The sequence below is a fragment of the Affinundibacterium nitidum genome, assembly GCF_014284155.1.
Classification (GTDB): domain Bacteria; phylum Pseudomonadota; class Gammaproteobacteria; order Burkholderiales; family Burkholderiaceae_D; genus Undibacterium; species Undibacterium nitidum.
The window spans coordinates 935,559-993,229 of sequence record NZ_JACOFZ010000001.1; the positions used below are offsets into that span (position 1 = coordinate 935,559).

Annotated in this window: 54 protein-coding genes and 1 tRNA gene (2 of these 55 cut by a window edge); 15 read left to right on the forward strand and 40 right to left on the reverse strand. The window is 47.4% G+C overall.

The features are described from left to right. Positions 1–150: the beginning of a porin gene (locus tag H8K36_RS04060; RefSeq protein WP_186914961.1), read on the reverse strand. The gene continues 1,197 nt to the left of window position 1, outside the view; 150 of the gene's 1,347 nt are visible here — the first part of the coding sequence; its start codon is at positions 148–150; the stop codon falls past the left edge of the window. A gap of 417 nt (positions 151–567) precedes the next feature. On the opposite strand from H8K36_RS04060, the gene H8K36_RS04065 reads away from it, so the two are divergent. Beyond that, positions 568–1,806: an SGNH/GDSL hydrolase family protein gene (locus tag H8K36_RS04065; RefSeq protein ID WP_186914960.1), complete on the forward strand. Its 1,239-nt coding sequence runs from the start codon at positions 568–570 to the stop codon at positions 1,804–1,806. Between the two features lie 122 nt (positions 1,807–1,928). Here the strand turns inward: H8K36_RS04065 and H8K36_RS04070 are convergent, their stop codons facing one another. Genes H8K36_RS04070 through H8K36_RS04085 form a run of 4 tightly spaced genes read right to left on the reverse strand, consistent with a single transcriptional unit; the run spans position 1,929 to position 4,370 of the window. Beyond that, positions 1,929–2,393 carry a DoxX family protein gene (locus tag H8K36_RS04070; RefSeq protein ID WP_186914959.1) on the reverse strand — a complete coding sequence of 155 codons (465 nt, stop codon included), beginning with the start codon at positions 2,391–2,393 and terminating at the stop codon, positions 1,929–1,931. A 46-nt stretch (positions 2,394–2,439) separates the two neighbouring features. After that, positions 2,440–3,216 carry an HvfC/BufC N-terminal domain-containing protein gene (locus H8K36_RS04075; RefSeq protein ID WP_186914958.1) on the reverse strand — a complete coding sequence of 259 codons (777 nt, stop codon included), beginning with the start codon at positions 3,214–3,216 and terminating at the stop codon, positions 2,440–2,442. Beyond that, positions 3,209–4,087, reverse strand: coding sequence for an MNIO family bufferin maturase (bufB, locus tag H8K36_RS04080; RefSeq protein WP_222611107.1), 879 nt, complete (start codon positions 4,085–4,087; stop codon positions 3,209–3,211). The genes H8K36_RS04075 and bufB overlap by 8 nt, the downstream gene beginning before the upstream one ends. Positions 4,088–4,115: 28 nt before the next feature. Then, positions 4,116–4,370: a BufA1 family periplasmic bufferin-type metallophore gene (locus tag H8K36_RS04085; protein ID WP_186914957.1), complete on the reverse strand. Its 255-nt coding sequence runs from the start codon at positions 4,368–4,370 to the stop codon at positions 4,116–4,118. A 215-nt stretch (positions 4,371–4,585) separates the two neighbouring features. On the opposite strand from H8K36_RS04085, the gene H8K36_RS04090 reads away from it, so the two are divergent. Continuing rightward, the gene (locus H8K36_RS04090) at positions 4,586–4,801 is read left to right on the forward strand and encodes an RNA-binding S4 domain-containing protein (RefSeq protein WP_186914956.1); all 216 of its coding nucleotides are present in this window, start codon (positions 4,586–4,588) and stop codon (positions 4,799–4,801) included. A gap of 73 nt (positions 4,802–4,874) precedes the next feature. Here the strand turns inward: H8K36_RS04090 and H8K36_RS04095 are convergent, their stop codons facing one another. The 7 genes from H8K36_RS04095 to edd form a co-directional block, all read right to left on the reverse strand. Further along, positions 4,875–5,288, reverse strand: a complete 414-nt coding sequence (locus tag H8K36_RS04095; RefSeq protein ID WP_186914955.1) for a hemerythrin domain-containing protein — start codon at positions 5,286–5,288, stop codon at positions 4,875–4,877. Positions 5,289–5,532: 244 nt separating this feature from the next. Then, on the reverse strand, positions 5,533–5,736 hold the full coding sequence (locus H8K36_RS04100) for a YjfB family protein (protein WP_186914954.1): 204 nt from the start codon (positions 5,734–5,736) through the stop codon (positions 5,533–5,535). Between the two features lie 51 nt (positions 5,737–5,787). Next, a complete protein-coding gene (mobB, locus tag H8K36_RS04105) occupies positions 5,788–6,333 on the reverse strand; it encodes a molybdopterin-guanine dinucleotide biosynthesis protein B (RefSeq protein ID WP_186915740.1) in 546 nt (181 codons plus the stop codon). 103 nt (positions 6,334–6,436) lie between these two features. Continuing rightward, complete coding sequence (ppc, locus tag H8K36_RS04110) at positions 6,437–9,193, reverse strand: phosphoenolpyruvate carboxylase (RefSeq protein WP_222611108.1); 2,757 nt, start codon at positions 9,191–9,193, stop codon at positions 6,437–6,439. 191 nt (positions 9,194–9,384) lie between these two features. Beyond that, a complete protein-coding gene (pgi, locus tag H8K36_RS04115) occupies positions 9,385–10,998 on the reverse strand; it encodes a glucose-6-phosphate isomerase (RefSeq protein WP_370587131.1) in 1,614 nt (537 codons plus the stop codon). A 102-nt stretch (positions 10,999–11,100) separates the two neighbouring features. Beyond that, on the reverse strand, positions 11,101–11,739 hold the full coding sequence (gene eda / locus H8K36_RS04120) for a bifunctional 4-hydroxy-2-oxoglutarate aldolase/2-dehydro-3-deoxy-phosphogluconate aldolase (RefSeq protein WP_186914952.1): 639 nt from the start codon (positions 11,737–11,739) through the stop codon (positions 11,101–11,103). A gap of 20 nt (positions 11,740–11,759) precedes the next feature. Continuing rightward, the gene (gene edd, locus H8K36_RS04125) at positions 11,760–13,607 is read right to left on the reverse strand and encodes a phosphogluconate dehydratase (RefSeq protein ID WP_230404284.1); all 1,848 of its coding nucleotides are present in this window, start codon (positions 13,605–13,607) and stop codon (positions 11,760–11,762) included. A gap of 324 nt (positions 13,608–13,931) precedes the next feature. On the opposite strand from edd, the gene zwf reads away from it, so the two are divergent. The 4 genes from zwf (at position 13,932) to H8K36_RS04145 (ending at position 18,211) form a co-directional block, all read left to right on the forward strand. Beyond that, positions 13,932–15,389 (forward strand): glucose-6-phosphate dehydrogenase, encoded by a 1,458-nt coding sequence (gene zwf, locus H8K36_RS04130; RefSeq protein ID WP_186914951.1) that lies wholly within the window; start codon positions 13,932–13,934, stop codon positions 15,387–15,389. Positions 15,390–15,441: 52 nt separating this feature from the next. Further along, on the forward strand, positions 15,442–16,137 hold the full coding sequence (gene pgl, locus H8K36_RS04135) for a 6-phosphogluconolactonase (protein WP_186914950.1): 696 nt from the start codon (positions 15,442–15,444) through the stop codon (positions 16,135–16,137). Between the two features lie 137 nt (positions 16,138–16,274). After that, positions 16,275–17,183, forward strand: a complete 909-nt coding sequence (locus H8K36_RS04140) for an SIS domain-containing protein (RefSeq protein ID WP_186914949.1) — start codon at positions 16,275–16,277, stop codon at positions 17,181–17,183. Positions 17,184–17,371: 188 nt separating this feature from the next. Then, positions 17,372–18,211 carry an HDOD domain-containing protein gene (locus tag H8K36_RS04145; protein WP_186914948.1) on the forward strand — a complete coding sequence of 280 codons (840 nt, stop codon included), beginning with the start codon at positions 17,372–17,374 and terminating at the stop codon, positions 18,209–18,211. Between the two features lie 13 nt (positions 18,212–18,224). Here the strand turns inward: H8K36_RS04145 and H8K36_RS04150 are convergent, their stop codons facing one another. From H8K36_RS04150 to H8K36_RS04180, 7 genes are all read right to left on the reverse strand, one after another. Next, positions 18,225–18,689 (reverse strand): flagellar basal body-associated FliL family protein, encoded by a 465-nt coding sequence (locus tag H8K36_RS04150; RefSeq protein WP_186914947.1) that lies wholly within the window; start codon positions 18,687–18,689, stop codon positions 18,225–18,227. 42 nt (positions 18,690–18,731) lie between these two features. Then, the gene (locus H8K36_RS04155; protein WP_186914946.1) at positions 18,732–19,334 is read right to left on the reverse strand and encodes a lysophospholipid acyltransferase family protein; all 603 of its coding nucleotides are present in this window, start codon (positions 19,332–19,334) and stop codon (positions 18,732–18,734) included. A gap of 95 nt (positions 19,335–19,429) precedes the next feature. Next, positions 19,430–20,044 (reverse strand): ParA family protein, encoded by a 615-nt coding sequence (locus tag H8K36_RS04160; RefSeq protein WP_186914945.1) that lies wholly within the window; start codon positions 20,042–20,044, stop codon positions 19,430–19,432. 56 nt (positions 20,045–20,100) lie between these two features. Then, positions 20,101–20,826 carry a pseudouridine synthase gene (locus H8K36_RS04165; RefSeq protein ID WP_186914944.1) on the reverse strand — a complete coding sequence of 242 codons (726 nt, stop codon included), beginning with the start codon at positions 20,824–20,826 and terminating at the stop codon, positions 20,101–20,103. A gap of 128 nt (positions 20,827–20,954) precedes the next feature. Continuing rightward, a complete protein-coding gene (locus tag H8K36_RS04170) occupies positions 20,955–22,157 on the reverse strand; it encodes a M24 family metallopeptidase (RefSeq protein WP_186914943.1) in 1,203 nt (400 codons plus the stop codon). Positions 22,158–22,369: 212 nt separating this feature from the next. Continuing rightward, the gene (locus H8K36_RS04175) at positions 22,370–23,563 is read right to left on the reverse strand and encodes an aminotransferase-like domain-containing protein (protein ID WP_186914942.1); all 1,194 of its coding nucleotides are present in this window, start codon (positions 23,561–23,563) and stop codon (positions 22,370–22,372) included. A 136-nt stretch (positions 23,564–23,699) separates the two neighbouring features. Continuing rightward, complete coding sequence (locus H8K36_RS04180) at positions 23,700–24,158, reverse strand: RidA family protein (protein WP_186914941.1); 459 nt, start codon at positions 24,156–24,158, stop codon at positions 23,700–23,702. Positions 24,159–24,608: 450 nt separating this feature from the next. On the opposite strand from H8K36_RS04180, the gene H8K36_RS04185 reads away from it, so the two are divergent. Continuing rightward, a complete protein-coding gene (locus H8K36_RS04185) occupies positions 24,609–26,045 on the forward strand; it encodes an aminotransferase-like domain-containing protein (RefSeq protein WP_186914940.1) in 1,437 nt (478 codons plus the stop codon). A 17-nt stretch (positions 26,046–26,062) separates the two neighbouring features. Here H8K36_RS04185 and H8K36_RS04190 read toward each other — a convergent pair whose 3' ends face one another. After that, the gene (locus H8K36_RS04190) at positions 26,063–27,196 is read right to left on the reverse strand and encodes a GGDEF domain-containing protein (protein ID WP_186914939.1); all 1,134 of its coding nucleotides are present in this window, start codon (positions 27,194–27,196) and stop codon (positions 26,063–26,065) included. Between the two features lie 291 nt (positions 27,197–27,487). Between H8K36_RS04190 and cysS the strand changes: the two genes are divergently transcribed. Beyond that, positions 27,488–28,864 (forward strand): cysteine--tRNA ligase, encoded by a 1,377-nt coding sequence (cysS, locus tag H8K36_RS04195; RefSeq protein WP_186914938.1) that lies wholly within the window; start codon positions 27,488–27,490, stop codon positions 28,862–28,864. A gap of 189 nt (positions 28,865–29,053) precedes the next feature. Here the strand turns inward: cysS and H8K36_RS04200 are convergent, their stop codons facing one another. The 13 genes from H8K36_RS04200 to H8K36_RS04260 form a co-directional block, all read right to left on the reverse strand. Then, positions 29,054–30,097 carry a leucine-rich repeat domain-containing protein gene (locus H8K36_RS04200; RefSeq protein WP_186914937.1) on the reverse strand — a complete coding sequence of 348 codons (1,044 nt, stop codon included), beginning with the start codon at positions 30,095–30,097 and terminating at the stop codon, positions 29,054–29,056. Between the two features lie 106 nt (positions 30,098–30,203). Further along, positions 30,204–31,064 carry a hypothetical protein gene (locus tag H8K36_RS04205; RefSeq protein WP_186914936.1) on the reverse strand — a complete coding sequence of 287 codons (861 nt, stop codon included), beginning with the start codon at positions 31,062–31,064 and terminating at the stop codon, positions 30,204–30,206. A 38-nt stretch (positions 31,065–31,102) separates the two neighbouring features. Beyond that, the gene (locus tag H8K36_RS04210) at positions 31,103–32,266 is read right to left on the reverse strand and encodes an acyltransferase family protein (protein ID WP_186914935.1); all 1,164 of its coding nucleotides are present in this window, start codon (positions 32,264–32,266) and stop codon (positions 31,103–31,105) included. Positions 32,267–32,330: 64 nt separating this feature from the next. After that, positions 32,331–32,774, reverse strand: a complete 444-nt coding sequence (locus H8K36_RS04215) for a cupin domain-containing protein (protein WP_222611109.1) — start codon at positions 32,772–32,774, stop codon at positions 32,331–32,333. A gap of 31 nt (positions 32,775–32,805) precedes the next feature. Continuing rightward, on the reverse strand, positions 32,806–33,342 hold the full coding sequence (locus H8K36_RS04220) for a DUF924 family protein (protein WP_186914934.1): 537 nt from the start codon (positions 33,340–33,342) through the stop codon (positions 32,806–32,808). A gap of 109 nt (positions 33,343–33,451) precedes the next feature. After that, positions 33,452–34,408, reverse strand: a complete 957-nt coding sequence (truB, locus tag H8K36_RS04225; protein WP_186914933.1) for a tRNA pseudouridine(55) synthase TruB — start codon at positions 34,406–34,408, stop codon at positions 33,452–33,454. A 106-nt stretch (positions 34,409–34,514) separates the two neighbouring features. Then, positions 34,515–34,943 carry a 30S ribosome-binding factor RbfA gene (gene rbfA / locus H8K36_RS04230; protein ID WP_186914932.1) on the reverse strand — a complete coding sequence of 143 codons (429 nt, stop codon included), beginning with the start codon at positions 34,941–34,943 and terminating at the stop codon, positions 34,515–34,517. Between the two features lie 133 nt (positions 34,944–35,076). Continuing rightward, entirely contained in the window at positions 35,077–37,926 is a 2,850-nt protein-coding gene (gene infB, locus H8K36_RS04235) for a translation initiation factor IF-2 (protein ID WP_186914931.1), read from the reverse strand. Between the two features lie 79 nt (positions 37,927–38,005). Continuing rightward, on the reverse strand, positions 38,006–39,565 hold the full coding sequence (gene nusA, locus H8K36_RS04240) for a transcription termination factor NusA (RefSeq protein ID WP_186914930.1): 1,560 nt from the start codon (positions 39,563–39,565) through the stop codon (positions 38,006–38,008). Further along, positions 39,562–40,050 (reverse strand): ribosome maturation factor RimP, encoded by a 489-nt coding sequence (gene rimP, locus H8K36_RS04245; protein WP_186914929.1) that lies wholly within the window; start codon positions 40,048–40,050, stop codon positions 39,562–39,564. Before rimP ends, nusA begins: the two co-directional genes overlap by 4 nt. A gap of 323 nt (positions 40,051–40,373) precedes the next feature. Then, complete coding sequence (locus tag H8K36_RS04250) at positions 40,374–42,104, reverse strand: pseudouridine synthase (RefSeq protein ID WP_186914928.1); 1,731 nt, start codon at positions 42,102–42,104, stop codon at positions 40,374–40,376. Beyond that, positions 42,091–43,155 (reverse strand): SMC-Scp complex subunit ScpB, encoded by a 1,065-nt coding sequence (scpB, locus tag H8K36_RS04255; RefSeq protein WP_186914927.1) that lies wholly within the window; start codon positions 43,153–43,155, stop codon positions 42,091–42,093. Before scpB ends, H8K36_RS04250 begins: the two co-directional genes overlap by 14 nt. Positions 43,156–43,492: 337 nt before the next feature. Further along, positions 43,493–43,569 (reverse strand) — tRNA-Met (locus H8K36_RS04260). 296 nt (positions 43,570–43,865) lie between these two features. On the opposite strand from H8K36_RS04260, the gene H8K36_RS04265 reads away from it, so the two are divergent. From H8K36_RS04265 to H8K36_RS04285, 5 genes are read left to right on the forward strand one after another with little or no spacing between them, the layout of a single operon-like run. Next, positions 43,866–44,438: an NUDIX hydrolase gene (locus tag H8K36_RS04265; RefSeq protein ID WP_186914926.1), complete on the forward strand. Its 573-nt coding sequence runs from the start codon at positions 43,866–43,868 to the stop codon at positions 44,436–44,438. A gap of 36 nt (positions 44,439–44,474) precedes the next feature. Then, entirely contained in the window at positions 44,475–45,197 is a 723-nt protein-coding gene (gene aat, locus H8K36_RS04270) for a leucyl/phenylalanyl-tRNA--protein transferase (protein WP_186914925.1), read from the forward strand. A gap of 7 nt (positions 45,198–45,204) precedes the next feature. Continuing rightward, positions 45,205–46,113 (forward strand): arginyltransferase, encoded by a 909-nt coding sequence (locus H8K36_RS04275; RefSeq protein ID WP_230404285.1) that lies wholly within the window; start codon positions 45,205–45,207, stop codon positions 46,111–46,113. A 29-nt stretch (positions 46,114–46,142) separates the two neighbouring features. Next, positions 46,143–47,186 (forward strand): quinone-dependent dihydroorotate dehydrogenase, encoded by a 1,044-nt coding sequence (locus H8K36_RS04280; RefSeq protein WP_186914924.1) that lies wholly within the window; start codon positions 46,143–46,145, stop codon positions 47,184–47,186. Between the two features lie 36 nt (positions 47,187–47,222). Continuing rightward, a complete protein-coding gene (locus tag H8K36_RS04285; protein WP_186914923.1) occupies positions 47,223–48,266 on the forward strand; it encodes an aldo/keto reductase in 1,044 nt (347 codons plus the stop codon). 60 nt (positions 48,267–48,326) lie between these two features. Here the strand turns inward: H8K36_RS04285 and H8K36_RS04290 are convergent, their stop codons facing one another. From H8K36_RS04290 to H8K36_RS04305, 4 genes are read right to left on the reverse strand one after another with little or no spacing between them, the layout of a single operon-like run. Beyond that, positions 48,327–49,499, reverse strand: coding sequence for an alpha/beta hydrolase-fold protein (locus H8K36_RS04290; RefSeq protein ID WP_186920437.1), 1,173 nt, complete (start codon positions 49,497–49,499; stop codon positions 48,327–48,329). 19 nt (positions 49,500–49,518) lie between these two features. After that, entirely contained in the window at positions 49,519–50,358 is an 840-nt protein-coding gene (locus H8K36_RS04295; protein ID WP_186914921.1) for an alpha/beta hydrolase, read from the reverse strand. Positions 50,359–50,400: 42 nt separating this feature from the next. Then, the gene (locus H8K36_RS04300) at positions 50,401–51,348 is read right to left on the reverse strand and encodes a peptidylprolyl isomerase (RefSeq protein ID WP_186914920.1); all 948 of its coding nucleotides are present in this window, start codon (positions 51,346–51,348) and stop codon (positions 50,401–50,403) included. Between the two features lie 35 nt (positions 51,349–51,383). Next, the gene (locus H8K36_RS04305) at positions 51,384–54,275 is read right to left on the reverse strand and encodes a M16 family metallopeptidase (RefSeq protein ID WP_186914919.1); all 2,892 of its coding nucleotides are present in this window, start codon (positions 54,273–54,275) and stop codon (positions 51,384–51,386) included. Between the two features lie 170 nt (positions 54,276–54,445). Here H8K36_RS04305 and H8K36_RS04310 point away from each other — a divergent pair, with 170 nt between their 5' ends. Both H8K36_RS04310 and H8K36_RS04315 read left to right on the forward strand, forming a co-directional pair. Next, positions 54,446–54,709: a DUF2164 domain-containing protein gene (locus H8K36_RS04310; protein ID WP_186914918.1), complete on the forward strand. Its 264-nt coding sequence runs from the start codon at positions 54,446–54,448 to the stop codon at positions 54,707–54,709. Positions 54,710–54,840: 131 nt separating this feature from the next. Continuing rightward, positions 54,841–56,301: a pyridoxal phosphate-dependent decarboxylase family protein gene (locus H8K36_RS04315; RefSeq protein ID WP_186914917.1), complete on the forward strand. Its 1,461-nt coding sequence runs from the start codon at positions 54,841–54,843 to the stop codon at positions 56,299–56,301. Between the two features lie 41 nt (positions 56,302–56,342). On the opposite strand, the gene H8K36_RS04320 is transcribed toward H8K36_RS04315, so the two are convergent. The 3 genes in view from H8K36_RS04320 to H8K36_RS04330 are tightly spaced (at most 53 nt apart) and all read right to left on the reverse strand, a layout consistent with a single transcriptional unit that may run on beyond the window. Next, positions 56,343–56,738 carry a RidA family protein gene (locus H8K36_RS04320; RefSeq protein ID WP_186914916.1) on the reverse strand — a complete coding sequence of 132 codons (396 nt, stop codon included), beginning with the start codon at positions 56,736–56,738 and terminating at the stop codon, positions 56,343–56,345. Positions 56,739–56,791: 53 nt separating this feature from the next. Continuing rightward, positions 56,792–57,211, reverse strand: a complete 420-nt coding sequence (locus H8K36_RS04325; protein WP_186914915.1) for an acyl-CoA thioesterase — start codon at positions 57,209–57,211, stop codon at positions 56,792–56,794. Then, positions 57,204–57,671 carry the 3' portion of an acyl-CoA dehydrogenase family protein gene (locus H8K36_RS04330; protein WP_186914914.1) on the reverse strand. Its footprint extends 723 nt past the window's final position, so the window shows 468 of its 1,191 coding nt (coding positions 724–1,191); its start codon lies off the right edge, out of view; it ends in the stop codon at positions 57,204–57,206. Before H8K36_RS04330 ends, H8K36_RS04325 begins: the two co-directional genes overlap by 8 nt.

A 57,671-nucleotide genomic window follows, 5' to 3' on the forward strand; every position in this document is an offset into this window, starting at 1 on the left:
ACCACTCACCATTTTGGTCTGATTGGCTTTGCCGTTCGAATTGAACTGAATACCCGCGTCTAAAATACCGTAGACGGTGACATTCGACTGCGCCAAAACAGGAGCCGCGAAGCAAGTGCCTAACACTGCTGCCAACATTTTTAGTTTCATTTTTTACTGTCCCCAATAAGAGTTCTTTTTAAACCTAGCTGAAACGAACGTACGTACTAATTTCATACCTCAAAATATGACATTGATCTTGAATCTTGTATAGGATCAACATAGAGAATTCACCGTTTGTCGCAAAAATGACACGCCTAATTTTTCTGTTCAAACCACGATTTCTAGACTACCCTATTCAACTTCGGATTACCTCTGAAACTCACGAATTTTTAGCAATAAAGACCAATGCCAAACGCTACAGAAATGCTTAACTTATTCATATTTATTTTCGAATATTTCTTCTAATTTTAGCTGTCGTTTAATTGCACGTTGCAACACATCAACGCAGAATATTGGCATATAGTGGGCGCTCTAAATAGCACTATCGTTCGTTTAGCCTTAATTAATAATTGACCAGGAGACAAAATGCGTCATCTAAAATTATCACTCACATTCGTAGCCGCTGCCGCTTTGGTGGCCTGTGGTGGCGGAACCAGCAGCAGCTCTAAAGATCCTGCGCCAAAAATCACCTTCTCTTCCCAAGTTACTTTTGGCGACAGTCTGAGCGATGTCGGTACTTACAAAGTTGGTACAGTTGCAGCATTAGGTGGCGGCAAATACACAGTCAATAGTGCAACAGCTAAAAACTGGACTGAAATCGTTGCTTCCAATCTTGGCTTGCCAGCACCATGTGCTGCACAAACAGGTCTCGAGGGTTTAGCAGCTCAAGGCTTTAGCGTTCCAGTTAAAGTAAATGCAGGTTGCACTGGCTATGCGCAAGGTGGTGCACGAGTCACAAATCCTGTAGGCCCAGGCAATAAATTACTTGGCGGAGCAAATGCTATTCTCGGTCAAACAACTGTTCCAGTTGTGACTCAGATTCAAAACTATTTGGCAGCAAACGGCGGAAAATTCTCTGGCACAGAGATCGTTTTCGTGAGCGGTGGTCCAAATGACGTATTTATTCAAACAGGCGCCTTGTCTTCTGCTGCAACTGCTGCGGCGACTGCAGCGATAACAGCAGCGGTTCCTGGTCAAATTCAAAAAGATATCGCAGCTGGCGTATGTAAGCCGACAGATGCACAAGCAAGCAACTGTATCGCTGGCGCAGTAGCAACATTAACTCCAACTGTTGGTGCAGCAGCAGGTGCAGCTTACGCTTCCGCTAATGCACAGACATATGTCGACGCGATTGGTACAGCTGGCACAGAACTAGCTGGATACGTGAAGAATTTGGTGTTGGCAAAGGGTGCGAAATACGTGGTCGTGGTTAACATGCCTGACATGAGTAAAACACCAGCGGCACTCTCCCAAAGCAAGGATTCACAAACTTTGTTGAATGGTATGAGTGTTACATTTAATGCCCGTTTGGTTGAAGGTTTGGCTGGTATCGACAATGTTTTGTTGGTCGACTTATACACTCGCTTCCGCGACCACTCTGCAAATCCTAGCTCATACGGCATTTCCAACATTACGACACCAGCTTGTGATCTTTCTGCTGCGAAAAATCCGCTTGGTTCATCTTTGGTTTGTACTGCAAACAACTTGATTCCAGGCGATACAAGTCGTTACTACTTTGCGGATACAGTTCATCCGACACCATTCGGTAACCAATTGTTCGCTGAGTACATTACTTCTGAAATTACTAAGCGCGGCTGGAAATAATTCATTACGTTTGTTCTGAATACATAGAAAAAGGGATCGAAAATTCGATCCCTTTTTTACATCTTAAACTTCACATCTCCGCAATCAAATAACTGATACCTTGAAGGGTTTTGAAACAGAATTTACTTTGTCCAGCGTTTCTTTAAAAAATAATCAAAGCTGAAACGACCTGGACCATAGAAAAACAAAGCACTTAACAGAAGTCCCCAATATAGGTGGTCATTTATCGCTGCAGGACACTCAAACGTCCACAACTGAGGGTAGGAAATTACTGCCATCGCGTTTACGCAGAAGAGACCTAACGCAGCTGGACGAGAAAAAATACCCAAGACTATCAAGATAGGAAAAAGCACTTCACCGCCAGCCCCCATCGCCGCTGCAAACTCCGGTGGTAAAAAAGGGACAGTGTATTCTTCTCTAAACAAACTTAAAGTCAATTCCCAATCCTGCAACTTGAGAAGACCTGCTTTAAAGAACTGCCACGACACAAAAATTCGAATCGCTAGGCTAAACAACGAACCGCCCCACTCTTGGATCTGTGCGTCGAAATAAGTCGACAACCGGTGTAACTGAATTATTTTATTCATAAAAACTTTCAAAACGTAGTGACACCTAATAGTCGCACTTGAACCGTTATTCCTTACAAAAATGTCCCACAAAAAGTCCTGCTGAGAACCACGCTTGTAGCTGGGCACCGACGTCAAAATTCGCGTCGACTTGTAACGCCACATCTAATGCGGATTCAAGAGTCTCACCTCTATATAATGCTTCTAAAGCTAGATAGCCAGCTTCACTTAAATTCAAGATTTGCGCCCCCCACCGCTGCCGACTTACGATACAGAAAGTTCGCGTATTCACCGGCGCACTAAGCTCCTCGACTTCATTTGCCTGATGCGCTTGCCAAATCACCTGTGTTGCAAACATGCTGCTATGAAAACCAACATCAGAAGCAAAACGTAAGCGAACTTGTTGAACACGATCACCGGCTTGCGAAATCATCTGTGGCAAACTAATTTTCTCTTCATCCTTCGCGTAGTAGCTACAATGCAAAATCCATTCAAGTTCAGCAACTGCTGAGATATAAGGATAATCATGCAAGCTTTCCTGTAGTGCTAAAAAGCGCGGAAAGTGCTCACCGAAACAATTCAAATCTCCAGACTGGGAGGGATATTGCCTTCCATACGAACGTGCTGCATCCTCGAAAAAATCTTCACCAACTAAACGCAATACGACGGGATAGGCGTTTGCCAAAGCCTTATTCCAAATCGCAAGCAAGTTGCCGCGATAAATAGAGAAACGCGCAGACCCCGTCAACATGTTTGTTTTCAATGCAGGTAAACCAGAATCAGATTTTGGATCCAAGAGTGAGGCCGCGAATTTTTCTTGAATCTCGCGCAAAGATTCAGACATCGCTCACCTGCTTATATTTATCTTGTATGGCGCGCGCTTTAGATGCCTCTCCCAGCAAAATTTCGATTGCTGGAACATCAGTATCCCATTCGATCAAAGTAGGTATGCTCGGTGAAATTTGCTGGCAGACTTGTTCGTATAATTGCCAGACGTGATTTTTTACTTGACTGCCATGATCATCGATCAAACAGTCTTCAATTTGCGAATGTCCGGCTAAATGAATCTCTCGTATTGCAGACACTTGCTCAGCGTATTGTGCAAGCTCTGCCTGAGCATCTTCACCGTGGTTGAACTGATTGACGAAAACATTATTGACATCAAGCAGAATACCGCAGCCCGTGCGCTGACTAAGTTGACATAAAAACTCTGCTTCCAACATCTGATCCGCCTGAAAACGAACGTAACTAGAAACATTCTCAATCAACACAGAACGTTGCAAACAGTTTTGAAGATAGTCGACACGTTCACACATGAGTTGTAAGGCCTCCTGGGTCAAAGGCAACGGCAAAAGATCATTGAGATGACGTCCGTTGATACTTCCCCAACTGAGGTGCTCTGAAACTAAAGCAGGCTGAATACGTTCGACTAAACGTTTCAACTTACCGACATGGGCATCATTAATGCCTGCCGCAGAACCCAGCGCTAGGCCCACTCCATGTAAGCTAATCGGATAATCTTGCGCTAATTTCTCAAGAACAAATAGATCGAATCCACCCTCTGCAAAATAGTTTTCCGAATGGACTTCTAGCCAATCGATATCGATTTTATGATCGAGAAAATGGCGATAGTGAGGCGTACGCAAGCCGATACCAACCCCATGTAGAGTTGGTATCGGCTCATGCTCAGGGACGGAAAATATGGGGGAATTCAAAAGATAGTTTCCGTTCAGTGACAAAAACTTAAGCCTTAGGAGCCTCTAATTTTCCGCCCATTTTTTCACAAGAACCTGCTGGTACTTTTTTCCATTCATTTGGATCATTGTCTTTTTTAGATTGACCAGCGCAAGAGTGACTACCATTTTTGGTAGCGCAATCATTTTGACCTGCTTTTGCCACGCCCCAGCACTTTTCAGTCTTAGGAGTGTCTGCAGCCATTACAGCTGATGAACTTACCAAACTTGCCAACGCAACTGCGATCAATGCTTTGTTACTCATGTTTATTCTCCAAATATAAAATTAAACGTATCTAAAGTAAGTAATTCAGACACAACAAAGGAACTACAAGGAGTAGTCGAACCATCTGAACAAACCTTACAGATCTTTATACGAAATTTATCTGCATTTGGATTCTGCCGAGATTTAATAAACTAGTAAAGCAATTAAAATGGTGTATCCTCGCGTTTTCAGATAGATGATTTAACAGGAAGATCATGCAAGACATCACATTTACGGTCGAAGGCGAATTCGTCGAACTCAATCAACTCTTAAAACTTATCGGTGTTTGCGATAGTGGCGGCGCTGGCAAAGTCATCGTTGCGGGTGGTCAGGTAAAAGTCGATGGTCAACAAGAGTTGCGCAAGACCGCGAAGATTCGCCCCGGACAGGTGGTAGAACTGGGTGACATTCGTGTCAAAGTCACGGGTTAATTCGATATTCAGGATAACAACACCACAAAAAAAGCACCGCGCGCGGTGCTTTTTTCACTTAAGCTCACATAGCTTATGCTGCTTCAACAGCGATCTCATTGCTAATTAGATATTGAGCAAGCATATTATCCATGGTGTCGACATGATGTTCGAACCACAATGGCAATTCTTCTGCCAAACGTTCCCCTAAGTCACGCTCCCCTTCCGCAAACCGACGACGCACCTCTTGCATTACCTGAAGCACCGCATCGTGCTCACCTTGATGGCAAGCTGCAGGTGGAAAGCCAGCATCACGCATCCAACGATTCTCTTGCTCAAAATGTTCGATGGAGTGCTCAATCAGAGCATCAAGACGATCGATAAAAGGAGACTGCTCTTCACTTTGGGCTAGTGCTGCACACAAGGTTACAAATTCTTGATGCGTCGCATCCATTAATTGATGCTTCAAACTCAGGCGTTCAGACCAGCCCCATGTTGGCGTTGTCATAAAGATTCCTTGGAAGATTGAATAAAATTTCTGCTCACCCATTGTCAAAAGTGCTGCAGGGCAATATTTCTTATATCGCCTAGATTATCTCGCATCGCAACATTTTTTGCAGGCGATTTCACAATAATTCATTGATTTGACTCAAAATATTTGCAATGTGTCTCGCACAAAACCAAAACTTCTAGTTTGGACATAAAAAAACAGCACTCAATTGAGTGCTGTTTTTATTCGATTCAATTCAGAATCAAGCCGTCGTATTAATATTTCGGCCAAGATTCGGTGGGAGATTGGGCACGTTGGCATTGGAATTAGGAATCGCTTCAATCAACGCTGTCGCGCTTTCCTCACTAATGTCCTGTGCTTTTTTCAACACCGCAATGCTGACCTGTTGGCTCACGCCCACATCGGCTAATGTGGTTGCCGTTCTGGCAATTCCGGTAACGTCCATGACAATTCTCCTTATCTACACTCGTGATAACGGATCCTGATGCCCGAAACTTTAGGCTTGCGGTGAAGTTTTTTCGTATTGTGTATGTAAAGTTTGAATTAATTGCATGACATATTGCCAGACTGCATGAGTTTGATTGAGATCCAGCCAAATTAAACCCTCGCGCGCATCACTTGGTTTCGTCTGGTCGGACGCCACAGCCTTAATCCATAGATCTGTTGGATACAGCGCAGGTTTTCCTAAACCAGGGCGCCAGACTTCAATTTTTGGAATTTCTGCCCATTTATATCCCTCAATGAGATTGACATCAGCTGGTGCCAATTCTTTCAACAGATCATCTAAACTGGGTTCAGTTTGATCTCGCAATTCACGTACTAAGGCAATTCGATAAGGTGAAGCCAATAAAACTTCCTGCGCACCTGCCTGACGAAAACGCGCCGTATCTTTGTGCTTTGGTTCTAAGATCACATCGTGATGGCTGTGCTTAATCACATTGACCTTAAGACCGGCCAGTCCTAATTCGTTGATTAACTTCTCCAGCAGAGTAGTTTTTCCGCTACCAGACCAACCGACAATGCCAATACAAGGTGTCTTCATCACGAGAATTCAAAAAAAAGGGAAAGTATAGCGAAATACTCTCCCCTTCTGTGCCTTAGGCTTAATGCGGCCAATTCAACTACACATGTTATAACGAGATTCCTTAGCCACTATTGCGTAGACCCGCAGCGATACCGTTGATCGACAAATGGATACCTCGGCGTACGCGCTCATCTTCATCACCTTGACGATAACGTTTCAAGAGCTCAACCTGTACGTGGTTGAGTGGTGACAAATATGGGAAACGATTGACGATAGACCGTTTCAACAACGGATTATCCGACAACAAGTCTTCGCGCTCAGAGATCTGTTTCAGGACGTCAATCGTCAACGCATGTTCCGCTTCTAAACGCGGGAAGATACGATTGCGCAAAGACTCGTCTTTCACCAGCTGTGCATAGCGACTAGCGATGCCAATATCACTCTTCGCCAACACCATTTCCATATTCGACAACACAGTCGAGAAGAATGACCAATCTTTAAACATGGCGCGTAGGGTCGACAAGCCATCATCTGGATGCGCTTGCAGATACTGTTGAACCGCGCTGCCAAAGCCGAACCAACCTGGCAACATCAAACGGCACTGGGACCAGCTAAACACCCATGGAATGGCACGCAAATCTTCAATTGCAGTCGACTTTTTACGCGATGCTGGTCGGCTACCGATATTCAAGCCAGCGATTTCAGAAATTACAGTCGATTCCCAGAAATACTGCTCGAAGCCTTCGGTTTCATAAACCATGTTTCGATAAGCGCGGAAAGCGTTGTTAGATAACTCTTCCATCGCCTTCAGGAACTCTGGGCGTGGCGCTAACTCTGTATGTGCGAGCAAACTCGCCTCCATGGTTGCCGCTGCCAACACCTCTAAATTGCGACGTCCAACTTCCGGGTTCGCATACTTCGCTGTGATGACTTCACCTTGCTCAGTCAAGCGAATTTGACCTTGTACAGCGCCCGCAGGTTGCGCCAAGATCGCCTGATAACTTGGTCCACCACCGCGACCAACAGAACCACCACGACCATGGAATAAACGCAAACGGACTTGATGTTTAGCGAAGATTTCAACCAAATCAATCTCGGCCTTGTAGAGTTCCCAACCTGATGTTAGGAAACCACCATCTTTATTACTGTCAGAGTAACCAAGCATGACCTCTTGCGCATTACTACGACTCTCCAAAAGTCGCGCATAAGCAGGAATCCCCAACAATCTATCCATCGCTGGCGCACTATTTTGTAAGTCGCCAATCGTTTCAAATAGAGGAATAATATTGACGTCGAGGCGACCTTCGGCTGGGTGCAACAGGCCAGATTCTTTTAGTAGCAAAGCCAATTCCAACATATCGGAAACACCATCGGTTTTCGAGATGATGCAATTCGGCACAGCACCTCTGCCGTAGCGTTTTTGTGCGGTACAGGCTGCACGATAAATCGCCAACTCTGACTGTGTCTCTTCCGAGTAAACCAAGTACGGAGACGCCAAAGGACGCGCTGAGCTAATCTCTCCAATCAAGACTTCGATGCGTTGGTCTTCATTTAAGCTCAAATAATCAAGCTCAGGATTTGCTGCACGCAGCAACTCTGCTACCACGCGTTCATGCACATCTGAATTTTGACGCAAATCGATAGGCGCCAAATAGAATCCAAACACGCGCACAGCGCGACGTAAATGACGTAAGCGACCACGCGTAATGCCGAGTGATCCATTATCTGAAAGAGACTGGTGGATCAGGTCTAAATCCGCAACAAGCTCTTCTGCAGAGTCGTAAGCTTGAGCCACGCCGCAAGGTGGAATCACTGGATCCAAACCAAGCAAGTTCTTAAATGCCGTCGCCAAGCGTGCGTACACACCGCTCACCGCTAAACGATAAGGTTCATCGGCACGATGTGGAGAATGATCCGGCGAACGTTCTGCTAAGGCTACTAATTCTGGTGACACTTTCACTAACAAAGTAGCCATCGACAATTGCGATCCTAAGGTATGCAATTCGTCCAAGTAGAATTTGAACGCACGGGTCGATTGCATGATCAAGGTTTTCTCTAAGACGGTCGCCGTAACAAAAGGATTACCATCACGGTCGCCACCAATCCAGCTACCGAGGCGCATAAAGCTCGGCAATTCGACTTTTTCGAAACGTTGATCTTTGCTCGCCAACAAATCTTCCAAACCTGCATACAAGTGCGGCAACTCACGCAAGAACGTGTAGTCATAAAAACTCAGGCCATTTTCCACTTCATCGAGTACCGACAATTTCGACATACGTAGCATACGTGTTTGCCACAGCGTCAAAACGGCACGTTGCAAAGCATCTTCGTTGGCACGAGATTCTTCTGGCGTCAATTGCATACGATCACGTTCATCTAGCAAACGCGTGATCACCATTTGGCAATTCAAAATACTCTTACGCTGCACTTCTGTTGGATGTGCCGTCAGCACTGGTGTGACTTGTGCTGTTTCAAAAAACGTTTTCAAGTTTTGTGCCGCATTATCGCCAGCAAATAAGGTTTCTATCGTATGTGCCAAGCTACCGCGACGTGGCGAAGAACCGGCAATCAAGTGGGCACGAGTACGACGAATATGATGTTGATCTTCCGCCAAATTCACCAAATGTGAAAAATAACTAAACGCACGAATCAAATGTGTGGTTTGATCATTGGTCAAAGTATCGAGCGTGTTTTCCAAAGCCTCACGCGCCGCATGATCGGCATCGCGACGAAAACGAATCGAATTTTGACGTACCGTTTCAATCAAAGAGAAGACTTCATCTCCATGTTGATTGCGTACCGTGTCACCCAAAATGCGCCCAAGGCGGCGGATGTCTTCACGGAGGCTCTGGTCTTTATCGTCGGCGATATCGTTCATGATCGTCTTTAAGGATGGTATAAGGAAAACAAAATAAGAATTTGTACAGCTAAAACATCTTAACAAAAGCGACTTAAAAATAGTCGCAATTGAAAGTTCATTCAATATAAATCAATAGCACTACAATTTTTCTGTATGGCTGTGCATACTATGTCTGCAAAAACGCACAGCCAACAAACTTCAGACCTTGTTTAACGATGACGTTTGCTCAAGGCCTTTAACAAGCCCTTAGTTGAACTATCGTAGTCTTCTTTGACTGCGGCAGGATCAAGGCTGATCAGTTGTTGCGCTAAAGACTTACCAAGCTCAACACCCCATTGGTCAAAGGCATTGATATCCCAAATCACCGATTGCACAAACACTTTATGTTCATACAAAGCAATCAGAGCGCCCAAAGAGCGAGGCGTTAAAGAATCAAGTAAGACGGTTGAAGTTGGACGGTTACCTTCGAAAACACGCGGTGCCAACATTTTTTCAGGTAAATCACCGAGCTCGGCGCGCACCTCATCAATACTCTTACCCCACGCCATAGCCTTGGATTGTGCAAAGCAGTTGGCCAGCAAAGCCTGATTATGGCCAGGTAAGCCTGCGTCATCTTCCGCTACGACAATAAAGTCGGTTGGAATAATCGTCGCACCTTGATGCAATAATTGGAAGTATGCGTGTTGACCATTAGTACCAGCCTCACCAAACAAAATCGGCGAAGTCGTGTAATCGACGCGATTACCTTCACGCGTAACCGATTTACCATTACTTTCCATTTCCAGCTGCTGCAGGTAGGCTGGCAAACGTGTCATACGTTGATGGTAGGGTGCAATCGACAAAGCTTGCAAACCAAGGAAGTTGATATTCCACACACCGATCAAGGCCATCAATACCGGTAAATTTTGTTCTAATGGTGCTTGCGCGAAATGCAAATCCATTTCATGCGCACCCGCTAGCATCTCTTCAAAACGATCGGCCCCCACGTAGAGCGCAATCGACAAGCCAATCGCACTCCACATCGAGTAACGACCACCGGCCCAGTTCCAGAAGGGGAATACGTTTTCTTCAGCGATACCAAAGGCTGTCGCCGCTTTGACGTTAGTACTTAAGGCTACAAAGTGCTGACGAATTTGGTCTTCAGGACAGCCATGATTGAGCATCCATTCACGTGCAGTACGTGCATTGGTCAGCGTTTCCATGGTCGTAAAGGTTTTCGAAGCAACCACGATCAAGGTCGTTTCAGGATCAGCATTTTCCAAAGAGTCAGCCACATGGCGGCCATCAACATTCGAGACAAAATGTAGAGAGAGATTTTTCTGTGACCATGGTGCCAAGGCGATGCACGCCATCTGCGGCCCCAAGTCGGAACCACCAATACCGATATTGATAATCGTACGAATCGGCTTGCCTGTGTAGCCCAACCAACGGCCTTCACGTACGGCATCACTAAAACTACGCATTTGTGCCAATACGCTATGCACGTCGGCGGCAATGTTCTCACCATTGAGCATGAACTTCTCGCCTTTCGGCAAGCGCAATACCGTGTGCAAAACTGCGCGATTTTCCGTGTTATTGATCGCCTCTCCACGCAACATCGAATCACGACGCCCTTCGACATCTTGCTGACGAGCTAGCGCTAACAAATTCAGCTTCGCCGTGGTGTCCATTCGCTGTTTGGAATAATCCAACAGGATGCCGCAGGCCGCCGCTGAGAAGTGTGTAAAGCGCTGAGGGTCAGCGCGAAACAACTCTTTCAGACTTGGCATGTTATTGGCACGCTGCTGCAATAAACACCACAAAGGAGTACGAGAAACTGAGATAGCCATGATCAAGAAAACCTGAGAAAAAACATTAAGAAGACATCAAGAAAACACTATTTAAAATAAAAAGTAGATCACTCCAAGATGAATGAGCTCACTCCATTATTTACCCGCTGCGGCCGCTTGCGCTGCCAATTGTGCGATCGCTGCCCAATCATTCGCACTGATCAAATTCGCTGGACACATCCAAGATCCACCAACACAAAGCACGTTCGATTGTTGTAGCAGAGTCGGCGTTGATTCAACAGTTACACCACCAGTTAAACAGAATTTCACATCAGGGAATGGGCCACCCAAAGCCTTCGCCATTTTGACGCTACCAACGATATCAGATGGGAAAAGCTTCACTACATCAAAGCCATGTTCGAGTGCCAACATCAAATCACTGGCACCTCCAACACCTGGAAAATACGGCAAGCCTGACTCCGCCGCTGCCTTTGCCAACACTGGCGTAATCCCTGGGCTAATACCGAACGTCGCACCACTATTGCGAACAGCATCTAACTGCGCTGGCGTCAAAATCGTACCGGCGCCCACTGTCACGTCAGGGCACGCTCTCACCACTTCACGTAAAACCGTCATCGCATTTGGCGTGCGCAAAGTGATCTCCACTGCAGGCAGGCCATTTTCAGCCAAAGTTTGTACGCAGCGTATCGCTTGATCAACGTCGTCGGTGACCAAAATCGGCAATACCCGAACTTGTGCGAGCTGAGAAACGATGGCGGATTTACTGATCGTCATGATGGAATCTTCCAATAAAATTAGATAAACAAAGTTGAAGCGCCATGTTCCGGCGAAGTCACCACACGTCTTTGTGCGGCAAACAAATCGCGGCCATAACCATAGCTACTATCGATAGAAATCACAGGATTGGTACGTGTTGCCCAAGTCGCTTCATCAACCAAAGCACGCAACTCACCGGTATGCACATTGAGCTCAATCAAATCACCATCGCGTACTTTACCCAATGGACCGCCTTGCGAAACCTCTGGACTCACATGCAATGCCGCAGGCACTTTGCCCGATGCACCGGACATACGGCCATCGGTGACTAAAGCGACTTTGTAACCAGCAGACATCAAACTACCGAGCACCGGTGTGAAGTGATGCAGCTCTGGCATACCATTGGCTTGCGGACCTTGGAAAATCACGACCGCCACAAAATCTTGATTAAGCTGCCCTGCTTTGTACGCACTCACCAAAGCATCTTGAGATTCAAATACTTTTGCTGGCGCACGAACGATCCAAGCTTCTTCTGGCACCGCAGATGCTTTCACAATCGCACGTCCCAAATTACCTTGCAACAGGCGCAAACCACCAGTTGCGGCGAATGGCTCAGTCACATTGCGTACCACTTCCGGATTGCTTGATTTTTCTGGATGCGCGACGAAAGCAACTTTGCCGTCTTTCAATTCTGGACGTATAGTATGGGAAGCCAAACCATCTTGACCAAATACTGTCATGACATCGGCATGCATCAAACCTTGCGACAACAATTCGCGCATGACAAAAGTCGGGCCACCCGCGTCTTCGAAGGCATTCACGTCTGCTGTACCGTTCGGATACACACGTGTCAACAATGGGATTACGGAAGACAGTTCATCGAAATCTTGCCAATCGATGATGATGCCAGCTGCGCGTGCAACAGCAATCCAGTGAATCGTGTGATTGGTTGAACCGCCTGTCGCTAACAATGCAATGACTGCATTGACGATAGTTTTCTCATTGACGAGCTTGCCAATAGGACGATAGTCGCCCGCTGTTTCTGTCAACTTCAACACTTGTTCGACCGCTGCATCTGTCAAAGCATGACGCAGTGGATCATTCGGATGAACGAAAGCCGCGCCTGGCAAATGTAAGCCCATTGCTTCTAACAACATTTGGTTACTATTGGCTGTACCGTAGAAAGTACAAGTACCGGCGCTATGATAAGCCGCGCTCTCAGCCGCGAGTAATTCTTCTTTTGTTGCTTTACCCTGCGCATAACGTTCACGCACGGCCGCTTTTTCTTTGTTTGACAAACCCGAGCCCATCGGACCAGCTGGAATGAAAATCGTCGGCAAATGCCCGAAGGCTAAAGCGCCAATTAACAACCCTGGAACGATTTTGTCGCAAATACCAAGGCACAAAGTCGCATCAAAAGTATCATGCGATAAAGCGACCGCGGTCGCCTGCGCGATCACATCGCGAGAGAACAGCGACAACTCCATACCTGGACGACCTTGGGTTACACCATCACACATCGCAGGCACACCGCCAGCGACTTGAGCAGTTGCGTCAAAACGCAGTGCTGCTTCTTTAATTTGATCAGGGTAAGTCGCGTAAGGCTGATGCGCTGACAACATATCGTTGTAGGCAGTGACAATGCCGATATTCGATTTTTGAGCTTGATTGAGCCAAATCTTCGTTTTGCCATCCGCTGCTGCATTGGCATGTGCTTGATTGGCACAAGACAGACTAGCGCGACGCGGCCCACGATGGCGCATCTGCTCTAGGCGCGCTAAATATTCCGAACGTAATGTCTTACTACGCTCTTCGATTCGTCGAGTCACTGCGGCAACCACAGGGTTCATCGCAACTTGATTTGTATTTTGTCCAGATGTCGTCATAGTTTTGTGGGGGTCTCTGATTCAGATACCTCAAAGATAGCACAAAAACAGAAAAAAGCTGTAACAAACTTTCAGAAATACGAAATTTTTCCATTTAAAACATAAAAACCATCAAAAATATCGTAATGAAACTACATTTTTGAAGAAATATGGTTTAAGCTATGGCATAATTTATTGCATCAAAAAGCGAAGATGCGCGCAAACTAAGAGACAACACCGGAGCAAACCAAGAGAATGCTCAAATCCATCTCCTCACTTGCTAAGTCATCCTCTGCTTGTACCTTATTGGCATTACTTTTCTAACTAGAATTATTCGGAGTCCACATGACTACTTTTGTATTGTTTGGCGGAACTGGCGATCTGGCAAAACGCAAGATCATTCCTGCACTGTACAGCGCCTTTGTAAATGGCCGCTTGGACCCCGAGTTCACGTTTATCGGTGCTGCACGCGAAGCATTAAGTGATGAAGACTTCCGCAAACGTGTCGCCACTAGTATCGAAACCTATGCTGCCAAAGCAAACGGCACGAAAGAACAATTAGCCGCCTTCCTCAATTTAGTCGGTTACACCAAAATCGACGCCAAGAATCCTGAAGACTTCGAAGTTTTAAAGTCTCGCGTCAATGCAGACACCAGCAAAGCTAAATTATTTTATTTGGCAATTGGCCCAGATATCTTCATTCCAGTCGTGGAGCAATTATCCAAACATGGTTTGGTCGAGGGTAATGCTCGCGTCGTCGTTGAGAAACCATTGGGACGCGATGCCAAATCTGCCAAAGAGATTAACTCCGCGCTGCGTACGTATTTGAACGAAAATCAAATCTATCGTATCGACCACTACCTCGGTAAAGAGATGGTACAAAACTTATTTGCACTACGTTTTGCCAACTCTTTCTTAGAGCCATTGTGGAATCGTAAGTGGATCCAAGACGTACAGATTTCGATCTCAGAACAAGTCGGCGTGGAAACACGTGGCGACTTCTACGACAAGACCGGTGCTCTGCGCGACATGGTACAAAACCATCTCTTGCAATTGGTGTCCATAGTGGCGATGGAACCTCCAGTGAACGCAAACCCGGACGCTATTCGTGATGAGAAAGTCAAAGTATTACGCGCTTTGCGTAAATTTACAGCCGATGATGTCAGCAAAAAGACGGTCCGTGGCCAGTATCGCGCTGGCGCTGTCGATGGCAAGCCTGTTATCGGTTATCAAAATGAACCAGGTGTCCCTGCCTCAAGCCGCGCCGAAACTTTTGTGGCGATTCGCGCTGAAATCGACAATTGGCGCTGGGCAGGCGTGCCTTTCTACCTGCGCACAGGTAAGCGTATGGCGAGCCGCTGCGCTGAAATTACGATTAATTTCAAACCGATTCCGTATTCCATCTTCGGCAAAGGCCAAGGCCCTCTGCGCTCAAATCGACTGGTGATTACCTTGCAACCAGAGGAAAGCGTGCAATTGTTTATGAAAGCCAAAGAGCCAGGCGAAGGCATTCGTTTGTCTGACGTGGCATTGAATTTGGATTTCGCTGAAGCCTCTAACTTGCGCCGTGTTGAATCTTATGAACGACTGTTGCTTGATGCATTGCATGGCGACCTCACTCTCTTCGTCCGTGATGATGAATTGGGCGCAGCCTGGGAATGGATTGATCCGATTATGAATGCATGGGAAAACGATGCCGAAGGATTGAAATCTTATATCGCAGGTAGCTGGGGTCCGGCAGCGGCAAGTTATTTGTTAGCCCAGCATGGTGCCGCTTGGGGCGAAGAGTATGTTGAAGGCTAATTGAGCACAAGACAGCACAGAAAAAAGCACACGATAAAGCGAGAAAGTAAACATGGAAGCTCAGTTGCAGTCCTCAGTTCAATTCAATAGCTTTGCTAACTTCAGCGAACTTAGTAAATCACTGGTCAATGAGTGGGTAGGCATTATTGATGATGCCGCCAAATCCGATCGGCCAGCCGCATTTGCTCTGGCGGGAGGCACCACGCCTGCGCCAGTGTACCGCGAATTAGATCAAGCACTGGCGAATCGTAGTCCATCTGATGTGCGCTTAGCTGCAACCGACGAACGTTGGGTGCAAGATAGCGATCCGCAAAGTAATGAAGGCTTGTTCAAGCAATGCCTGCCACTGTCCTATCGCAAAAATTGGAACTTGGTATCACTGAAGAATGCTGCAAGTACACCTGAAGTTGCTATCGAAGCTATTAATGAGCGTTTGAACCAGCAATTGCCGCAACGCTTTAGTGCGGTACTTTTAGGCATGGGTGCTGATGGTCATATCGCCTCGCTGTTTCCTGGTGCTCCGGTTCAGGCAGACAATTTAAATTGTTTAGCTGCCGTACACCCGCAGACACATCAAACGCGAATTTCTTTGTCCTTGCCACGCTTATTGGAAACCGAAAAAATCTGGTTGGTGATCACAGGCAATGAAAAACGTCAGGTTTTAGAAAATGCTCTCACAACGAGTTTGCCAATTACTAATCTTTTGAAGCAAGCTAAGTGTAAAATCGAAGTTTTTTGGTGTCCTTAATTCGATCCAAAAATCAAAGTAAGGAATGGCTACAGCCTAGTTTGCACGAGATTGAGAAATCTTTTCACTACCCGCCCACAAGGTGGGAGTGAATACCTAGCACAGCACGACATTTATTCACGCAGAAAGTACTTCACATGGTCAACGTTCTTTCCAAAAAAAATAATTCGACCAACAATCCACCTGAAAAAGGATTGCTGGCGCGCATACGCGTCGCTAGCACAGCGCTCAGCCGGGCTGAGCGTCAGGTGGCGGAATTTCTTCTGCAGAAGCCGCATGATGCGCTCGAGATGTCGATTCGTGTTTTGGCTCAAGTGTGCAATGTGTCTGAACCTACCGTGGCCCGTTTTGCGCAGTCATTAGGTTTTGACGGTTTCAAATCGTTTAAGTTGGCGTTTGCCAAGAGCTTGGCGACTGGTATCCCCTATCTTCATCTCGATGTCAATCAAGCAGATCACGTTAAAGATGTATTGCCCAAAGTTTTCGATCGCACCATTGCAGCACTGATGGAAGCACGCAACACCGCCAATAGCGCCAACTTCGAGGCAGCCGTCAATTTACTCGCCCGTGCCCGTCGTATCGAATGTTATGGCCTCGGCTATTCAGGTGCCTTGGCGATCGATGCGCAATTAAAGTTTTTCCGTTTCGGCATCCCTACCACGGTATTCTGCGACGCTCACTTGCAAGCGCAGTCGGCAAGCTTGCTCAATAGCGATTGCCTCGTGGTCGCATTTTCTCGTACAGGTCGCACACGCGACTTAATTCGCAGCGTGCAGCTGGCTAAAGATACCGGTGCAAAAGTCTTGGTCTTATGTGCCAGTGGCGGGCCATTGGCGGAACTCGCTGACGTGCATATCAGTGTTGACGTCGAAGAAGATCCAGACATCTACACCCCGATGACTTCGCGTCTCGCTCACCTCACTTACATCGATGCCCTCGCGGTCGCTGTTACATTATTACGTGGTCCTGCTGCGATTGATATGCTCGAGCGGGCCAAAGCGAGCATCTCTGAAAAACGTTTAGTCTCACGCTTAGACGAAGCCTGATACGGTTCGAGTATCAGAGACTTTTCTGGACGACCCGAAACCGTGCAATCAAAATTCATCAAGGATTACAACAATCCTTGATGAATTATTGAAAAAACATGCACTAAAGCAGCATTTTCTGGCAAGCTATTCCGTATTGCATTTATGAATACACACAGCGCGTGTATTCCTGCTTCGGGAAAAAATCTATGGCGCATCTTAGTCTGGAAGAAGTCACCGAGAATCTCAAAGATCTGCCGACTTTGCCGGCAATCGTCATGGAAATTCTCAATACCCTCGATAACGAAGACATCGATACCGCAGAGTTAGCGCATAAGGTCACGCAAGATTTAGCATTGACTGCGAAGACCCTGCGCTATGCCAATTCCCCATTTTACTCAACACTAATTAAAGTCACGACCATTCAACAAGCCATTTCTTTGATGGGCTTTGACACGGTAAGACAGCTCGTTCTGTCAGCAGCTCTTTCTGGTTGCTTCCCCGAAAATAATTGCAAAGGTTTCGACCATAAAGCGTTTTGGCGCCATTCAAACGCAGTAGCATTTACAGCCAAGTTGATCGCGAGACGAATGAGCTTTAACGAGGATGTAGCCTTCACCGCAGGCTTACTACATGACATCGGCCTACTTGCTCTTGTTAGCCTATATCCAAGACAGTTTGAGGAAGTCATTGCCTATCGCAAAGAACACCTTGCGACTCAATATGAAGCAGAAATTAAGGTGCTCGGCGTTGACCATGCGAGCGTGGGCGAAGCTCTAGCAGAGCAATGGCATTTTTCTGACGTGATGCGAAATACCATCGCCGCACATCATCATCCAGACCAACCTGGACGAGGTTTTCTCGCCTCTATTGTGCATGTTGCAGACGGCATTGCACACATGTTGAGTGCCAACGCTGATAGCGGCGCGCAAACCATTTCAGTGAATGTTGTTTCTTGGGATAGTCTCAAACTGGATCAAGCCTCGCTTGATACTCTGCTCGAGGAAGCAACCATACGTTTCAAAAAACTCGATCAGGTTGATTTGTAGTAGTACTTGAAAACTACTTACGTTGGTCCTGCAGAAGCAGATCGGTGACCATCACTTCTTGTACCTTATCGGTCTTAAATTCTAGATTGAAGCGTCGTTTCAACTCAGCCTGAATTTCGTTGAAACCGTCTTTGGAACGCAGACTATCAACATCCATAGTTGCAATTTCTTTCTTGAACATGTCATTCATGGCACGCTCATGCTCTTTCAGCCAATCTTCATCTCCGATATTGACTTGCACGGTCACCGCCATACGCGCTACGACACCCTGATCATTGACGATCGTTTGTTTAAGTTCGACATAAGTGAGATTGGCCGCATTTCGACTAGAGAAGCGATTCTGATAAATAATGAAAGCAGCAATACAGAACACGACTAATACAAAGCCAGCCACATAAGTGGTGAATTTATCATCGCCATTACTCGATTTTAGCAAGGCTGCTTTAGGCGATGATTTGCTTGAAGCTTTTTTCAACATGCGATTCCTCCGCCGGTATCAGCAAAGACTTCCGCTTTGCTTTTACTTTTTTATTTGTATATGTTCTGAATCAAACTGTTGGGGATTTTTGCCCGTAACTCCTGCATAGAATGCGCGAATCTCCACCATATCTTCTTCAATATTGCCACTAGGATAGAACATTTTCCCGACACCGCCAATTTTTTCCTTGAAGTCAACGTAACCTAAGCCCAACGGTACGCCTGCTCCATGAGCAATATAGTAGAAGCCGGTTTTCCAACGTGTCACTTTACCTCGAGTTCCCTCTGGCGGAACGATGACCAATAGTCTTTCACTACGATTGAAAGCGTCAATTGTTCCTTGTACCAAATTACCTGCTTGGGAACGATCTACCGGGATCCCTCCCAACCAACGCATAATGCCGCCAAACACAGGTGGGAACAGAGAATTCTTCCCCATCCAATACACATCAATTCTCAAGACAAAACAAATCATCAAAGCAAGTGGAAAATCCCAATTGCTCGTATGCGGCGCACCGATTAGTACACATTTCGCTGGCACTTGTGCGCTACTATCGACCCGCCACCCAAACAAGCGCAAAATAAAGATCGACATCCAACGCACCAGTGTGCTGATGATAGGGGTTTTGAAAATGGTGAAATGCATAGGTGGTCTCACTCTTTTTTATGATTATGCTTCGCTACGCTTACCGTAACGAAGTGTCTCCTACAAACTCGCGAGCGCTGCTCGTTCTCAAACAACTACTTTTGATTCAACCACGCAATTAGCTGATCCCATTGCGCTAAATCTTTTTCGACCTTTGACGGTGCGACATCCCACAACGTCGCCCCATGCGCAGCGAGCTGGATATAGTTCTGCGTATCACGCAAATAGCCCAAAACCGGCAAGCCAAGCTGCCCTACGTAATGCGCCAATTGATCTGCCGCCTTAGTACGCGCATTCACCCGCATACCGAGCACAGCAACACTCTGTTTGGTCTCACGTGCCGACAAGGTTTTAAGAAAATCCTCCGTCGCCAAGATATCAAACATCGACGCTTGCAATGGCACAATAACTTTATCTGCCAATTTTAAAATCGCATCGAGCTTAGATCCCTTCAAACCCGCGGGGGTATCAATCACGACGTGGGTGGTGCCTTTTGGAGGTTTGACGATATTCCCGTCGCTCAACTCCCAAGTCGCGATGACTGGTAAACCTGACGATCGCAAACTCAACCACGCCCGCGAAGATTGCTGACGATCGGCATCGCCGAGCATCACTTTATGACCTTGCGCTGCAAAATAGCCAGCCAAATTGGTCGACAAAGTACTTTTACCGACACCCCCTTTGGGGTTGATTACAGCGATAACAGGCATACGTTTCCCCTTACAACAGTGAACACCAATTCTGTTACAACAAGAGCGGCGAGAAACTAGGTTTCGCTATCCGGAACTAGCAAGGCCAAATGTTCAGGATCGAGATAACACCACTCCCCTTCTTCCAATCCAAGTGAGGCTAGTTGCAATTGCCCGATGGCTGTACGTGTCAAGGCAGCACAATGATTTCCAGCAGCCGCCAACATGCGCTTCACTTGGTGATACTTTCCTTGTTCCAAAACGATTTGCAGCTGAAACTCACTTAAGCGTACACAGCTCTGTGCAGCTAAAGGCGCAGGTTCGTCATGTAACTGCACCCCGCCTAATAACTCTTTAACCAAATCATCGGTCACGGGCTCGGCAGTAGTGGCCACATAAATTTTAGGAATATGTCGCTTGGGCGATGATTGCATATGAATGAAAGGGCCATCGTCCGACATCAACAACATACCCGTCGTGTCGTGATCAAGACGCCCCACTGGTTGCACATCACGCCAGCTTAGTTGATCTGGAAGCAGAGTCAAAACCCCAGGATGGTGCGATGGTTTGCGCGAGCACTCGAAGTTAGCGGGCTTATTGAGGCAAATATACACATGCTGACGATAAGTCCATTCTTCTTCAAAAATGGTAAATACCAAGCCTTCAGTTTCGATTAGCTCTTTGTAGTTGTCATGCACTTCACCATTGATCGACACTTCACCGTCTTCGATCAATTCACGACAATATTTACGGGTACCAAAACCCTGCGATTGCAAGATCCGGTCAAATGACAATTTGCTCATAGGGAAAAGCGAGTTCAATATAAGCCAGCATTTTACCTGTTAATGTGATGCAACAACAAAAAAAGCCTAGGTCGACAGGCGTCCGTAGGCTTTTGGGAAAGACAAACAACATCAGAAATCGTGCAATTTTAACCACCAAAAGGTGCATCGACGGCGTGGCTTTGCTCGGTAAACCAACGAGGGCCGGTCTCAGCCATGTAGAAATGGTCTTCAAGACGAATACCAAATTCACCGTCGAGACAAATCATCGGTTCATTGCTAAAGCACATGCCTTTTGCCAATGGCGTCTTATTGCCTTTGACGAGGTAAGTCCATTCATGAATATCAAGACCAATGCCATGTCCGGTGCGATGTGGTAAACCCGGGGTCTTGTAGCCTGGTCCTAGTCCAGCGGCTTCCAGCACGCGACGTGCGGCGAGATCGACCTCCTCGCACGGCACACCAATTTGCGCAGCATCGAAAGCGGCGGCTTGCGCTTCTTTTTCCAAATTCCACATGCTGCGTTGGCGAGCAGTTGGTTCACCAAACACGTAACTACGCGTGATGTCGGAATGATAGCGTTCAATCATGCAACCAGTATCGATCAAGACCATATCGCCCTCTTTCAAATACTGCACACCATCTGGGCCATGCGGAATTGACGTTGGTAGGCCAAAACTGACGATACAAAACGTAGAACTACTGCCACCGTAGGCGCGGTGTGCTTGATTAATGAAGTCGGCAACTTCGAAGGAAGAAATTCCTTCTCGCAAAATGCGTGCTGCGCGTTTATGCACTTCCAGCGTAATATTCTTTGCCGCCTGCATCAACGAGATTTCATTGTCCGATTTGTGCATCCGACATGCGGCAGTCACGGCCATCGCATTCACGATCTGGTAGGAACTCAATGCCTGACGCAGACCATCTGCGATGAAGAACGGTGCTGCTTCATCGAGCGCTATCGTGCCACTGAGTTTTTCATCAGCCAAAATAGCTGCTACTAAGGCATACGGGCTTTCATCTTCTTCCCATAAGCGAATCAAAGCTTGATCGCCCAAGGTTTCACGCAATTTAGATTCTTCAAACGCTGGGCTAACAAAAATCAATTTGCCATCGGCGGTCAAGACTGCACCGACCAAGCGTTCGCTTTGATACCAAGAAAGGCCGGTGAAATAATACAGACTCGCACTCGCGCTCAAGACCAAAGCGGCGATGCCGTTTTGCTGCATTAACTGGGCCGCTTGTTGTCGACGTTGCTGGCGTTCGCCTTCCGTAATCGGGCGCACATGAGACAAATCTTTTGAGATGGCTGCCAACTCGGTCGCAGCGTTCGATCCACCAATACCAATCATTCGATTTCCTTCTTTTATATCAACACAGTGTTAGGACATACACTGGAATGTATCAAACTTTGCGCTAGCGGTCTTGTCGTTTGCAGTGAAGCCCATGACGAATTCGGCATAGCAAAAATAATATCGTTCTCACGATAAATACAAAAAAGGCCAGCCTTCACAGACTAGCCTTTTTTTGATTTGAACCCTGTTGGTTTGAACCTAAATCGTTTTTACATACGTGCTTTGATCAATTTACCAATTTTTTCGATACCTTCATTGATTTTCTCTGGCGATACCGTCACAAAACTCAAACGGAATGTATTCGTTTCCGCTTCGTTCGCATAGAAAGGACCGCCAGGCACGAAGGCCACATTGTTCGCAATCGCTTCATCCAACAATTCTTTGCTGTGGATATGCTTAGGCAAAGTCACCCAAATGAACATACCGCCGAGTGGACGTGTCCAGGTCACGCCTTCTGGGAAGTTCTTCGTCATCGCTTCCAACATCACATCGCATTGCGCGGAGTAGAAACGACGAATGCTTGGAATATGTTCTTGCAAGAAGCCATCTTTGATCACTTCATACACAGCCATTTGTGTCAAGGTCGACGTATGCAAGTCAGTCGCCTGTTTAGCTTGTTCCAATTTGCGAATCAATGGAATCGGCGCAACCATGTAACCCAAGCGAATACCAGGCGTCAAAATCTTAGAGAAAGAACCGAGGTAAATAACGCCATCTGGATTCATATTCAACAACTTCGGCAAAGGTTCGCCGCTGTAGCACAAATCACCGTATGGATTATCTTCGATCAAAGGAATGCCCATGCGCGCGCATGTTTCGACCAATTCTTGACGACGTTCAATCGACAACGTACGGCCAGTCGGATTTTGGAAGTTAGGCAAAGCGTAGAACAATTTCGCGCCCTCGCCTTTCGCTGCAACAGAGGCTGGAACCACACCATCATTGTCCATCTCTACAGAAACGAACTCTGGGCGATACACTGAAAAAGCTTGCAAAGCACCGAGGTAGCTCGGTGTTTCCACCAAAATTTTACTACCTTCATCGACCAAGACTTTTGCCAACAAATCCAAACCTTGTTGCGAACCAGACGTCATCATGATTTGTTCTGGAACGATTTTGCAATCTGCAGTAGACAAAGAGTCCGCGATAAATTGACGCAGAGGTGTATAGCCATCTGTTGGGCCATATTGCAAAGCAGCTTTTCCATTTTCAGCCAAGACCTTATCGAACGCGGCACGCATACGATCTACTGGGAAAGTTTCTGGCGAAGGCAAACCACCGGCAAACGAAATCACTTCAGGACGCATGGTCACTTTCAAGATTTCGCGAATCGCGGAGCTTTGCAGCTGCTCCGCACGCTCAGAAAATTTCCAGTTAATTGGGGTCAAATTTAGCTTACTCATATTCTTGGTTCACTTCAAAAATTAATCGTTCTTATTAATCAAACTTTTTCACACCATCGGTCTCGGCGATGATGCTGTGCCACTTTGTCGCGGCACATTTGTCTTCTCTTGTGGACTTGGCGTAAGAAAGTACGACTTACGCGATTTCCGCAATCATTTCAATTTCAACGCAAGCACCCAATGGGATCTGCGCTACGCCAAAAGCGGAACGTGCATGCTTACCTTGTTCGCCAAACACTTCACCGATCAACTCAGATGCGCCATTGGTGACCAAATGCTGTTCCGTATAATCTGGAGTGGAATTTACCAGACTCATTAATTTCACGATGCGTTTAACGCGGGTCAAATCACCACCACATGCGTCTTGCAAGGTCGCCATCAAATCAATCGCAATCAAACGTGCCGCTTCTTTACCTTCTGCTGTTTCCATCGTTTGGCCCAACTTACCGACCCAAACCTTACCGTCTTTCTTGGCGATGTGACCAGAAATAAACACGGTATTTCCTGTCTGCGCATGCATTACATACGCAGCGGCAGGAGCAGCAACCGCTGGCAATTCAATGTTGAGGGCTTTCAGTTTTTCGTAGACGGACATAACAGTTTCCTATGCGTAGCCGCGCAGTTTCCTTGCAGGAAGTGGGCGAAATCAATAAAAGTAAAGCTCATGCCGAATCAAATTCAGCTTAATCCATCATTGTACGAGTCTAGCGCGCTTTAAACCACCCTCAAGCTACGCTTAAATTACAAAAACCCGTCAAATTCACGCGACTTTATGTCCAAATTTGAAGGATTTCGGGGTTTTTCTGTGAAAACAAAAACCAAAAACAGCCACCGTCATACCACCAAAAAGCCACTTCTTAGCGAGAAACTGCGCAAAATACACGGCTTGTAAAAGGTTGTAACGACCACTTTATCAAGCTTGATATGCTTGTTCTTTATGCTATGCTACCCGCAAATACCGATACAGTACCAATACAATTACAAAAATAGATTTCACACTGTCATGGCAAAATCACCGATACAAAAATTCCTGTGAGAATTTCTTATGACAAAACCCGCTAACCTCGGCAGCAGCCCGATGGTCTCGCGCGATTCAGGCGGCTCTTTGGTCGAACAGATCGTACGCTCAGTTGCCTGTCGCATCGATGACAAATTATTGCGAACCGGATCGCGCATGCCGTCGATACGACAATTCGCCGACGAGCAGAAAGTATCGCGCTTTACCGTGGTGGAAGCCTACGATCGTTTAGTTGCCAATGGCTATCTTGAGTCTCGTCGCGGCTCGGGCTTCTTTGTGCGCGAACGCGCTTCTTTGCTCAATAATCTCAGTCCTGTTACTCAACCACTACCGACCTCGCAACAGCCTGACGTGGTGTGGCTGATTCGAAATATGTTCCGCCAATTGCCACCACAGAAGATGCCAGGCTCAGGTCTGTTGCCGCATGAATGGCTCGATGGTGAATTGGTTGCCAATGGCTTGCGTTCGATTAGTCGCTTAAATCAAAACCTGCTGCTGCATTACGGCACGCAACAAGGCTTTTTGCCATTACGTCAGCAACTGCAATTGAAGTTAGCCGAACTTGAGATTGCCGCCTCACCCGAACAAATTGTGACGACCAATGGCGTTACTCAAGCACTCGATTTAGTTGCCAGCGAATTTACGCAACCTGGCGATACGATTTTTGTCGACGATCCAGCTTGGTTTTTGATGTTTGGTACTTTCGCTACCCTAGGCGCCAAAGTCATTGGCATCCCTCGTCTACATGATGGCCCAGATGTCGCGAAGTTGGCGGAGCTCGCTGCCTTGCACAAGCCTAAGCTCTATATCATTCATTCCGTATTACATAACCCGACTTCCACGTCCCTATCAGCGGCGAAGGCCTTTCAGGTACTGAAGACCGCAGAGCAACATGACTTCATGATTGTGGAAGACGATGTCTATTGCGATATGCATCCTGGGTCGGCAGTGCAGCCGGCGACACGACTTGCCGCCCTAGATCAACTCAATCGCGTCATTTACCTTGGCGGATTTTCTAAGACATTGGCAGCGAATCTACGCGTGGGATTCATTGCAACCTCGCATCAAAACGCGATTCGTTTCTCGGACCGGAAAATGTTATCGACCTTAACCACCAATGAAATTTGTGAACGCGTTGTGCACAAAATTTTGTCGGAAGGCCACTATCGCAAGCACGTTGATCGTATCCGCAGCAAACTCGATACGGCGCGTCATGAGGTCACCTCGCGGGTGGAAAAAATGGGAATGCAAGTCGAATACCGCACGCCAGCGGGTATGTTTCTGTGGGTAGAAACCGGTACCGACACCATTGCACTTACCGAAAAAGCGCTTGAGAAAGGCATCTTAATCGCGCCAGGTAGTTTGTTCTCGCCACATCAATTGCCGTCGACACACATGCGCATAAACGTAGCGGCCATGGGCGACGAAGGTGTGTGGAAGTTCCTCGAAAATGAATTGCGCTGAACGCAATTACTATTGAACTAGGCGAAGGCTTGCGGCGGGTGCGTAGCGTCAAGCGCATCTGCCTCATCAGGGTGTTCGCCTTCCTTCGCCTGCATTAAAGCCTCTTCCGCGCGGCGCAGCATGGATTCCACCGTATCCCCCTCTCGCGAAGTGGCAAAGCCGACGCTGGCATTAATTTTCAATTCACGTCCACCAACCGCGACAGGCATGGCTTGCACCGTCGAACGCGTACGAGCCGCAATCTTTTCACCGACTTCATCACCTGCCTCTGGCAGTAATACACAAAATTCTTCAGTACCGTAACGGGCCAAACAATCATAACCGCGCGTGGCTCGCTTCATACGTTTGCTGACCTCCACCAAAACCATATCGCCAACATTGGCGCCATAGTGCAAATTAATTTCTTGCAAATGATCGAGATCTAAGACGACGAGCGACAAAGGCTTCCCAAGTCTGAGATGACGTTGCAATTCATTTTCTGACACACGCATAAACTCACGTCGATTCGCGATGCCGGTGAGTGGATCTGTCGTTTCTTTACGTTGCAATTCAGATTCGGCACTCAACAATTTCAAGCGATAGTGACGCAAAAAGCGATGTATCGATTGGCCGCTATAGGTGCTCAAAATGAGCATCACAATCACTGTGAACTGATAAAACACTGATGGGAATTGTTTGGCAAAAACCAAGGCCAAGCTTGCAAAGAAGTAGGCGAACACGAGCTGGCGTAATAAGGCAGGACGTAGAGGCAAAACGATAGTCGCGATCAAGCATAGCCAAGCATCGATAATAAAATGCCCCAAATACGTCGAGGGCGACAAGACATCACTAATCAATTGAGTCACCAACACAAGAATGGCCCAACGATAAAGATGCGATTCAAAAGTAGGTCGATCGCTACGCCTTCCTGTCACTCGCAAGATCCACCACGCATAAGCGCACACCGCAAGGCGCAATACGATGAGTCCAAGCACTCGGGGTTCGATTAAACCCGTGACCTGATGTATGCCTTGCAAAGCAAAATCAAGATAGAGCAAGGGAAAACTCACCCACATCAAAAATCGCAATACCTTACGCCCCAATGCATGATCTTGCACGTGATAGTGGTCTTGGTATTCTTTATCGCTGACTTCGGGATAATGCACAGACATGATGGTCTCTCGATCTTATTGTTTTGACGCTGCAAGGAGGCGGCTGGCAAGATCGTCAGCGCGACGTATTTCTCGGCGAATAAGTTTCCTCAGTGCACGAATTCAGTGTAGCGCTAAGACCTGCCCTTGCCAATTAATTTACGACATTCTCGACTCTACCCGTGTTTCTTTTGCATCATCACGAACACAGTGTGAAGAAAGCCGTATTTAAGCGATAATAGAGGGCTAGGCGGCACACACTCCACGCCGAAAAACAGATCCACTTTTTTATTGAATAGATAAGTAATTCACATGGCTATGCAACTCTACGACAACTGGGAACGTTCCCTGCGCCCTTTCACTCCGATTCACCAGGACTGGGTTGGCTTGTACTGTTGCGGCCCTACCGTATATGACTACGCGCATATCGGTAACTTACGCACCTATTTATTCGAAGACGTTTTACGCCGCGCCTTAGAGCTCAATGGTTACAACGTACGTCACGTGGTCAATATTACCGACGTCGGCCATTTGGTATCGGACGGTGATGACGGCGAAGACAAAATGGAAAAAGGTTCACGCCGTACGGGCCAAACGGCTTGGGAAATCGCCGAGAAATACACGGTCGCCTTCAAAGAAGATGTGCAACGCTTAAACATCTTAGAACCAAAAATCTGGTGCAAAGCGACCGACCATATTGTCGAACAAATTGATTTCATCAGCGTCATCGAAGAAAAAGGCTATACCTATCGCACCTCCGACGGCATCTATTTCGACACCTCGAAACAAGACGACTATGGCTATCTCGCGCGCCTCAACCGCGAAGGCTTAGAAGCCGGCAAACGCGTAGAAATCGGCGAAAAGAAAAATCCAACCGACTTCGCCTTGTGGAAGTTCAGCCCAGAAGGCAGCACACGTCAAATGGAATGGGATAGTCCATGGGGCCGTGGTTTCCCTGGCTGGCATATCGAATGCTCTGCCATGTCAGCCAAATATTTGGAACCTTGGTTTGATATTCACTGCGGTGGCGAAGACCATATCGCGATTCACCATAGCAATGAGATCGCACAAAACCAAGCCTGCCACGGCACCCGTTTAGCGAACTTCTGGATGCATGGCTATTTCTTGCAAATCGACGCAGGCAAGATGTCCAAATCCAGCGGCGACTTTTTGCGTTTGCAAACACTGATCGACGACAATATCGACCCACTCGCTTATCGCTGGTTATGTTTGTCTGCGCACTATCGCAGTCAACTCAACTTCAGCTGGGAATCCTTAAAAGCCTCGCAAACAGGTTTGAATCGCCTACGCGAAACTTACTTCAACTTGCCATCAGGCGGCAGCATCAACCAAGACTACGCCGACCGTTTCAAGGCCGAAATTGATCAAGATTTGAATTTGCCGAAGGCGATTGCTGTGATGTGGGAGATGTTGAAATCCAACGTAAATGACGCCGACAAAAAAACCACGCTCGACTATTTCGATTTGATGTTAGGTTTGAACCTGAAAGTGTGGGAACCAAAGAAAACGGAAATCCCTGCACACATTCTCGAACTCGTCGAACAACGCAAGATTGCGCGTCAAAACAAAGTCTGGGCGGAGTCAGATCGTTTGCGTGATGCGATTAAGGCGGCGGGATTTGAAGTTGAGGATACGCCTGCTGGGATGGTGGTGAAGGCTGTTTCTTAGTCGATTATTTCAACCGCAAAAGCGCAAGGAGCGAAACGGTTCTTTGCGCTTTTTTGTTGCCCGAGATTCGTAGGTGGGTGCTGAGCGGAGCGAAGCCCTATATCAGGTTTTCGACACATTGATGATCATCCGGACACAAAAAACAAAATTGCTCAGTGGGACACAACCGAGATACATCGCTTAACCTAACTAGCGAAACTGGAAAACCTCGTGCTTATATTGTTCGACTCCGTGCTCCTTCATCAAAGCTTCAACTCGCTTATTTTTCTTTTCATTACTTACCCCAAAGAACCCTCGTCGAAGGGACGGCATACCAATTAAAGATTCATAATGTTCAGGATCAAAATTGAGAGCGCAAAGATGAATGAACTCTTCAAGCACTGGTGCTTTTGCAAGTCCATCGAGATTTTGTAGCCCCTTCATAGATTCAAGGTAAACACGTCTGAGGGCTTTGAGACTACGCATATCTGGTAGCTCGGTCACATTGATCAAGGATTGCAGAAAAAGAAACTGAAGGCCAGTTAGACTGCCAAGGACAGAAAGGTTAGAAAGCCCCCGAACCTGCCACAACTCAAGATACTTGAGGTTTGCTAAACCCGCTAAAGGACTCAAGTCGCTAATTCCTCCCAGCTTAATTTCGAGCGACCACAACCTTGGCAAACTACGAATGAATCTTATATCGCAAGATGTCACTGACCTTAAGACAAGTTTTTCCAATTTACATAGTTCACCAATTGCGTGAATATCTTTTGCCTGTCCCTCGATGTGAAGTTCCCGAATATTTTTTAATTTTGCCAACCCCTTAAGCGAAGGCTTTTTTGACTTCGTCTTTCCCAACGACACCTTCTCAATGTCTTGCGGTAGTGATTCGAGAAACTCAAAGGTTTCGAGGTTAAAGATATCTACAGAAATAGATTTAAGTTTCTGAAGTCGGAGCACAAAATTGAAATTACTCACGCTTTGAAGATAATCAAGCTCTAGGTTTTCGACATCAGGAAGATATTCAAGTATGCTCAAATCGAACTGGCTCAGTCCCTGGTCGTAGATTCGAATCTGAATCTCTGGCCTACGCTTTATCAAGCGATCATTCAGTAGAGCCCAACTCTGACACGAAAGTGGCCGACGGGTTTGAACGACTGTCAAATTTGGGGCATGAATCAGCCTTTCAACATCTATTTCTGAAAGATCAGCGCGGATGTCAAAACGATCAAGTAGTAACGGCACAAAACTCATATTTATCTTTCAATCACTTACAGTGTTTGTTTCGGAGAGCTAAATTCATCCTACAAAATCAATCTCATCTGAACTTCTCCCATGAGTCTGTGAAAAGATTCCTAACTCAAGTATTCCGCCGCACAGCCAACAAAACAAAATACCCCAACACCGGCCCCGCACCAAATCCCAATAAAGGCATAGGCGTCAAACCTCGGTAGGCACAGATCATAATGACGATGTAGTACAAAGCGATCGGTATCAATTCAGGCATGCTGCGTTTGATGCCAACGAAGAATAGTCCTACAGGCAATAGAGCGACGCTAATGATGGCCGCGATCATTGCTATGCTGCCTGCACTCGCTGCAATTTGAATCACACCTTCAACGTAAGGCACTGGTTGGAGTGGATCAGCTTGTTGCCAACACCAATAACACAGCACGGCCCAAACTGCACTGCCGCCCGCTTTCAAAAGAATGCTATCAGCACGATGCCAAACGATGAAAATCGCAGCAAGCGTAAAAGCAAGCACTTGTGATAGATCGGGCTGCGCGGCGAGAAGCAAGGCAAAAACACTCAAGAGCGCTACGCTGCCGATTCCAGAAAACCCCAAACGCCAATGCAGCCTAGCAAACACGTATAAAGCCAAAGGCAAAACGGCAGCTGAGAAGTACAAGCGAATGCCGCCAAGCTTGATCCAGCGACTTGGATTCCCGGCTTCAGAGAACGCGAAACAAGCAGCCAAGCCGATCAACATCGGGACCAGAATCAAAATCGAATTGCGGACTTGCCGTGGTATCGTCAAAGCTTTGCCCGCGTCTTGATTTCGGCGCGCGTTGTCTATCCATAGCACGCAGGTCAGACCAAGCAAAGCCAATGCTATCTGCTGTATTAGTAATGATTGCCCTACCCCAGCCAAACGCATCAAGAGCACGCTGCCGATCAGACTCGGCAAAGCCAACAAAATCAATAACCAACTGGTGCGCATTAATTCTCTCCTCAAATTCAAGCCTACTGACTTGCGTGCTATTTCAATGGTCTCGAACGCAAATAATGCATAGCAGGCTTGCTAACCCAGCGTTCAAGGAAAACACCAAACAACAAGCAGCCCACAACCACAGGCACATATACGACAAATGTCCATCGCATATTCTCACCAAAGTAAGCACGATATGCCGTGCATACACTTAAGACGATGAACATATGGCTCAAATAGATTTCATAGCTCAAATAGCCCATCTTCGCCAACCATTGCCATCCCCACCTTGGGCGAGGTGCGAGATGCTGCGCGGCAAACACCAAAAGACAAGCGGACAGGCACAAGAGCAACATGCTGTAGCCATGGATGACTTTCCATACTTCACTACCGAAGAAATAAATCGCGATCAGGCCTATGCCGCCCAATACAGCAATAGCACGCGCAAACTGTTCACTGGTTTTCCAGACCTGTGCCAATAACGCCGTCAATACACCGAAAGCAATGGCCGACATGCCGGGCAAATAGGCTTTTTCTTTCCAAATCTCATTCCCGACAATCGCCTCACGTGTCCATGGCAATGAGAATGCCAAGATCAACAAAGCTGCGACTAACCAGCGCCTCGGCAAGAAAATGCACATTAATGGAAACGCGAGATAGAAAACTTCCTCAATCGACAAAGACCATAAGACATCCCAAGCGGCTGGCAACCATGTGGTTTGTCCTTCATACCAATTCAAATGTAAACCTAAAGCAGACAACAGAGCCCGCCATAAGGTTTGGCCTTTTTCTTGAACCACATAGCCGTCCACGCCAAGTAAATGCATGAGGCTCAATACGACCAATAAAAGTGCGAGCAGTGGAAAAATCCGGCTAAAGCGTTGGCGATAAAACTGGCGCCATTTAATCGAACTCAGTTCACCATAGTTCTGTAAACAGCGTTGTGTGATCAGAAAACCAGACAAGACAAAAAATAGGAAGACCGATTCATAGCCATTAAAGCTAATACCGTTGATGATGCGCTTACTCAAGAACTCGCCAGCCAAGCTCGGTTGCAAAGGCAGGCGAAAACTCATGGCGAGGTGATGAACAACGACGAATAAAATGGAAAACCCGCGCAGCAAGTCGATGCCGAAGTTCCGTTCGCTTGAATTAGCCTGTGCTGGAATGAATGCATGGCTTGCTGGGTCGCTTGATACTTTGCTGGAAGACATGAAGTGAAATTCGAATAGGAGAAACCGCATCCTACACAAATCGTATTAATAAACCAAGCTTCACTTACTTCGTTCCGGCGAGCCCCGCAGACTTATCGTAAAGAGGCTTACTTTTGTCCACAATATGCACCGTGAATAACTTCAAGGGCGTATCCCCAATGACTTTGAACCCACCGTGCTGCACCATACGTAAATTCATGAGGCTGGCACCAGTCGGCAGCGTCTGCGGTTCTTTTCCTGCCACTTGAATTTGCGCACCTTGCACCACATACAGGGCTTCTATGCCGTGGTGCAGATGTAGATCGATGCCCTCACCTGGCTTGTATTCCGCCACCGAAGCAATCACTTCCATGCCGGTGGGAATGCCGTTAGGGCCTTGTAGTTCAGCTCTCTGTTTTTCTTGGCGCTGCGGTGAATCACTGAGGGCTTGTGCGAGTAAAGTGCCTGCGCTACCAATGGCAATCAAAGCGATTGCCACACCGATTTGTCGAAGTTTGAAATGCATCATCAATCTCTCCTAGCGTGCTAAGCAGCAAAACCTAAAAACTCGAACCATCTTGTTTTAGAAATTCAATTTCTTCCGCAGTCGATTCGCGTCCCAAGATGGCATTGCGATGCGGGTAGCGACCAAAGCGATCGATAATCGCTTTATGCTTCAATTCAAATTCGTAATTTCCTTTGGGCGCGTGTTCATGGAATAGTTTCTCGGCATAAGCGTGAATAGCACGAGACTCACTATGCATGAAGGGCATGTAGAGAAAGTTTCTTTCGATCGGCGTTAAGCCTTGATCTGCCTGTGCTCGAATCGCTTCTTGCGCAAGCACTAAGGCCATCGCATCTTGGGCAAATGCTTGTGGCGTATGGCGATATACATTGCGTGAGAACTGATCTAGGACGATGATTTCTGCTAAACGACCATGATCATCGGTACGCCAATGGTAGAGTTCGCCAGCGGCTGCCTGCAACATCACGCTATGAAAACGCTGCTGTATCAGTTGATCGAATTCAGGATCGACACTCCACCATTTCTTGCTGTCGATTTCTTCAAACCAGAATTGAATAATGTCTTGGAACATGGCGAGCTTTCGTCAAAGTGAACTTCCATATTCTACGCCACTACGCGCAATGCACGAAGCTCATCTGCAGCTTTGATTTAGCTGAAATAAAGTTCAGTTTGAACTTAGTTTAGGCCTGATTTTGATCAACCGTCGAAATCAAACGCTCGGGTGCTAGCACGCCATACTCTTGCAGCTGCGCTGATCCTAGGAGATATTTCGCATCACTATCGGGCATCGATTTGTAGACACGTACGCGACCGAGTTGCTGCGGATGAGCAACTGCTTCTTTATCCAGAGAAATGCGCTGTCCTTGTAGGAAACGCTTGGCGAGATCTGCATTCAAACTAACTTCAGGAAAACTCGATAAAAGTGCATCAACGGGTGCTAGAAGCTCGAGCCGCTGCGCCTCTTCCATTGCGATCAATTGATCAAGCGTGACGGTGTTTTCTAGAATCAAATGGCCCACTTGTGTACGACGAAGCGCGTTTAGATGAGCGCCACAACCAAGTGCTGCACCGATATCTTCACCGAGCACGCGAATATAAGTGCCCTTACTGCAGCGCACGTTCAAAGTTAAGAATGGCGCTTCGTAACTGACAAACTCGAGTAGATGTATGGTCACCGGGCGCGCTTCACGCTCCAAAGTAATGCCTTCACGTGCATATTCATACAAGGCTTTACCGTCACGCTTCAAGGCTGAATACATAGGCGGCACTTGCATGATGTCACCACGAAATTGGGCCAACACTTGTTGGATCTGTTCTAGGCTGACATTCACGTCTTTATGCTCTATGACTTCGCCTTCGGTGTCACCTGTATTGGTGCGCTGACCGAGATGCACAACGGTTTGATACGTCTTATCCGCATCCAATAAGTCGGCAGAAAATTTCGTCGCTTCACCAAAACACAAAGGTAGCAAACCGGTAGCGAATGGATCGAGCGTGCCGGTATGCCCGGCTTTGATCGCATTCAACAAACGTTTCGCTTTGATCAAGGCATCATTGCTCGACCAACCCACAGGTTTATCCAATAACAGTACGCCGTTGATCGGAAGACGTGTTTTTTTCTTGATGACTTGGTTCATTGGTTCTTGTTCAAACTCATAACAAATATTGGTGCGCAAAAGCAAAAGACGCAGAGTATTTGGCTATCTTCTCTGCGCCTTTCAATATCTCAACCCAAGGAAGAAATTAATCTTCGCTCTTTTCTTTATCGTCGCGGTGATCATCTTCGTCGATGTCGCTATCTTTAGCACGCGTCGCATTCGCTTCATCGATCAATTTCGACATCGCCATGCCGCGCATCGTCGAAGTATCGTGGACAAAGTGCAGTTGCGGCAAAGTGTGGATACGCAATTTCAAACCGAGTTGATTACGCAGGAAACCTGCGGCCTTGTTCAAACCTTCTTGCGTCAGTTTGATCGCTGCTGGCTCATCTGCCAATGTCGTGAAATACACTTTTGCATGAGCATAATCAGGCGTCAGTTGCACTTCAGTCAGTGTGATCATGCCAACGCGTGGATCTTTGAGTTCAGCCCAGATGATTTCAGACAGATCGCGTTGAATTTGATCCGCAACGCGCAAGCCGCGGGCCGGGATGGATTTACTATTTTTAGCCATAAGAACTAACAAAACCTTCTACTTACATCATCACCCCGTTCGATCGAGGCTTTAAGTTCGGCAACAGAAAACGAAAGGTTTTCGCTACCGTCAAAATGAAAGAGGAAGCTCGCGCTTCCTCTTTTTTACTTCATTACAGAGTACGAGCAATTTCTTGGATCTCGAAGACTTCGAGGAAGTCTCCGACTTGAATATCGTTGTAGGCTTTGAGTGAGAGACCGCACTCCATACCTGCACGAACTTCTTTTGCATCGTCTTTGTAACGCTTGAGCGAATCGAGTTCGCCAGACCATGTCACTACGTTGTTGCGCAACAAACGGACTGAAGACGTACGTTTGACCATACCTTCGGTGACCAAGCAACCCGCAATAGAACCGACTTTGGAGACCGTAAATACTTGACGAATCTCGACCATACCGATCACTGTTTCGCGTTTTTCTGGTGCCAACATGCCAGACAACGCAGCCTTCACTTCATCTACCGCATCGTAAATGATGTTGTAGTAGCGAATGTCCACGCCATTGGTTTCCGCCAACTTACGTGCGGAGGCATCTGCACGTGTGTTAAAGCCGATGATGACCGCTTTCGAAGCCACCGCCAAGTTGACGTCGGATTCGGAAATACCACCGACCGCTGCATGCACAACCTGTACGCGAACTTCGTTGTTGGACAATTTGACCAAAGATTGAACCAAAGCTTCTTGCGAACCTTGAACGTCGGTTTTGACGATGATAGGCAAGTTTTTGAGTTCGCCTTCGCCCATGTTTTCGAACATGTTCTCGAGCTTCGCTGCTTGCTGCTTCGCCAATTTAACGTCACGGAATTTACCTTGACGGAACAGAGCGATTTCACGTGCTTTGCGCTCATCTACCATGACCATCACTTCTTCACCCGCGGCTGGAACTTCTGTCAGACCTTGGATTTCAACTGGGATAGATGGACCCGCTTCGTTAATATTTTTACCGTTTTCATCCAACATCGCACGAACGCGACCATAAGATGAACCCGCCAATACCACGTCACCACGTTTCAATGTACCGGATTGAACCAAGATCGTCGCCACTGTACCGCGGCCTTTATCCAAGCGAGACTCAACAACCAAGCCCTTTGCAGGTGCATCGATTGGTGCTTTCAATTCCAACACTTCAGCTTGCAATAAGACATTCTCGAGCAAGGAATCAATACCTTGACCTGTCTTCGCAGAGACTGGCACGAATGGTGAATCACCACCGTATTCTTCTGGTACAACGCCTTCAGCGATCAATTCTTGTGTCACGCGGTCTGCATTCGCAGATGGTTTATCGATCTTATTGATTGCAACCACCAAAGGAACACCAGCTGCTTTCGCATGCGCAATCGCTTCCTTGGTTTGCGGCATCACGCCGTCATCCGCTGCCACGACAAGAATAACAATATCAGTTGCCTTCGCACCACGAGCACGCATCGCCGTAAAGGCTTCGTGACCTGGGGTATCTAAGAAAGTGATCATGCCACGTGGTGTTTCAACGTGGTATGCACCGATGTGCTGGGTAATACCACCCGCCTCACCGGAAGCCACTTTGGCGCGACGAATATAGTCGAGCAAAGATGTTTTACCGTGATCGACGTGACCCATCACCGTCACAACTGGTGCGCGTGGTGAAGATTCGTAATCGGCGTGTTCTGCAACGTCTGTCAGCATCGCTTCTGGATCATCGATCTTCGCAGCAAACGCTTTGTGGCCCATTTCTTCAACCAGAATCATCGCTGTTTCTTGATCGAGAACTTGGTTAATCGTGCACATTTGACCTAATTTCATCAAATGCTTAATCACTTCAGATGCTTTCACAGACATCTTATGCGCCAACTCAGCGACGGTCAGTGTTTCTGGCACGTAGACATCTTTTACCACTGCCTCAACTGGCACTTGGAAATTGGTTTCGCGTTCATCATGATGTTGATTACGGCGGCCTTTAGGACCACTCTTCCAACCTTCACGACCAACTGGTGCCGCTCCGCGCGTTTTCAAACCACCGCTGCGTTTTTTCGCAGCATCTTCTTGCCATGTTGAAGACACGTTTGCGGACTTGATCGATTTCTTATCTGCACTTGGAGCTGCAACTGCAGGCTTAGCATCTTTCTTATCGCCAGCAGGTTTTTTATCGCCCACTTTCTTATCGGCTGGTTTGTGCAAAGTACCTTCAGCCACTTTGGATGGTGCTGGTGCTTCCACTGGTTTTGGTTTGCGTGCCGCGCTCATCATTTCTTTGATTTGCGCAACTTCGTCAGCCACTTTCTTACGTGCGTTTTCAGCGCTTGCTGCACGAGCAGCTGCTTCTTTCGCCTCTTCAGTTGCTTTTTTCTTCGCTGCTTCAGCTGCTACACGTTTCGCTTCTTCCTCAGCAGCATTGTCAACCGCAGCCGCTGGCGTTTTTGCCTTGGCACGTTTTTCTTCCGCTTGCTTTGCTTTTTCTGCTTCAGCTTTTGCTTGCGCTGCTGCTGCCAATTCGGCTTCGCGCGCTGCTTTTGCTTCTGCTTCTTTCTCAGCTTCGAGTTTCGCTAATTGTTCTTGCTTCTCTTTGAGCTCGGCTTCGCGGCGCGCTGCTAATTCAGCTTCGGCCTGCGCTTCTGCTTCGCGACGTGCCATTTCAACTGGATCAATCGCTGGTGCCGCTTTGACGTTTTCCTCTGGTGCTGCATCATCGCGCTTGACGAACGTGCGTTTTTTACGCACTTCGACCTGCACAGTACGTGTTTTACCAGTGGCATCCGCCTGCTTGATCTCGGTCGTTTCCTTACGAGTCAAAGTGATTTTTTTCTTCTCGACATCAGGAGCCACGCCGTGGGAACGACGTAAGTGCTCCAATAATTTGTCTTTATCTTCTTTCGACAAACTGTCGGACGCCGATGCTTTATTGACGCCGGCGGCCTGCAATTGCGCTAGCAATGCTTCCGCTTGCATTTTCAGCTCGGTGGCAAATTGAGCTACGTTATTACTCGCCATTCAGTCCTCTTTTTCTGTTTGCGCTTGATGTTGACTTCGTTGGATTCAACCAGCGCTTAAATAAGTTGTTTACTCGTGATTATTTTGCTTCAACGAGTTTCCATGCTTTTTCCAATAAGGCTTTAGCATGTTCATCATATTTAGCGTCGATGAGTTTCATCTCATCATCAGTCACATCGTCAAATGCACTATCAATTAGTTGGCGTGCACGGTCGGTAGACAGTGCCAAAATCGCGCCAAATTCATCGTAGGCCAAGCCACCGAAAGCAGCGAGGGTCTTAATACCAGCCAAGCCCAATTTACCTGCTGTTGCACGGCTCATACCATCCAAATTAATCAGTGCGTCTTCCACGCCTTCAACGCCTTCTTCAGAAGCAATCGCTTCAGTCAAAAGTGCATCACGGGCACGATTACGCAACTCATTAACGGTATCTTCATCCAACGCTTCGATTTCCAACATTTCACTAATTGGAACGTAAGCGATTTCTTCAAGGCTAGAGAAGCCTTCATCCACCAAGATATCTGCAACTTCTTGATCAACGTCGAGTTTTTCCATGAACAAGCTGCGGATACCTGCAGTTTCTTGCTCTGCTTTATTGGCGGACTCTTCGGCAGTCATGATGTTGATTTGCCAGCCAGTCAATTCTGCTGCCAAGCGCACGTTCTGACCGCTACGGCCAATCGCAATCGCCAAGTTTTCATCATCAACGACGACGTCCATTGCATGTTTTTCTTCATCAACCATGATGGAAGAGACATTCGCTGGAGCTAAAGCACCAATCACGAATTGTGCTGGATCTTCAGACCACAATACGATATCAACACGTTCACCACCGAGTTCACCAGTCACTGCTTGTACGCGTGAACCACGCATACCAACGCAAGTACCGATAGGATCAATACGTTTGTCATCTGTGTGCACAGCGATCTTGGCGCGAACACCAGGGTCACGTGCAGCTGACTTGATTACCAAAGAACCTTGTTCGATTTCTGGCACTTCGAGTTCGAACAATTTCATGATGAACTCTGGAGCAGTGCGCGACAAAATAACTTGTGGTCCACGTGCATTGCGATCGATACGCAAGATGTATGCACGAACACGATCGCCTACGCGCAAGTTTTCTTTTGGGATCATTTGGTCGCGCGGCAAACGTGCCTCGATGCGACCAGATTCAACTACAGCTTCACCGCGTTCCATACGTTTGATGGTACCCATCACGAGGGAATCACCGCGCTCCAAGAACTCAGCCAAAATTTGCTCACGTTCTGCATCACGAATACGTTGCAAAACAATTTGTTTCGTATCTTGTGCGAAACGACGACCGAGTTCTACAGATTCAATCGGCTCTTCGATGTATTCATCCACTTCGATATCGGCGTATTGCTCAACCGCTTCGAAATGCAAAATTTCTTGATCTGGCAATTGCAAACCAGCTTCATCAGCCACAACGTGCCAACGACGGAAAGTGCGATACTCACCAGTATCACGATCGATTTCTACGCGAATATCGACTTCACCTTCATAACGTTTTTTGGTAGCCGTTGCCAAAGCATGTTCCAACGCTCCAAAAACGATATCTTCATCGACGTTTTTTTCGCGCGCCAGCACATCAACCAATAATAAAACTTCGCGACTCATGCTTTGCGACTCCTAAAATCCACTTGCGGCACTAAGCGTGCCTTATCTAAATCAGCGAGCGTAAACTCAAGCATCGCCGCGCCATCTTTCGTTTCAAACTCGAGCTTCAGAGTTTCCCCTTCTGGCTCATGCAATACACCTTCAAACGTCTTGCGGTTTGCCATACCTGGCATCGGCAAGCGTAACTTCACGGACGCTTTTTCACCCGCAAAGCGCGTGAAATCAGCCAATTTCTTCAATGGGCGATCGAGCCCGGGTGAAGAAATTTCTAAGCGTTCGTAGCTCACTTCTTCCACCGTCAACACGTGCGACAGTTGATGACTGACTTTCGCACAATCTTCAACCGTAACATGACCTTTTTCCTCAACATCCTCAGGCAAAAGATCGATGTAAACGCGTAACAAGCCACGTTCTGCTCGCTCAAAGTCGACCAGATCATAGCCAGTTCCATTGACAGTCTTTTCAATTAAATCCAACAACTGCAAGACGCTTCTCCAAAAACACAGATTCCCAGTTTGGGTTCATCACAAATACTGCCAGCCTTTTTAAGCAAGCACATTGCGATTTAGCAAAAAAAAATGGGCACTAGCCCATCTTCTTAGCGCCCAGAGCTCATCAAAAATGAACACCAGGAAAAATCTGCTAACTCTAAGATTATAAACGATTAATTACTCAATCGCAATGACAGGCAAACAAAATAAGACTGAAAAACTTCGCTACGCAACAGCCTTCAGCCGTATTAAACCGATAACAAAGCAGGGCAACATCGACATTAGGTAACGATGTCACCCCAATTTAAGCAAAACAACTAGGCTCCACGCGAGCGGCGTCGAGCAGCAATCGCTTGCCCCAATGCCTGCCCACTACCGCGAGCTGTCGGGCCACGACCATTATTGCCACGACGTTCTTGTGTTGGGAAACCCAAGGCTGTTTGCAAAGGATCTGGCTGACGGCTACGGCTCTTGTTATTTTTATTAGATTTCCCAGCGTCGCGACCAGGTTTGCCGTTTTGAGGATTAGCAAAACCACCACGCACGGTAGGCTCAAAACTTCTTTGCACTGGTGCATCAAACGGGTTAACGTTTCGTGGCGCTTTACCTTGAACACGATTGCCATTTGGTTTGGAGAAGGACTTTTCAGTTTTTTCGCCAGCCGCTTTTTCCAAACCACTGATTTTCATTAAACTACGAACTGCATCTTCACCCAACTCATCCCAACGCCCACGCTTGAGACCAGATGGCAAAGTCATGACGCCATAACGCGTACGGATCAAACGCGATACCGTTAAACCAACTGCCTCAAACATACGACGCACTTCGCGATTACGGCCTTCACCAATAATCACGCGATACCACTTATTGACACCTTCACCGCCGCCATCGGAGATTTTGGAGAATTGCGCCAAACCATCTTCGAGCTCTACTCCCGCCAACAACTTCTGACGCATACCCTCTTCCAATTCACCCAGAGTACGCACGGCGTATTCACGTTCAATACCATAACGTGGGTGCATCAATCGGTTCGCCAAATCACCTGAAGTTGTGAACAACAACAAACCTTCAGTATTGTAATCAAGACGCCCCACCGCCAACCATTTACCCACCTTCATTTGCGGCAAACTATCAAACACGGAAGCACGGCCTTCTGGATCGCTTGTACTAACAATTTCGCCTGCTGGCTTATGGTAGATCAGAACACGAGGTGGCTTCTTGGATACTTTACGTTGAATCAATTTACCGTTAATACGGACTTGATCTTGCGGCAAAATGCGTTGACCGATATGAGCGGGCTCACCATTCACAGAAACACGTCCAGCGATGATCAATTCTTCCATATCACGACGCGAACCCAGACCAGCCTCTGCCAATACTTTATGCAATTTTGGCGCATCATCATCCGCTGTCAAATCGCGGCGCGGCTTCTTATTTTTGTCATGACGCCCAGCATTTGAACGATCATCATCCATGCTATCGAAGGCATCGGAGGTGACAAATGAAAATACATCATCCGCATCATTCACCGGACCAGATCTATGCTGAGGTTTACGTGGCTGATTGCCATGTTTTTTCTGACCAGATCTATCATGACGATCGCCGCGAGTTTGTTCGCCGCGACCTTCACCACGAGGAGCTTGTGCGCGCTGTTCACGACCTTCGCGTGGCTCACGCTGTTGATCATTACGCGCTTGATTTTTATTATTATTTTTTGGCTTACGTTGGCGATCTTGCGGAGCACGTTCACGACTTGGGCTCGTTGTTACTGAAACTTCCTGCGCTAATGAGGCTGGCGCATTACTGGTTTGCTCCACAGCGGATGACTCCACCACTTTCGGTGCGCGTGGTTTGCGTACCGGTTTTGCACGTGCTGCACGCGCCTCATCGGAGGAAGCAGCAACGACGGTTTCGGACGACGCCTCCGTTACTTTAGGTTCACGTGGCTTACGTGGCGCACGTTTTGCTCGTACTTTATCACCAGTAACACCTGAGTTGCTGCCAGCGACGTCGTTCGATGGATGATCTTCGGAATTATGTTCGTTCATTGTTTTGTTCTGCTGTGAATTGATCAGATGCTTGATTCGCCTTAGCGTCGCTGACATCTTCTTCTGTTTTCGCTTCAGCCATCACTTGCGCATCTTCCGGGATCACCTCGATCTCATTGACCACACTACTGGCTTCAACTTCTGTACTTGTCTCGTTTTTTGCTTCGATACCTGCTTCGTTTGGTTTTTCTACCTCACTTAACTGTTGATCTTCAACAGCAAGTGTTTGCGCATTTGCTTGTGGTTCCACCGGCGCATCCTCCGCCACCATCGATGGTGATTCCTGCTCTTGCGCGTCAGCACTCAATGGCGCTGCTTCTTGTAATACTTCAGATTCGTTTTTCTCGTGCGAAGCTACGCTCAAATCTACTGCATCGCTACTCTGACTTTCAGATGTGACTTGCTCATCACTAGCAATTTGCGCCTCGATTTGATCTGACTGCTCCAATTGATCAAACATCGCCAACTCCGCTGTCTCTGTATCGACCACGGGCACCGCTTCATCCTCGGCCTCCTCTTGCCCCACTTGCTGCAAAGGTGGCAATTGGTCCAAGGACGACAAACCTAGGTCACTCAGGAACTGTTTTGTCGTCGCAAACAAAGCTGGACGACCCGGAACTTCACGATGACCGACGGTTTCAATCCAGCCACGATCTTCCAAGGTTTTGATCATCTGCGAGGCTACTGCCACGCCGCGAATTTCTTCAATATCGCCGCGCGTTACTGGCTGACGGTAGGCAATAATCGCCAAAGTTTCCAAGGTGGCACGCGAGTATTTCGGTGGCTTTTCGGGGTTAAGTCTATCAATGAAGACGCGCATTTCAGGGCGACTTTGAAAACGCCACCCTGTCGACAGAGACACCAACATAATGCCCTTGTCAGCCCAATCTTGACGAACTTCTTCGAGCATCAACTTAATCGTATCCGCCCCTACCACTTCATTCTGCTCATTTCCATCCATGAACAGTTTTTTCATTGTATTAATGGTCAGCGGTTCATGTGCGCATAGTAATGCGGTTTCAAGTACGCGCTTGGCATCTGCAGTATTCATGCAAACTCTTTAGCTAACAGGTTGTGTTGATCTTAAGAAGGTTTTCGTGAAGCTTTTGGTGGCGAATCTTATCGCCTACCAGACCAGACCTAGTTTAATGCACGTTGCAAGACTTATTCCTTGCGTGCGTCTGGTGGATCAGTCTGCAGCCAACTTGTGCTTTTGCGCTTACTCCGCACGGTCAAACCAAGTCAGTCAAAACAGTCGATCAATTTAGTAGATGCCCGATTGTAGTCCAGAATTTCAGCAGAAACCATGCCGAAACAGACCTCAATCAAAAAAAATCGCCAAACTAACGAAAAAGCCACGATGAAACGTGGCTTTATTCTTGTAATTCTGGTTGCGGGGGCAGGATTTGAACCTACGACCTTCGGGTTATGAGCCCGACGAGCTGCCAGACTGCTCCACCCCGCGTCTGAGAAACAGAACTATACCTTAGTTTGCTGCTTTGCGCAATTTGTTTCCGAATTAATTATTGATAGGGGATGAAAAATCACTCGACCAGAACCTTGTTCATCACTCGATAATCACGCCCACACTCACTTTGAACTGATTTTATCTCCGGCGTATTTAGAGGATTGAGGTACAAGTGTTACACTTTCAATATAGAGCAGCCCCGTCGCACGTTTGTAGACCCAAATTTGTCGCGATGCAGAAATACGCTCACTTTATGAGCATCAAACAATTTGACCAGTCCAGAAAGATTGAGCATGAAATTTTGTTCGGAATGTGCCGCACCGGTTACATTAAAGATCCCCGCTGACGATACACGCGAACGATTTGTGTGTGTCGCCTGCGGCACTATTCATTATCAAAATCCGAAAATGGTCGTGGGCACGGTACCAGTCTGGGACATCGATGGCGACCTTAAAATCTTGCTCTGCAAACGTGCGATTGAACCACGCTTAGGTTTCTGGACTTTACCTGCAGGTTTTATGGAAAACAATGAAACCAGCAGTCAAGCAGCGCAGCGCGAAACCATTGAAGAAGCAGGCGCCAATATCGAATTACATGAATTGTTTTCGATATTGAATGTGCCACACGTACACCAAGTTCATCTGTTCTACCGCGCTACCCTGCTCGACACGGATTTTGCTGCGGGCACCGAGAGTCTGGACGTTCGGCTTTTTAGTGAACATGAAATTCCTTGGGATGATATTGCCTTCCCAACCATTACGAGTACGCTGCGCTTTTTCTTTGCTGATCATAAAGCTCGACAGCAAGGCCGAGGTTTTCAACTGCATGCGCATGACTTCATTAAATCCGAGCATGTACCCAGCTAAATCAGCCGAGTTCTTGATACCTTCTATGCGTTGCCCATGATTCCTTGGTTAGAAGTTGATAGTCCCTTTCCCGATGTCAGCCAAGCACTGAGTGAAACGCAAGGTGCGGCAGGCTTGTTGGCTGCGGGCGCAGATTTGTCGCCAAAACGCTTACTTGAGGCCTACCGCCACGGCATTTTCCCATGGTATTCAGAGGGACAGCCTATTCTATGGTGGTCCACTGATCCGCGGATGGTATTAATGACGTCGGACCTCAAAATCTCGGATAGTCTCAAAAAGAGTTATCGAAAAGCACAACAAGATTCACGCTGGTCCTTTCGCTTTGATAGCGCCTTTGAACAGGTAATGCGAGCCTGCGCTGAGCCACGACGCAATCAAGCAGGGACTTGGATTTCTGAAGACATCATTGCCGGATATGTGGGTCTACATCAACTTGGTTACGCTCACTCATCGGAAGCATGGCTCGATGGTGAGTTGGTCGGTGGCGCTTATGGTGTTTGCATTGGCAAAATGTTTTATGGTGAATCGATGTTCGCCAAAGTAACCGATGCTTCCAAAATGGCATTTCTGCATTTAGTACAACACTTGCGCCAACAAGGTGTAGAAATGATAGACTGCCAACAAGAAACCGCACATCTTGCACGCTTCGGCGCCAACCCGATTACTCGTAGTGAGTTCATCGTACGAATGCAGAAAGCGCAGCAAGCGGGCGAGGTTGTGTTTGAGCAAAGTGCAGCACCACTAGATCGCGCGAGCTAAAGACTTTATGCAATCACGTTCACAAATATCGAATTCCGCTTATTCGAATGAGTCTGAGGAAAAAGACCGAGAGAATGGCGATACCGCGCTGCCAGCGGGTGAACACACTCAGCATTTTCATGATCAAGACCACGCCGCTTTTGAAGATTTAGCGGATGCCATGCGAGCCGAGGCTGCTCAAGTCGATATCGCCAAAACCAACAAGGCCAACCGCCGCACCATACAAATTCAGTTCTACGCAACCGCACCTTATGTTTGCAGTTACCTGCCTGGCCAACAAGCACGTTCCCAGGTCGCGACGCCGGCCCATCTGATTGGCGGCGAAGTCTACTCTGCCTTAGTCAATCAAGGTTTTCGTCGTAGCGGAGTTTTCGTCTATCGCCCGTATTGCGATGCATGTCAGGCCTGTGTCCCCGTGCGCACGAAAGTCAATGAGTTCATCGCGAATCGCAGCCAGCGCCGCGCATGGAAACGCCATCAAGATTTGGAAACCGAGATCTTACCGTTGCAGTTTGACGAAGAACATTTTGAACTGTATCAACGCTACCAACGTCAACGCCATGCAGGCGGTGGCATGGATCAAGATGATAAAGAACAGTACACGCAGTTCTTGCTACAAAGTCGTGTCGATACACGTTTGGTGGAATTCCGCGAGCCGAACGGCGTGTTACGCATGGTCAGCATTATCGACATTCTGGAAGACGGGCTATCATCCGTGTATACCTTTTACGACCCAGATGTCACTGGAAGTGCTTATGGCACCTACAACGTCTTATGGCAGTTAGTGCAAGCGGCTGAGCTCAACATGCCGTACCTCTATCTCGGTTACTGGATAGAAGAGAGTCGCAAGATGTCCTACAAAACCAATTTCCAACCCTTGCAAGGCCTACGCGATGGCCACTGGCAAGATCTTTGAAACCATTTTCTCATTTATCTCAATACATTATGTCTGACCAATTGCTCTACTCTCTGGCTCGCCCTTTCCTCTTTTTCATGGATGCAGAAAGTGCTCACGATTTCACACTTCCAGGCCTAAAGCGTGCACACAATATGGGCTTAACTCGCCTCTTGAGCAAACCACAAGCCGATCCACGGACGGTCATGGGCATCACCTTCCCGAACCCAGTTGGCTTAGCGGCAGGCCTCGATAAAGATGGGCGCTATATCGATGGCTTAGCAGCAATCGGTTTTGGTTCGATTGAAATTGGTACAGTCACACCGCGCGCGCAACCAGGCAATCCGAAACCACGTATGTTCCGTTTGCCGCAAGCGAACGCCATCATCAATCGTATGGGCTTCAACAATGGCGGTGTGGACGCCTTTGTAGCTAACGTGCAAGCATCGCAGTTCTATCAAGACAAGCAAGGTGTACTCGGACTTAACATCGGTAAGAACGCCGACACGCCTATCGAAAAAGCAGCCGACGACTATCTCCATTGCCTGCAGAAGGTCTACCCTTACGCCAGTTACGTGACGGTAAATATCTCCTCACCGAACACCAAAAATCTGCGCCAACTGCAAGGTGCGAGCGAGCTCGACGATTTGCTATCTCAACTCAAAGATGCACAGCAACGCCTAGCCGATCAACATAAACGCTATGTACCGCTGACGCTCAAGATCGCACCCGATATCGATAGCGAGCAAATCAAAACCATTGCCGAATCTTTAACGCGTCATAAAATCGATGGCGTCATCGCCACCAATACCACCATCACACGCGACGCAGTCAAAGGTTTGCAGCATGGTGAAGAAGCTGGCGGATTATCCGGCGAGCCGGTGTTCGAACTATCGAACAAAGTGGTTCGCGCTTTAAAATCTGAACTCGGCGATGCGCTTCCGATTATCGGCGTCGGCGGTATTTTCTCAGGTGAAGATGCCGTTGCTAAAATGCAGGCCGGTGCATTGCTAGTACAAGTGTATTCTGGCCTCATCTATCGCGGTCCCGCTCTGGTGCGCGATTGTGCTGAGGCCATTCGCAAACACAAATAGTCAACGCAGATCACCGATTCAAGATAAGAGCAAACCATGAAATACAAAAAACTAGGCAGCAGCGATTTATCCGTCTCCGAAGTCTGTCTCGGCACCATGACTTTCGGTGAGCAAAATAGCGAAGCAGAAGCGCATCAGCAACTCGACTATGCTTTGGCTCATGGCGTGAATTTTATTGACACAGCTGAGATGTATCCGGTGATGCCACGCGCTGAAACAGTCAATCGCACCGAACAATATATCGGCACTTGGATCAAGGATTCAGGCAAGCGTGAGAAAGTAATTATCGCGACCAAGGTGTCAGGTCCATCACGTGGTATGCCTTGGATACGCAATGGTGAGAATGATCTCGACGAGAAAAATATTCGAGCCGCTGTGGAAGGCAGTTTGCGACGCTTGCAAACGGATTACATCGACCTCTACCAATTACACTGGCCTAGCCGCAACGCACCAATTTTTGGTCAGAAAGAATTTGCCCCAGAGCTAGAACGCGAATCAGTCGCCATTGAAAAGACACTCGATGTGTTGGACACTCTAATCAAAGAAGGCAAGATTCGACACATAGGCGTCTCGAATGAAACGCCGTGGGGTGTCAGTGAATTTATCAAACATGCTGAACGCAAACAGCAAGCGCGTATTGTGTCTATCCAAAATCCTTACCACTTGATGAATCGCAGCTACGAGCAAGGTTTAACTGAAACTTGTTTCCGCGAGCACGTTGGCTTGCTTGCCTATAGCCCTCTTGCCTTCGGTCGATTAACTGGTAAATATGTCGACAACGCGCAAGCGCAAGGTCGCCTAACGCAATTTCCGCCGACGTGGAGTCCACGCTACATGCGCCAAGATGTCATCGCCACTAGCGCCCGCTACACCAAACTCGCGCGAGATTTCGGTTACACACCCACCCAATTGGCGCTTGCATGGTGCTATTCACGTTGGTTCGTCACGAGTACTATCATTGGCGCAACGACCTTACAGCAGCTCGAAGAAAACATTCGTGCGACCGATGTTAAATTGACCGAAGAAGTCATCGCCGCGATCAATGCGATTCATGCGGTGGCAAGCAATCCCGCACAATAAACCTTTTTGTCGCTGGGCTTCGCGGCCCGGCCTACCTCAAAACACCTGAGCACTTTAGACTTAGCGACTATCCACCAGTGTTTTCAGCGCCATATTCCAAATCGGTGTCCAAGTATTCATTGTATGTCCTGACTTTGGGTAGATCGTCTTTACCTCTGCGCCAAGGTCTGCACTTGTTTTCTCAATTTCGCGAGCCATCTTGAAGAAACTACGCTCCAACTCGCCCGCACCAACAAATACTTTCTTACCTTTGAGTTGCACGCGAGATTGAAGCTCCCATGTCGCTGGAGACATCACGATCGCTCCGTCGAACAAGTCTTGATGCAGCAGCAAGGCATCAAATGCCCACGCGCCGCCATTGGAATAGCCGGCCACATATCGCCCCTTTGGCGCCTCACCCTTTTCGACAGTTTGACGAAGTACATTCACAACAAATCGCAGAAACGCATCAAAGCTCTCTTGATGCCGTCCCTTCAGCAACTCACCGATACGATTCTCGTTGGAACTTGGAATGCCAACAAGAACAAATCCATCAAGCGATATATGAGCTGCATGTGAGTTTGAAATAAATGATTCGAGAGACCCACCGTCACTATCATAAATGACATGACAAAGAGCAATTGACTTCAAACATTTGGCGCCACGAAATACCTTAACTAGCTTCGATTCTAAAAATTTCCCGCCAGTAAAATTCATCGTCTCGTATTGTGCGCCGCCGCTTTGCAAGCTCTTCAGAACTGCGGGCCAACTCTCGACTACCGTCCGCTCATTGGCCTCTCGCCCATCAATGTTTAAGGAGATCGGTGCACGCCCCTCAAAATTAATAAGCAATGGATTCAACTTTGCTTTCTCTATGCCTTTGAATCGGACCTTTATTGCATAGTGATTTTCACCAACAGGTTCTAAGTAGGTCGAAATTTCACCACTGAAGGCCGGGCGATCATAAAACGCGATATCGCTCTTCTTCATTTTTGCCGCCAAGATCAATCCATCTTCAACGGGCTTGTAAGCGATCACATCCACAAAGTGCATGGACTGAACCTCGTCAATTTCGCGCTGGCTCAAGAGTTCGGCACATACGCGAACATAACCATCATCGCGGTCTTGACTGGAGCAACGCGGAATAACGGCCAATCTCATTCCTGAAAGATCCTCGGCCTCAATCTTCAAGCTCAGGCAACTCAACACCACTAAAAAGAGAACGATCGTCGTACGATGCAATGTGGTACGCAAGTTTATTCTATGGTCATCTCTAGTTTGCATTTCCAAGTTCTTTCAATAAATTCTTATAGGCCGCTTTGACTTCAGGAAATAGCATCGCATCCATATGCCCAGCATCAACACTCACAAAACGTTTTTGACTTTGTTTGAGGCTGTCGAATAAAACGCGTGCCGTTGGCTCTGGCGTGGTGGTATCGCGCTTCCCTGCGATGATCAAAATAGGAAATTGAATGTCTTGCAGGCTGCGGCGATTATCGACTTCGGCAACATCACCGACGACGTTGTAGGATACAAAAGGTTTGGCGAACCATGGCGTCAAATTTTGAGCATAGGTTTTCGCGTCCGTTCCTGTTCCTTCTAAGACTAAACCATCGAGCTGACGTTGGCCTGCGAGATGGGCGGCGACAAAACTACCGAAAGAATGTCCGTGCACAATCAACTGCCCTTGTACCATTCCTCGCGCATAATCGTAGAGCGCGGCGGTATCTGACTCTATTTCTTTAAGACCATGTTTGCTTGTTGTGGCATCACTGCGCCCAAAACTACGGTAATCAAACGCGATCACGTTGAGATTCAAATCGGCGAACGGCTTCAAGAAATATGCACCGTCTGCATCCAAACGGATGCCACTACCGAGGAAGTAAAGGACGGTCGCTTGCGCGCCAGGCTTGTTGAGATACACACCTCGACTAATTGAACCATCGGCTTGTACAAACTCCACATCGCGCATTTGATAATCAGGCGCACTCTTTTTCAGTAATGCCAACTTATTGGTATCGCGCGGCACAAATTGGTTCGAGCTCACGTTGACAGTCATACAGCCACTCAACAAAACAACACTTGTTACAACTAATGATGCTAAATTTTTCATTCTCAAATTCATTCACAAAAATAACTGAAAGTCATTGACGCACTATTTCACTACACGCACCGGCACTGGCACATTACACAATTCGATGTGATTGGCAGCGAACTTATACCATTCACCACCACGATTACGTTGCGCTTCCACTAAAGCTTGAAAACTCGGCGTATCAGTGCGAAACATTTCGATATTGAGACGTTCGGCTTCTGGCACATCCGCTGCCATGCGCACAGATTTTATTGGTGTGCGCTCTTCTGCTTTTTCATAAAAACCGAGCGCACCGGTGCCGCGTGGCAGGCTGGACAGCAACTCCATACCTTGAACTACTTTGCCGACGACAGTGATATTACGATCGAGATTGCGCGGTGCGTGCCCGCTCACCGCATACAAAGAACTGCCATTGCCGCTATCGGTTTCATTCCCGCGTGCCACACCAATCGCGCCATAGCAATGGGCCAGCCAAGTGGTTTGCGTTTTGGGGTCTCGCCCCGCTGCATAACCATTCACGTGCCCTACTAAAGGCGCATAACCATCAACGTCTGGCAGTCGTGTGAACGGCGCATTTTTGGCGTACCTCACGGTGAATTCGCCATCGACTTTTTTCTCTGCTGTTTTGAATTCACGTTTCTCGTCTGGGTCACCCCACTGAGCAACATAGTTGTCGTGCGAACGTATCATTGCCAAGCCGTCGAAATAGCCCTCACGCACTAGCTTCTTAATGTTTGCCACATTTTTTGGCGCGAACTCAGGCGCGAGTTCAATTACGACGCGCCCTTTTTCAAGATCAAGATACATGGTGTTTTGCGGATCAAGCGGGCGCCAGTCAGACGGCTTGGCGGCCTTCAATACATCTTGCATCGTCGCTTTGCTCTTAACCGTGGTAGTTTTTCCCAGGTCGGCGGCCTGTGCAACGCAAGCGAAATAAGAGGACGTCAAACTTAAGGCACCTGCTAGCAACAAAAATTGTGTGATTGATTTAGGTTTGAAAACTAACATACGAAATCCTCTCATCTATGAAACCATCTAGAAAATTACTTGGCTTTGTTCTGGTACTGCTCAGGGTAAAGTACGACTTGAATATAATTATTGGTATCGATGTAACGCTGTGCGGCCACCTGCACATCATTGACGGTCAGTCCCTTTACACGCTCTTCGAAGTTAAACATCTCCGCTGGATCATCGCCGAATTGTTCGGCATTGCGTAAACTGCTTAACCAATACTGATTCGTCTTCATCGATTCGCGATGATTTTTCAGCCAATTTTCTTTAACCTTGTTTAACTCGTCTTCCGTCGGTGGTGCGGCTTTCATTGCAGCGATCAAGTCAAAACTGCTCGCAATCAATTTGTCAACGTTTTCTGGGCCACAAGGTAGATTCATCACCAAAGAATGTGACTGGTAGGGAATGCGACGCAAACTACGACTCACGCTAGGGCTGTACACTGCACCTAAATCTTCACGCATTTTGGCAGTCATGCGCAGTTGCAGAATTTCCCCCATGGCGGAGAACTGCATGCGCTGATGTGCGGTCATCACTTCGTCCGCATGAAATTGCAGCGTCACGGCACTCTGTGACTCTTTACCTGCAAACACTTCTTTCTTAATGATTCCTTTGAGAGGACGCAAACCGTGATCAATCACACCTAACTTGACGTCACCTGTCGGCAAACTGCCAAGGTAGGTTTCTACAGCAGGTTTAATGGCATTGAGATCAAAACTGCCTACGATAAAAAAGGTGTAGCCTTTGGCACTGGAAAAACGCTCTTTGTAGATCTTCATCATGCGATCAAGATCAAGCTGAGCAATCTGTTCAGGCTTGGCTATCGTCGGCACACGGGGATGCGGAGGGAAAGTCGCCTTCAAAAAGGCTTCTTGAAAAATCGCACCTGGAGACGCCATTTGATTCTTGAGTGCTTCGGTCTGTTTGTTAACGAATGATTTAAACAACTCTTCATCGCGTCGAGGTTGATTTAATGCGAGGTTTAAAACTTGCAGCATGACCTCAAAATCATTCTTATTAGAAGTGCCTGAGATACCTTCATTATTGTCACCAAATGATGTGGAGACATTCGCAATCTTTCCAGCGAGCACCTTGGAGATTTCAGTGGGTGTCAGATCCTTGATGCCCATTCCACCCACCACCGAAGTCGCATAACGCGCTTGCAAATAATCTTCGTCAGAAAATAAAGCCGTGCCGCCTGCACGCGTTGCACTGAGTAAAATTTGATCACTCTTGAAGTCTGTATTTTTGAGTACGACCTTCACTCCGTTGCTGAGGGTCCAAAGCGTAGTGTCTAGTACAGCATTTTTGCTCTCGTCCACTACTTTTCCTGGTGTTGGCGGCACTGGAAAAAGATTGGTCGACAACACTTTTTCTGCAACCGCCTTGACTTCTTGCGTCTGCGCCTGTTTCACCATATTGAGCAAATCCTTGCTCGCCGGGATCACGTGATCAGGTTTATCACTACCTTGGTAGATAACCAACTGTGGAGCTTTTGCGGTCAAAATCGTTTTCGCATATTGGTTGATCTCTTCGAGCGTGATGCTATTAACGATGTCTTTATGAAAGAGGTATTCCGCCTCGATACCAGGAATAGACTCGCCCTGTAGGAAATTGCGAATAAACTCCGCAGCCAAGTTGGCTGACTGAGACTTCTCTCTCTCATTAAAGGAGTTTTCCATGTTACGCAAAGAATTGAGTTTCGCGCGCTCTAATTCACTGGCGTTAAAGCCAAATTGCACCACACGTTTGTTTTCACGTAAAAGAGCGTCGATAGCGGCTTGTACGCCTACTTTCCCCACGACCGCAGATGAACTCACTTCGAGATAATCTGCCACCACACCACCGATACCGCTACTGGCGCCCAAGAACGGCGGATTCGCTGTTTGTGCGACCTCACGAAGGCGTTCCGCGAACATCACATTCATAAAATTTTGCATACGACGCAGACGATAGCTACCATATTTACCGTCATTTTTTTGCAGAAAGCGCGCTTGTGAAATACTAACCGTTGATAAATTCGCTTCCTTATCGACCGCAATCAAAGCTTCACCAAGGTTTTGCAAAGGTACTGTCACTGTTGGACGTGCGCGAGCGGGAACTGGATTCTTTAGATCACTAAAATTCTTTTCAATGAGTTTTTTTGCCGCAACCGGATCGACATCTCCAACAATGACCACTGCCATCAAATCAGGTCTATACCAGTCTGCATAGAATCGCTTGAGCGCATCATGTTTGAAATGCTGTATTGTTTCTTCCTTGCCGATAGGTAAGCGATCGGCATACTTTGAGCCATGCAAAATTTTGGGAAGAATCTGATTGCGAATACGCTCGCCAGCGCCTTTACCTAGACGCGCCTCTTCCAAGACAACACCACGCTCTTTTTCAATTTCTTCGGCATCAAAGCGCAAACCGGTCGCCCAATCCGCTAATACCATCATGCCTTTTTCGAAATTTTCTGGCTTATCAGTTGGAATCGGTAAGATGTACACCGTCTCATCAAAACTTGTATAGGCATTGAGGTCGGCGCCAAATTTAACGCCTATCGACTCCAAAAAAGAAACTAATTCGTTTTTCTTGAAATGACGACTGCCATTAAACGCCATATGCTCAGTAAAATGCGCTAGACCTTGTTGATCTTCGTCTTCCAATACCGAACCAGCCTTCACTACCAAGCGCATTTCGACTTTCTGCTCTGGCTTGGCGTTCTTTTGAATGTAATACGTCAATCCATTTGCTAACTGGCCTTTTACCAATTTACTTGAGTAAGGAATCAAGGCATTGGCAGCATATGCTGTCGATGGCGTCTTCGCTAAATTTTGCTTCGTTGCAGCGGGAGTTAATACAACAGCTGATGTGATCGATGGGTAAGCCAAGACAATCACGGAGGATAGGAAACATACTTTGGAGATCAGTGGGCGCATATAATTTGATAGTTAAAATGTAGCGTTCGACAAATTACAGTAGTTTTGCAAAAAAGACAAATTTCACGAGGCTACTTCTTGTTCGTTTTGACCATGCATTTTTCAAATAATTCCATTCACGTTTACTATTCGGACACTAACAATACGAACACTTACAATTAGGCAAGCCCATGAGCATAGAATTAAAAAACGAAATTCGGCAGCAAGCATGCGATTCTCTACAGCGTTACTGCGCGGATCACTTCGAAGAACCTATTGGCAACCTCAAAGCGCAGCACTTGCTAGACTTCATTCTGCAAGAAATCGGTCCCAGTATTTACAACCGTGCAGTTCAAGATGTACAAGCCCATTTGCTGACGCGTGTGCAAGAGCTGGATTTCGACATCCATGAAGAGGAATTTAGCTATTGGACACAACAAAAAAAGCGGCGCTGACGCCACCCTCCAACATCGTTTGACGTGACCGCCAAATAACAATTTTGAGCTTAGGCAGTCAATCACTATTCAATATCTATTAAACTCGTACTCTACGATCAATGAAAACCGCCAAGCGGCCGCCATCCAACATGAAATCTACACTCGACTACAGCAGCGAAGAGCTACAACAAGTTCTACAAAAAACCACCGACATCGTACTCGATCAATATGCCCGCTTAACTGAGCAAAAAGGTTTTCACGCTTTTGAACCTAAAGAAGTCGCCTCTTGGTTTCATGAAGCATTGCCGCAAGAATCGAGCGACCCTATCGCTTTGCTCGATTTGGTGAAAGAAAAGGTCCTAGATACGGCCACGGGCAACCTCGGGCCAAACATGTATGCCTATGTCATGGCGGGCGGAAACCAAATCTCAACCATCGCCGACTTCCTCACATCTACCATCAATCAAAACGCCACCAAATGGCATCTCGGTCACGCCATGACAGAGATCGAAAAGCGCGTCGTCGCATGGACCGCTGAAATGATAGGTTTTACTCCAGAGGCTGGCGGGGTCATGGTTAGCGGTGGTTCGGCAGCGACCTTAACTGGCTTGACTGTGGCTCGCAATGTGTTTTTCCGCGAACACAAACTGAATCAAGCTGGCCTGTTTGGCATGAAGCCTTTCACCGTTTACTGTAGTAGCGAAACGCACAATAGCACCGACAAAAGCGTCGCTTTACTCGGCATCGGCACAGACCAATTGCGCCGCATTCCCGCGGACGCTGATTTCAAAATGGATCTGCATGCACTCGAAGAGCAGATCAAGATAGATATTACCGCTGGCTACACTCCCTTCTGCATTGTTGGCAATGCAGGCACCGTCAATACGGGGGCGATCGATGATTTACGGGGCTTAGCCAAGATCGCTGAGCATTACAAAATGTGGTTCCATGTCGATGGCGCCTACGGAGGCTTGATTGCATCGCTCGATGAAATGAAACATCTGTACGAAGGTATTGAGCTAGCAGACTCGGTCGCGCTCGATTTCCATAAATGGCTGTACCAACCTTTTGAAATTGGCTGCACCCTTGTTCGTAACTGGGGACTCTTACGCGAATCGTATTTCAAACAAGCCGATTATCTCGATACTTCGCTCGAAGCCAGCAATCAACGCTTAGAGTTTAACGAGCACTACTTCCAACTCTCGCGCAATGCCAAAGCCTTCAAGGTATGGATGTCGCTAAAGGCCTATGGCTTCAAACAAATACAAGCGATGATGCGCAAAGACTTGGACTTGACGCGCTATTTGGAAAAACAAATACAAGCCTCGGCAGACTTCGAACTGCTCACACAAAGTGATTTAGCGATTGCGTGTTTCCGCTATCTCGGTCCAGATCCAAGTCGGGCGCTCGATGAGGGTGCGATTGCAGAATTGAATCAAGCCTTAATTCCTGCCCTCGAAGCCGATGGTCGTGTGTTCATCACTGGCACACGGCTCAAGGGCAAATTTGTGATTCGTGCTTGCATCATCAATCATCGTAAGAGCGAGGCATCGATTGATTATTTATTGGACGTGATTCGCGATGTAGGAAGCAAATTGATTCCCGTTTAAAGCAAACAACATTCTCAAACATCAAAACAGGCGGCGATTACTTAGGCATCAGGCACGATCGCCGTCACTTCAATTTCAACTTTCGCTCTATCTTCGATCAGGGCCATGACCTGCACCGCTGTCATCGTTGGATAGTGTTTACCGATGAGTTCGCGGTAAGCGACGCCAATCTCTTTGTAAGCCGCGACATATTCTTTTTTATCGGTGACATACCACGTCATACGCACGATGTGTTCAGGCTTAGCACCCGCTTCGGCCAATACCTCAACGATATTTTGCAGAGCCTGACGCGTCTGTCCGGCAAAGTCATCGGTATGAAATTGTCCTTGCGCGTCCCAACCTATCATGCCGCTCACACATACTGTACGTCCGCGTGCCGCGATACCGTTCGAGTATCCACGGGGTCTGACCCAGCCTGGCGGTTGTAAGATATCCATTGTTTTCCTTCTTGTCTTTTCAATTCATTCTGTTCTTTATCTGGTCGCACACTTTATGCCACCACATACTTTTGCATTTGTTCGCGCAATATTTCAGGAAAAGCGATCGCTTTTCTTTGTTCCACATGCGCCATCACCAAGACCAATTCAGCACGCAAACGTAAATCTTGCTGCGGACCTAGCATCTTGATTTCGACCGTCACCGAAGCGCGTCCCAATTTAAGGACGCGCAGTTCTGCCGTGAGCTGATCGCCCAAGATGCTGGTTTTGACGAAATCCGTTTCGATATGCACAGTGGGCAGACCGATGTCTTTGACCACATGCATTTCGTGAAAACTCATGCCCAAACCTTGCGCGCACCAATCTTCGACCACACCATTGATCAACTCAAAATAGCGTGGATAAAACACGATACCTGCCGGATCACAATGGGCAAAGCGAATCTGAATCGGCAAGCGAAAAACCTCAGCCATGAACTTTATCCTTGTACTCTTTCAGAAGTTCACGAGCAATAATTAATTGCTGAACTTCAGTCGCGCCTTCATAAATACGTAAGGCGCGAATTTCACGATACAGCCTTTCGACCGGCACTTCACTCATGACACCCATACCGCCAAACATTTGGACCGCTGCATCGATCACTTGCTGCGCACCTTCCGTCGCTTGCATCTTCGCCATGGCCGCCTCTTTTGTCACCTTTTGACCTTGATCGCGTTGCCAAGCCGCGCGATAGACCAACAAAGCAGCGCTGTCGATGGTCGTTGCCATTTGCGCTAACTTCGCTTGCGTCAATTGAAAATCGGCCAGCGTTTGACCAAACATTTGTCGGCTAGTGGCACGAGCTAGCGCTTCATCCAATGCTCGACGCGCAAAGCCAAGTGCGGCAGCCGCAACAGAAGTACGAAATACGTCTAGCGTGGCCATCGCCATCTT

Excerpts from the sequence above, each read along its gene's own strand:
- H8K36_RS04180 (WP_186914941.1), bottom strand. The coding sequence starts at position 24,158 with ATGTCCGTCTACGAAAAACTGAAAGCCCTCAACATTGAATTGCCAGCG.
- H8K36_RS04095 (WP_186914955.1), bottom strand. The coding sequence starts at position 5,288 with ATGACAACGCCAACATGGGGCTGGTCTGAACGCCTGAGTTTGAAGCAT.
- H8K36_RS04215 (WP_222611109.1), bottom strand. The coding sequence starts at position 32,774 with ATGATGCATTTCAAACTTCGACAAATCGGTGTGGCAATCGCTTTGATT.
- H8K36_RS04320 (WP_186914916.1), bottom strand. The coding sequence starts at position 56,738 with ATGGATATCTTACAACCGCCAGGCTGGGTCAGACCCCGTGGATACTCG.
- nusA (WP_186914930.1), bottom strand. The coding sequence starts at position 39,565 with ATGAGTCGCGAAGTTTTATTATTGGTTGATGTGCTGGCGCGCGAAAAA.
- H8K36_RS04185 (WP_186914940.1), top strand. The coding sequence starts at position 24,609 with ATGACAAAACCCGCTAACCTCGGCAGCAGCCCGATGGTCTCGCGCGAT.
- ppc (WP_222611108.1), bottom strand. The coding sequence starts at position 9,193 with ATGAACGATATCGCCGACGATAAAGACCAGAGCCTCCGTGAAGACATC.
- H8K36_RS04190 (WP_186914939.1), bottom strand. The coding sequence starts at position 27,196 with ATGTCTGTGCATTATCCCGAAGTCAGCGATAAAGAATACCAAGACCAC.
- cysS (WP_186914938.1), top strand. The coding sequence starts at position 27,488 with ATGGCTATGCAACTCTACGACAACTGGGAACGTTCCCTGCGCCCTTTC.
- H8K36_RS04165 (WP_186914944.1), bottom strand. The coding sequence starts at position 20,826 with ATGAGCAAATTGTCATTTGACCGGATCTTGCAATCGCAGGGTTTTGGT.
- edd (WP_230404284.1), bottom strand. The coding sequence starts at position 13,607 with ATGACGACATCTGGACAAAATACAAATCAAGTTGCGATGAACCCTGTG.
- H8K36_RS04140 (WP_186914949.1), top strand. The coding sequence starts at position 16,275 with ATGGTCAACGTTCTTTCCAAAAAAAATAATTCGACCAACAATCCACCT.
- H8K36_RS04310 (WP_186914918.1), top strand. The coding sequence starts at position 54,446 with ATGAGCATAGAATTAAAAAACGAAATTCGGCAGCAAGCATGCGATTCT.
- H8K36_RS04220 (WP_186914934.1), bottom strand. The coding sequence starts at position 33,342 with ATGTTCCAAGACATTATTCAATTCTGGTTTGAAGAAATCGACAGCAAG.
- zwf (WP_186914951.1), top strand. The coding sequence starts at position 13,932 with ATGACTACTTTTGTATTGTTTGGCGGAACTGGCGATCTGGCAAAACGC.
- H8K36_RS04295 (WP_186914921.1), bottom strand. The coding sequence starts at position 50,358 with ATGAAAAATTTAGCATCATTAGTTGTAACAAGTGTTGTTTTGTTGAGT.
- H8K36_RS04150 (WP_186914947.1), bottom strand. The coding sequence starts at position 18,689 with ATGTTGAAAAAAGCTTCAAGCAAATCATCGCCTAAAGCAGCCTTGCTA.
- H8K36_RS04170 (WP_186914943.1), bottom strand. The coding sequence starts at position 22,157 with ATGATTGGTATTGGTGGATCGAACGCTGCGACCGAGTTGGCAGCCATC.
- H8K36_RS04160 (WP_186914945.1), bottom strand. The coding sequence starts at position 20,044 with ATGCCTGTTATCGCTGTAATCAACCCCAAAGGGGGTGTCGGTAAAAGT.
- H8K36_RS04275 (WP_230404285.1), top strand. The coding sequence starts at position 45,205 with ATGCAATCACGTTCACAAATATCGAATTCCGCTTATTCGAATGAGTCT.
- H8K36_RS04075 (WP_186914958.1), bottom strand. The coding sequence starts at position 3,216 with ATGTCTGAATCTTTGCGCGAGATTCAAGAAAAATTCGCGGCCTCACTC.
- H8K36_RS04175 (WP_186914942.1), bottom strand. The coding sequence starts at position 23,563 with ATGAGTAAGCTAAATTTGACCCCAATTAACTGGAAATTTTCTGAGCGT.
- H8K36_RS04305 (WP_186914919.1), bottom strand. The coding sequence starts at position 54,275 with ATGCGCCCACTGATCTCCAAAGTATGTTTCCTATCCTCCGTGATTGTC.
- H8K36_RS04200 (WP_186914937.1), bottom strand. The coding sequence starts at position 30,097 with ATGAGTTTTGTGCCGTTACTACTTGATCGTTTTGACATCCGCGCTGAT.
- eda (WP_186914952.1), bottom strand. The coding sequence starts at position 11,739 with ATGACGATCAGTAAATCCGCCATCGTTTCTCAGCTCGCACAAGTTCGG.
- H8K36_RS04145 (WP_186914948.1), top strand. The coding sequence starts at position 17,372 with ATGGCGCATCTTAGTCTGGAAGAAGTCACCGAGAATCTCAAAGATCTG.
- pgl (WP_186914950.1), top strand. The coding sequence starts at position 15,442 with ATGGAAGCTCAGTTGCAGTCCTCAGTTCAATTCAATAGCTTTGCTAAC.
- H8K36_RS04265 (WP_186914926.1), top strand. The coding sequence starts at position 43,866 with ATGAAATTTTGTTCGGAATGTGCCGCACCGGTTACATTAAAGATCCCC.
- truB (WP_186914933.1), bottom strand. The coding sequence starts at position 34,408 with ATGAACCAAGTCATCAAGAAAAAAACACGTCTTCCGATCAACGGCGTA.
- H8K36_RS04210 (WP_186914935.1), bottom strand. The coding sequence starts at position 32,266 with ATGTCTTCCAGCAAAGTATCAAGCGACCCAGCAAGCCATGCATTCATT.
- infB (WP_186914931.1), bottom strand. The coding sequence starts at position 37,926 with ATGGCGAGTAATAACGTAGCTCAATTTGCCACCGAGCTGAAAATGCAA.
- scpB (WP_186914927.1), bottom strand. The coding sequence starts at position 43,155 with ATGAATACTGCAGATGCCAAGCGCGTACTTGAAACCGCATTACTATGC.
- H8K36_RS04070 (WP_186914959.1), bottom strand. The coding sequence starts at position 2,393 with ATGAATAAAATAATTCAGTTACACCGGTTGTCGACTTATTTCGACGCA.
- H8K36_RS04205 (WP_186914936.1), bottom strand. The coding sequence starts at position 31,064 with ATGCGCACCAGTTGGTTATTGATTTTGTTGGCTTTGCCGAGTCTGATC.
- H8K36_RS04155 (WP_186914946.1), bottom strand. The coding sequence starts at position 19,334 with ATGCATTTCACCATTTTCAAAACCCCTATCATCAGCACACTGGTGCGT.
- H8K36_RS04100 (WP_186914954.1), bottom strand. The coding sequence starts at position 5,736 with ATGGACGTTACCGGAATTGCCAGAACGGCAACCACATTAGCCGATGTG.
- rbfA (WP_186914932.1), bottom strand. The coding sequence starts at position 34,943 with ATGGCTAAAAATAGTAAATCCATCCCGGCCCGCGGCTTGCGCGTTGCG.
- H8K36_RS04065 (WP_186914960.1), top strand. The coding sequence starts at position 568 with ATGCGTCATCTAAAATTATCACTCACATTCGTAGCCGCTGCCGCTTTG.
- H8K36_RS04085 (WP_186914957.1), bottom strand. The coding sequence starts at position 4,370 with ATGAGTAACAAAGCATTGATCGCAGTTGCGTTGGCAAGTTTGGTAAGT.
- H8K36_RS04300 (WP_186914920.1), bottom strand. The coding sequence starts at position 51,348 with ATGTTAGTTTTCAAACCTAAATCAATCACACAATTTTTGTTGCTAGCA.
- H8K36_RS04090 (WP_186914956.1), top strand. The coding sequence starts at position 4,586 with ATGCAAGACATCACATTTACGGTCGAAGGCGAATTCGTCGAACTCAAT.
- H8K36_RS04325 (WP_186914915.1), bottom strand. The coding sequence starts at position 57,211 with ATGGCTGAGGTTTTTCGCTTGCCGATTCAGATTCGCTTTGCCCATTGT.
- mobB (WP_186915740.1), bottom strand. The coding sequence starts at position 6,333 with ATGAAGACACCTTGTATTGGCATTGTCGGTTGGTCTGGTAGCGGAAAA.
- H8K36_RS04280 (WP_186914924.1), top strand. The coding sequence starts at position 46,143 with ATGTCTGACCAATTGCTCTACTCTCTGGCTCGCCCTTTCCTCTTTTTC.
- aat (WP_186914925.1), top strand. The coding sequence starts at position 44,475 with ATGATTCCTTGGTTAGAAGTTGATAGTCCCTTTCCCGATGTCAGCCAA.
- H8K36_RS04285 (WP_186914923.1), top strand. The coding sequence starts at position 47,223 with ATGAAATACAAAAAACTAGGCAGCAGCGATTTATCCGTCTCCGAAGTC.
- H8K36_RS04315 (WP_186914917.1), top strand. The coding sequence starts at position 54,841 with ATGAAATCTACACTCGACTACAGCAGCGAAGAGCTACAACAAGTTCTA.
- H8K36_RS04250 (WP_186914928.1), bottom strand. The coding sequence starts at position 42,104 with ATGAACGAACATAATTCCGAAGATCATCCATCGAACGACGTCGCTGGC.